The 57,671-nt window shown below is 74.0% G+C and carries 45 protein-coding genes (2 of these 45 only partly in view); 20 read left to right on the plus strand and 25 right to left on the minus strand.

The features are described 5' to 3' along the window. On the minus strand, positions 1-937 hold the 5' portion of the coding sequence (locus tag ACIP84_RS09415) for a VanW family protein (RefSeq protein WP_401796544.1). It extends 854 nt beyond the left edge of the window; the window shows 937 of its 1,791 coding nt (coding positions 1-937); the start codon lies at positions 935-937; its stop codon lies off the left edge, out of view. Between the two features lie 306 nt (positions 938-1,243). Between ACIP84_RS09415 and ACIP84_RS09420 the strand changes: the two genes are divergently transcribed. From ACIP84_RS09420 to ACIP84_RS09440, 5 genes are all read left to right on the plus strand, one after another. Then, entirely contained in the window at positions 1,244-2,005 is a 762-nt protein-coding gene (locus tag ACIP84_RS09420) for an IclR family transcriptional regulator (RefSeq protein ID WP_401796547.1), read from the plus strand. 45 nt (positions 2,006-2,050) lie between these two features. Next, on the plus strand, positions 2,051-2,380 hold the full coding sequence (locus ACIP84_RS09425) for a putative quinol monooxygenase (protein ID WP_055600751.1): 330 nt from the start codon (positions 2,051-2,053) through the stop codon (positions 2,378-2,380). 105 nt (positions 2,381-2,485) lie between these two features. After that, positions 2,486-3,520, plus strand: a complete 1,035-nt coding sequence (locus ACIP84_RS09430) for a LacI family DNA-binding transcriptional regulator (RefSeq protein WP_401796549.1) — start codon at positions 2,486-2,488, stop codon at positions 3,518-3,520. A 229-nt stretch (positions 3,521-3,749) separates the two neighbouring features. Then, entirely contained in the window at positions 3,750-8,381 is a 4,632-nt protein-coding gene (locus ACIP84_RS09435; RefSeq protein WP_401796551.1) for an aminotransferase class I/II-fold pyridoxal phosphate-dependent enzyme, read from the plus strand. Next, positions 8,381-9,175, plus strand: coding sequence for a class I SAM-dependent methyltransferase (locus tag ACIP84_RS09440; protein WP_401797104.1), 795 nt, complete (start codon positions 8,381-8,383; stop codon positions 9,173-9,175). The genes ACIP84_RS09435 and ACIP84_RS09440 overlap by 1 nt, the downstream gene beginning before the upstream one ends. Here ACIP84_RS09440 and ACIP84_RS09445 read toward each other — a convergent pair. The 10 genes from ACIP84_RS09445 to ACIP84_RS09490 all read right to left on the minus strand — a co-directional run bounded on the left by ACIP84_RS09445 (position 9,166) and on the right by ACIP84_RS09490 (position 22,218). Further along, on the minus strand, positions 9,166-10,446 hold the full coding sequence (locus tag ACIP84_RS09445; RefSeq protein ID WP_401796554.1) for a beta-galactosidase: 1,281 nt from the start codon (positions 10,444-10,446) through the stop codon (positions 9,166-9,168). The genes ACIP84_RS09440 and ACIP84_RS09445 overlap by 10 nt on opposite strands. Next, positions 10,443-11,537 carry a glycosyltransferase family 4 protein gene (locus ACIP84_RS09450; protein WP_401796557.1) on the minus strand — a complete coding sequence of 365 codons (1,095 nt, stop codon included), beginning with the start codon at positions 11,535-11,537 and terminating at the stop codon, positions 10,443-10,445. The genes ACIP84_RS09445 and ACIP84_RS09450 overlap by 4 nt, the downstream gene beginning before the upstream one ends. Beyond that, positions 11,524-13,212 carry an ArnT family glycosyltransferase gene (locus tag ACIP84_RS09455; protein WP_401796560.1) on the minus strand — a complete coding sequence of 563 codons (1,689 nt, stop codon included), beginning with the start codon at positions 13,210-13,212 and terminating at the stop codon, positions 11,524-11,526. The genes ACIP84_RS09450 and ACIP84_RS09455 overlap by 14 nt, the downstream gene beginning before the upstream one ends. Beyond that, complete coding sequence (locus ACIP84_RS09460; RefSeq protein ID WP_401796563.1) at positions 13,209-14,093, minus strand: PIG-L deacetylase family protein; 885 nt, start codon at positions 14,091-14,093, stop codon at positions 13,209-13,211. The genes ACIP84_RS09455 and ACIP84_RS09460 overlap by 4 nt, the downstream gene beginning before the upstream one ends. Further along, positions 14,075-15,904, minus strand: a complete 1,830-nt coding sequence (locus tag ACIP84_RS09465) for a glycosyltransferase (RefSeq protein WP_355964467.1) — start codon at positions 15,902-15,904, stop codon at positions 14,075-14,077. Before ACIP84_RS09465 ends, ACIP84_RS09460 begins: the two co-directional genes overlap by 19 nt. Next, complete coding sequence (locus tag ACIP84_RS09470) at positions 15,901-18,501, minus strand: hypothetical protein (RefSeq protein WP_401796566.1); 2,601 nt, start codon at positions 18,499-18,501, stop codon at positions 15,901-15,903. The genes ACIP84_RS09465 and ACIP84_RS09470 overlap by 4 nt, the downstream gene beginning before the upstream one ends. Further along, complete coding sequence (locus tag ACIP84_RS09475) at positions 18,498-19,949, minus strand: glycosyltransferase family 4 protein (RefSeq protein WP_401796569.1); 1,452 nt, start codon at positions 19,947-19,949, stop codon at positions 18,498-18,500. The genes ACIP84_RS09470 and ACIP84_RS09475 overlap by 4 nt, the downstream gene beginning before the upstream one ends. A gap of 5 nt (positions 19,950-19,954) precedes the next feature. Beyond that, positions 19,955-20,704 carry a glycosyltransferase gene (locus ACIP84_RS09480; RefSeq protein ID WP_355964503.1) on the minus strand — a complete coding sequence of 250 codons (750 nt, stop codon included), beginning with the start codon at positions 20,702-20,704 and terminating at the stop codon, positions 19,955-19,957. Between the two features lie 58 nt (positions 20,705-20,762). Further along, a complete protein-coding gene (locus ACIP84_RS09485; protein ID WP_401796572.1) occupies positions 20,763-20,894 on the minus strand; it encodes a hypothetical protein in 132 nt (43 codons plus the stop codon). A 472-nt stretch (positions 20,895-21,366) separates the two neighbouring features. Then, positions 21,367-22,218, minus strand: a complete 852-nt coding sequence (locus ACIP84_RS09490; protein WP_401796575.1) for a glycosyltransferase family 2 protein — start codon at positions 22,216-22,218, stop codon at positions 21,367-21,369. Between the two features lie 84 nt (positions 22,219-22,302). On the opposite strand from ACIP84_RS09490, the gene ACIP84_RS09495 reads away from it, so the two are divergent. The 6 genes from ACIP84_RS09495 (at position 22,303) to ACIP84_RS09520 (ending at position 30,073) form a co-directional block, all read left to right on the plus strand. Beyond that, on the plus strand, positions 22,303-24,144 hold the full coding sequence (locus tag ACIP84_RS09495) for a glycoside hydrolase family 15 protein (protein WP_401796578.1): 1,842 nt from the start codon (positions 22,303-22,305) through the stop codon (positions 24,142-24,144). 45 nt (positions 24,145-24,189) lie between these two features. Beyond that, the gene (locus ACIP84_RS09500) at positions 24,190-24,480 is read left to right on the plus strand and encodes a hypothetical protein (protein WP_355964461.1); all 291 of its coding nucleotides are present in this window, start codon (positions 24,190-24,192) and stop codon (positions 24,478-24,480) included. A gap of 127 nt (positions 24,481-24,607) precedes the next feature. Beyond that, positions 24,608-25,678, plus strand: a complete 1,071-nt coding sequence (locus ACIP84_RS09505) for a phosphatase PAP2 family protein (RefSeq protein ID WP_401796581.1) — start codon at positions 24,608-24,610, stop codon at positions 25,676-25,678. 43 nt (positions 25,679-25,721) lie between these two features. Beyond that, on the plus strand, positions 25,722-27,941 hold the full coding sequence (locus tag ACIP84_RS09510; protein ID WP_401796584.1) for an NADP-dependent isocitrate dehydrogenase: 2,220 nt from the start codon (positions 25,722-25,724) through the stop codon (positions 27,939-27,941). A gap of 130 nt (positions 27,942-28,071) precedes the next feature. Then, on the plus strand, positions 28,072-28,362 hold the full coding sequence (locus ACIP84_RS09515) for a hypothetical protein (protein WP_355964458.1): 291 nt from the start codon (positions 28,072-28,074) through the stop codon (positions 28,360-28,362). 97 nt (positions 28,363-28,459) lie between these two features. Next, positions 28,460-30,073, plus strand: coding sequence for a sigma-70 family RNA polymerase sigma factor (locus tag ACIP84_RS09520; RefSeq protein ID WP_401796587.1), 1,614 nt, complete (start codon positions 28,460-28,462; stop codon positions 30,071-30,073). Positions 30,074-30,090: 17 nt separating this feature from the next. Here the strand turns inward: ACIP84_RS09520 and ACIP84_RS09525 are convergent, their stop codons facing one another. The 4 genes from ACIP84_RS09525 to ACIP84_RS09540 all read right to left on the minus strand — a co-directional run bounded on the left by ACIP84_RS09525 (position 30,091) and on the right by ACIP84_RS09540 (position 34,381). Next, on the minus strand, positions 30,091-31,161 hold the full coding sequence (locus ACIP84_RS09525; RefSeq protein WP_401796590.1) for a CAP domain-containing protein: 1,071 nt from the start codon (positions 31,159-31,161) through the stop codon (positions 30,091-30,093). A gap of 152 nt (positions 31,162-31,313) precedes the next feature. Then, positions 31,314-32,186: a universal stress protein gene (locus ACIP84_RS09530; protein ID WP_401796593.1), complete on the minus strand. Its 873-nt coding sequence runs from the start codon at positions 32,184-32,186 to the stop codon at positions 31,314-31,316. Positions 32,187-32,390: 204 nt separating this feature from the next. Then, on the minus strand, positions 32,391-33,767 hold the full coding sequence (locus tag ACIP84_RS09535; protein ID WP_401796596.1) for an acyl-CoA dehydrogenase: 1,377 nt from the start codon (positions 33,765-33,767) through the stop codon (positions 32,391-32,393). Positions 33,768-33,925: 158 nt separating this feature from the next. After that, complete coding sequence (locus ACIP84_RS09540; protein WP_187624280.1) at positions 33,926-34,381, minus strand: Rrf2 family transcriptional regulator; 456 nt, start codon at positions 34,379-34,381, stop codon at positions 33,926-33,928. Between the two features lie 111 nt (positions 34,382-34,492). Between ACIP84_RS09540 and ACIP84_RS09545 the strand changes: the two genes are divergently transcribed. Continuing rightward, on the plus strand, positions 34,493-34,639 hold the full coding sequence (locus ACIP84_RS09545) for a hypothetical protein (protein ID WP_401796600.1): 147 nt from the start codon (positions 34,493-34,495) through the stop codon (positions 34,637-34,639). A gap of 175 nt (positions 34,640-34,814) precedes the next feature. After that, a complete protein-coding gene (locus tag ACIP84_RS09550) occupies positions 34,815-35,675 on the plus strand; it encodes a glutathione S-transferase C-terminal domain-containing protein (RefSeq protein ID WP_401796603.1) in 861 nt (286 codons plus the stop codon). A 93-nt stretch (positions 35,676-35,768) separates the two neighbouring features. Here ACIP84_RS09550 and ACIP84_RS09555 read toward each other — a convergent pair whose 3' ends face one another. Further along, complete coding sequence (locus tag ACIP84_RS09555) at positions 35,769-36,806, minus strand: NAD-dependent epimerase/dehydratase family protein (RefSeq protein WP_355964452.1); 1,038 nt, start codon at positions 36,804-36,806, stop codon at positions 35,769-35,771. Between the two features lie 141 nt (positions 36,807-36,947). Between ACIP84_RS09555 and ACIP84_RS09560 the strand changes: the two genes are divergently transcribed. Both ACIP84_RS09560 and ACIP84_RS09565 read left to right on the plus strand, forming a co-directional pair. Beyond that, positions 36,948-37,190: a DUF5133 domain-containing protein gene (locus ACIP84_RS09560; protein ID WP_401796606.1), complete on the plus strand. Its 243-nt coding sequence runs from the start codon at positions 36,948-36,950 to the stop codon at positions 37,188-37,190. A gap of 186 nt (positions 37,191-37,376) precedes the next feature. Further along, positions 37,377-39,755: an ATP-binding cassette domain-containing protein gene (locus tag ACIP84_RS09565; protein ID WP_401796609.1), complete on the plus strand. Its 2,379-nt coding sequence runs from the start codon at positions 37,377-37,379 to the stop codon at positions 39,753-39,755. Between the two features lie 144 nt (positions 39,756-39,899). On the opposite strand, the gene ACIP84_RS09570 is transcribed toward ACIP84_RS09565, so the two are convergent. Next, on the minus strand, positions 39,900-40,616 hold the full coding sequence (locus tag ACIP84_RS09570; RefSeq protein ID WP_401796612.1) for a DUF6058 family natural product biosynthesis protein: 717 nt from the start codon (positions 40,614-40,616) through the stop codon (positions 39,900-39,902). A 125-nt stretch (positions 40,617-40,741) separates the two neighbouring features. Further along, on the minus strand, positions 40,742-42,106 hold the full coding sequence (locus ACIP84_RS09575) for a D-alanyl-D-alanine carboxypeptidase family protein (protein ID WP_401796615.1): 1,365 nt from the start codon (positions 42,104-42,106) through the stop codon (positions 40,742-40,744). Positions 42,107-42,463: 357 nt separating this feature from the next. Between ACIP84_RS09575 and ACIP84_RS09580 the strand changes: the two genes are divergently transcribed. Together ACIP84_RS09580 and ACIP84_RS09585 are read left to right on the plus strand one after the other, a co-directional pair. Beyond that, entirely contained in the window at positions 42,464-44,398 is a 1,935-nt protein-coding gene (locus ACIP84_RS09580) for an NAD-binding protein (RefSeq protein ID WP_401797107.1), read from the plus strand. A 184-nt stretch (positions 44,399-44,582) separates the two neighbouring features. Further along, the gene (locus ACIP84_RS09585) at positions 44,583-45,830 is read left to right on the plus strand and encodes a cytochrome P450 (protein WP_401796618.1); all 1,248 of its coding nucleotides are present in this window, start codon (positions 44,583-44,585) and stop codon (positions 45,828-45,830) included. An 82-nt stretch (positions 45,831-45,912) separates the two neighbouring features. Here ACIP84_RS09585 and ACIP84_RS09590 read toward each other — a convergent pair whose 3' ends face one another. The 5 genes from ACIP84_RS09590 to ACIP84_RS09610 all read right to left on the minus strand — a co-directional run bounded on the left by ACIP84_RS09590 (position 45,913) and on the right by ACIP84_RS09610 (position 51,009). Then, the gene (locus ACIP84_RS09590) at positions 45,913-46,164 is read right to left on the minus strand and encodes a hypothetical protein (RefSeq protein WP_231075957.1); all 252 of its coding nucleotides are present in this window, start codon (positions 46,162-46,164) and stop codon (positions 45,913-45,915) included. 62 nt (positions 46,165-46,226) lie between these two features. After that, positions 46,227-46,703 carry an NUDIX domain-containing protein gene (locus ACIP84_RS09595; RefSeq protein WP_401796621.1) on the minus strand — a complete coding sequence of 159 codons (477 nt, stop codon included), beginning with the start codon at positions 46,701-46,703 and terminating at the stop codon, positions 46,227-46,229. A gap of 37 nt (positions 46,704-46,740) precedes the next feature. After that, a complete protein-coding gene (locus ACIP84_RS09600; RefSeq protein ID WP_401796624.1) occupies positions 46,741-47,967 on the minus strand; it encodes an FAD-dependent oxidoreductase in 1,227 nt (408 codons plus the stop codon). 40 nt (positions 47,968-48,007) lie between these two features. Further along, the gene (locus ACIP84_RS09605) at positions 48,008-49,435 is read right to left on the minus strand and encodes an FAD-dependent oxidoreductase (RefSeq protein WP_401796627.1); all 1,428 of its coding nucleotides are present in this window, start codon (positions 49,433-49,435) and stop codon (positions 48,008-48,010) included. Further along, positions 49,432-51,009, minus strand: coding sequence for an FGGY family carbohydrate kinase (locus ACIP84_RS09610; RefSeq protein WP_401796630.1), 1,578 nt, complete (start codon positions 51,007-51,009; stop codon positions 49,432-49,434). Before ACIP84_RS09610 ends, ACIP84_RS09605 begins: the two co-directional genes overlap by 4 nt. Positions 51,010-51,311: 302 nt before the next feature. Here ACIP84_RS09610 and ACIP84_RS09615 point away from each other — a divergent pair, with 302 nt between their 5' ends. Then, positions 51,312-52,286 carry a hypothetical protein gene (locus ACIP84_RS09615; protein WP_355964442.1) on the plus strand — a complete coding sequence of 325 codons (975 nt, stop codon included), beginning with the start codon at positions 51,312-51,314 and terminating at the stop codon, positions 52,284-52,286. A 96-nt stretch (positions 52,287-52,382) separates the two neighbouring features. Further along, complete coding sequence (locus tag ACIP84_RS09620) at positions 52,383-53,918, plus strand: amino acid permease (protein WP_355964441.1); 1,536 nt, start codon at positions 52,383-52,385, stop codon at positions 53,916-53,918. Between the two features lie 59 nt (positions 53,919-53,977). Here ACIP84_RS09620 and ACIP84_RS09625 read toward each other — a convergent pair whose 3' ends face one another. Next, on the minus strand, positions 53,978-54,736 hold the full coding sequence (locus ACIP84_RS09625; protein ID WP_355964440.1) for a GntR family transcriptional regulator: 759 nt from the start codon (positions 54,734-54,736) through the stop codon (positions 53,978-53,980). Positions 54,737-54,920: 184 nt separating this feature from the next. Between ACIP84_RS09625 and ACIP84_RS09630 the strand changes: the two genes are divergently transcribed. After that, positions 54,921-56,261 carry a DUF2252 domain-containing protein gene (locus ACIP84_RS09630; RefSeq protein ID WP_401796635.1) on the plus strand — a complete coding sequence of 447 codons (1,341 nt, stop codon included), beginning with the start codon at positions 54,921-54,923 and terminating at the stop codon, positions 56,259-56,261. Positions 56,262-56,340: 79 nt separating this feature from the next. On the opposite strand, the gene ACIP84_RS09635 is transcribed toward ACIP84_RS09630, so the two are convergent. Then, on the minus strand, positions 56,341-57,671 hold the 3' portion of the coding sequence (locus ACIP84_RS09635; protein ID WP_401796638.1) for an FAD-dependent oxidoreductase. It continues 58 nt past the right edge of the window; only the last 1,331 of its 1,389 coding nucleotides appear in the window; its start codon lies off the right edge, out of view; the stop codon is at positions 56,341-56,343.

The raw sequence follows: 57,671 nt of genomic DNA on the forward strand, positions 1-57,671 counted from the left end.
GCCTGCCCTCCGACTCCACGACGACCTTGCCGTCCCGCACGCCGAGGGCCGCCTCGACGGGCGCCCCGGTCAGGGAGGAGACCGGGTCCGCCACGTCCGGGTCCCGCAGTAGTGCCTCGGCGTCGAGGTCGGCGGTCAGCCGGCCGTTCTCGTTCTTCACGGTGAGGTGGTCGCCGAGCGTCGCGGCGGAGATCCGCAGCCGGTCCGCGCCCGCCGTGAGCGTCACAGGACCCGAGACGGCGGGCTTCGCGTACGTGTCGAGGAAGCGGTTCACCTCGGCCGCGGGCAGCTTCGGCTCGGTCACGGCGACGGGGAGCGTGACGGGCGAGGCGCCGGTGGCGGCGGGGTAGGCGGCGCGCAGGGTCTCGACGGCCTTGCCCGCGTCCAGCCTCTGGCCGGTGACGGGACGGGTCGCGACGGCCTTGCCCTCGCGGAAGGCCACGGCCCCCTCGCGCACCGCGCGGTCGTTCTTCCTGGCCAGCTCTGCCACGGCGGCGTTCGCCTTGCCCGCGTCGTACGCCAGGACCGGCTCGATCTCGCGGTCGCCGGACGAGAAGAGCCGGCCGATGACGGTGAACGGGTCGCGGGAGGGGTCGGCCGCCAGCTCGGCGGTCTTCGCCAGGTCCACGGTGAGTCCGGCGGACGCCGGCGTCACGGTCGAGTCGCTGTCGCCGACCCGCACGGGTATCGGCGCGCTCCACGCGGCCGGTGCCTGGGCCGCCAGCTTCGCCTCGGCGTCGGCGCGGCTCATACCGCCGATGTCGACGCCCCCGACGCGGGTGCCGGCGGATATGTCGTCGCCGGTGGCGACGAGCCCCGCCACGTACAGGCCGCCCGCGGCGACGGCGACCACGCCTGTCGCGATCGCCGCTGTCCTGAGACGCGGACGGCGCCCCTCGCGGGGCGTCGGGGCATGGTGGGTCGTGGAGCGGGGCACGCGCTCTCCCGTGGCGTCGAGGATCAGGGGAACACTCGACGGTACGCCGAAAGAGTGGCTTATGCACATAAGGGGGGTTTGACCTGCGGGGATACGGAGGGGAGCGGAGGGGGCACAGAGGGTTCCCGGCCTCGCTCCGTCGCCCGCCCTGTCGCCTACGGGCTGTCGCCTCCGCCCCTGCCCTGTCGCCCCCGGGCTGCCGGGCTGTCGCCCCCAGGCCGGGGTGGGCGCGACAGGCCGGGGCGGGACCGACAAGCCCGGGCGCCCGGCAGCCGCACTCCCGCCCCGCCCGCCTAAGCTGGACCGATGCCTGTCCCGTCCCCGAGCCCCGGGCCCCAGTCCGTCGACCGGGCCCTCGCCGTCCTCGACGCCGTCGCCGACGCCGACCGGCCCGTCGGGGCGAAGGCGCTGGCCAGGCACCTCGGCTGCGCCCTCTCGACGGTCTACCACCTCACCGGGCCCCTGCTCGCGCGCGGTTACCTCGTCCGCACCGCCGACGGATACGCCCCCGGGCCCCGCGTCCCCGCCCTGCACCGCTCCCACCAGCGGCACCACGGGCTCGGCGCCGGCACCGGCGAGCTCCTCGGCCGGCTGCGGCGGGCCACCGGCGCGGAGGCCTACCACACCGCCTACCGCGACGGCCTGATCACCGTCGTCGACACCACCGCCCCCGTCACCGACGCCGCCCACCCCTTCGCGCCGGGCCCCGAGCAGCGCGCCCACGCGACCGCCCACGGCAAGGCGCTGCTCGCCGCGCTGCCGCGCCCGCTGCGCCGCCGCTATCTCGCGGAGCACGGGATGGCCCGCTTCACCGAGCGGACGATCACCAGCGCCGAGCGCTTCGAGGCCGAGGTCGACCGGGTGCGCGGGCAGGGCGTCGCCGTGTCCGTGGGCGAGGCGGACCCCGCGTACACCTGTCTCGCCGTCGCCCTGCCCGAGCGCGGCGACGGCATCGTGCACGCCCTGTCCGTCTCGCTGCCCACCGCCGACTTCGGCCGGCGGCAGGGCGAGATCCGTGCGGCGCTCACCCGTGCCGTACCCGGGTTTCCGGCTCTGCCGGAATCCTGACCGGACCGACTGGCCGTGCGGGCCCGGGCGCCGCAGGCTGGTCGCATGATCTTCATCGCCGTACGCTTCACCGCCCGCCCCGACCACGCCGACCGCTGGCTCGACCTGGTCGCCGACTTCACCCGCGCCACCCGCGAGGAGCCCGGCAACCTCTTCTTCGACTGGTCCCGCAGTGTCGACGACCCGAACGTCTTCGTCCTCCTGGAGGCCTTCGCGGACGCCGCGGCGGGCGCGGCCCACGTCGCCTCCCCGCACTTCACGGCCGGTCTCGAGGCCATGGCCGGAGCCATCGCCACCACCCCCGAGATCATCAACGTCGAGGTCCCGCAGCAGGGCTGGGGCGCCATGGCCGAGCTCGCCCCGACCGGCGCCTGAGCGTTCCCCGGGCCCTTCCGCCGCGCCCCCGGGACCGCCCCGCCCCGCCTGATAGGTTCGCGTGCACACGCAGGCGGGGCGGCGGCCCGAGGGGAGAAGCGGCACATGGCGGTGAGCGGGCGGCAGACCGGCAGGCCCACCCTTGAGGAGGTCGCGGCCAGGGCCGGAGTCGGCCGCGGCACCGTCTCCCGGGTCATCAACGGCTCCCCCCGGGTGAGCGAACAGGCCAAGGCCGCCGTCGAGCGGGCCGTCGCCGAGCTCGGCTACGTGCCCAACCGGGCCGCCCGCGCCCTGGCGGGCAGCCGGACCGACGCCGTCGCGCTCGTCATCCCCGAGACCGAGGCCCGGCTCTTCGCGGAGCCGTACTTCCTCGACATCATCCGCGGCGTCAGCAGCGAACTCGCCGACGCCGACAAGCAGTTGCTGCTCACCCTGATCCGCAGCGAGCAGGAGCGGCAGCGCTTCGAGCAGTACCTCGCCGCCCAGCGCGTCGACGGCGTCCTCCTCGTCTCCGTGCACGCCTCCGATCCTCTGCCCGACCAGGTCCGCGCCCTCGGCCTGCCCGCCGTCCTCAACGGCCGCCGCACCGAGGACGAGCGCGTCGCCTTCGTCGACTCCGACAACACCGGCGCGGGCCGGACGGCCGTCGCCCATCTCGCCGCACGCGGCCGCCGCGCCGTCGCCACCATCACCGGACCGCTCGACATGTACGTGGCCCGCTGCCGGCTCGACGGCTACCGGGAAGGCCTGGCGGAGGCCGGACTCGCCGCCGACGAATCGCTGGTCGCCACCGGGGACTTCACCGAGGAGGGCGGGCGGCACGCCATGCGCCGACTCCTCGGCCGCAGGCCGGACCTGGATGCCGTCTTCGCCGCGTCCGACGTCATGGCCGCGGGCGCGCGCAGCGTCCTGCGCGAGGCGGGCCGCCGGGTCCCCGAGGACGTGGCGCTCGTCGGTGTCGACGACTCGGCCGTGGCCCGGCACATGGACCCGCCGCTGACCAGCGTCCGCCAGCCCATCGAGGAGATGGGCCGCACCATGGCCCGGCTGCTGCTCCAGGAGATCGCCGAGCCCAGCGAGCCGGACGAGCAGCCCCGCCGGATGCTCCCGACGGAACTCGTGGTCCGCGCCTCCTCCTGACGCGAGTCCCTCCGGCCGTCCGCCTCCTCCTGACGCCGAGTCCCTCCGGCCGTCCGCCTCCTCCTGACGCGGGGCCACCCCGCCCTCGTACGCGCTGAGGTCCCCACGCGACCCGCTCCGAGATGCAGGGGCTCCGGGCGCCCCGGAGAATGGACACCGTACGGGGTCCTATCCGCGAACAGGGCGCTCCCGACGGCGTCCGTCCGACCCGGCAAGGGGGCGGTCGACGATGTCGCTGCGCCAGCCGAACCGGCCGTTCACAGCGACCGGGTCACTGCGCCGCTGGACCCTGGTGTACCTCGTCATCGTGGCCGCGCTGACGGCCGCCTACCTGCAGTTCCCCGAGCGCCACACCGTGCTCTGGGCGCTCATCGGCCTCGGCGGCGTCGCCGCCATCCTTGTCGGCGTCCACCTCCACAAGCCGTCCCGGCGCTGGCCCTGGCTGGTGCTGGCCGCCGCCAACCTCGCCTTCGTGGGCGGCGACACGGCGTACAACGCCCTGGAGGCCTTCTTCGGCCAGACCAGGCCGTTCCCCTCCGTCGCCGACGCCCTGTACCTGGCCACGTACCCGCTGTTCGCCATCGGCCTGTTCGGCTTCATCCGCTACCGGGCCGTCGGCCGCGACCTCGGCGTCGTCCTCGACGCGCTGATCCTCACCTCGGGCCTCGCCCTGCTCTCCTGGGTCAACCTCATCACCCCGCTGGCCAGGAGCGAGGACATGAGCTGGATCGAGAAGGCCATCTCCATCGCCTATCCCCTCGGCGACGTGCTGATGCTCGCGATGCTCGCCCGGCTGCTCGTGCCCGGCGGCCTCAGATCCCGGTCCGTGCAACTCCTCACCCTCGGCACCTGCGGCATCCTCGCCTCCGACGTCATCTACGGCACGCTCCAGCTGCGCGGCACCTGGCAGGTCGGCACCCCCTGGGACCTCGGCTGGGTCGTCTTCTTCACCGCCTGGGGGCTCGCCGCACTCCACCCCTCCATGACCGGACTCACCGAGCGCGCGCCCGAGCCCGCGCCGCACGTGGCCGAGCGACGGCTCGCCCTGCTCGCGGGTGCCTCGCTCGTCGCTCCCGCCCTGTTGCTGTTCCAGTCGCTGCGGCACGACCGGGACCAGGACATCGCCGTCATCGCGATCTTCTCGGCGCTGATGTTCCTGCTGGTCCTCGCCCGGCTCTGGGGCATGATGAACGACCACGGCAAGGCCGAGGCGCGCGAGCGCAGCCTCCGGATCGCCGCCGCCTCCCTCGTCGCCGCCCTGAGCCCCCGCGAGGTCGCCGGAGCCGTGGAGACCGCGTCCGCCACCCTCTTCGGACCCGGCACCGGTCACCAGGTCCTCCTGCTCACCAGGGACCGCCGGGGCGGCCTGAGCGGCGTCGCCACCACCGCCCACCCGTGGAGCTGCCGCACGGACGACCTGACCCGGCCGCCGTCCGCGGCATCCCGGACGTCGCTCGCGCCGACCTCGCCCGCCTCCACCCCGACCGCGAACGCGCCCGGCGGGAACGGGCCTCCCACCGCCTCCGCGTCCGGCAAGGCCCCTGCCCCCTCCGATCCGGTCCGTCCCGCCGGCGACCGGCCCCAGCCCCCGGGGACCGCCTGGCCCGACACCGTCTCCGACGGCACCCGGCTCATCCCCGTGTCCCGGCTCGACCCCGCCGTCGCCGCGGAGCTCGTCCCCGAGGCCTTCGCACTGCTCTGCCCCCTGGAACTCCAGGCCCCGGCGGGCCCCGAACCGCTGCTCGGCGTCCTCCTCATCGCCGGCCCGGAGAAGAAGCTCGCCGAGATCTCCGGCCCGGCCCAGTCCCTCGCCTCCCAGGCGGCCCTCGCCCTCGAACGCTTCGCCCTCAGCGAGGAGGTCAACCGCCGCACCAGCGAGGCCTACTTCCGCACCCTCGTGCACAACACCTCGGACGTCATCCTCATCGTCGACGACGACGACACCGTCCGGTACGCGAGCCCCTCCGCCGAGACCATGTTCGGCCGCTCCCTGCTCCCCGGCACCCCCCTCACCGACCTCGTCGCCCCCGCCGACACGGCCTCCGCCCTGCGCGTCCTGGCCGACGCGCGCACCCGCGCGGCCGTCGACGCCCGGGACGACTGGAAGCTCCTCCACGGCGGCTCGGCCGACCTGGAGGTGGAGGTCCGCTGCAGCAACCTCCGCGACGAACACACCGTGCACGGCCTCGTCCTCACGCTCCGCGACGTGACCGAACAACGGAAACTGGAACGCGAGCTGACGCACCGGGCCTTCCACGACTCCCTCACCGGGCTCCCCAACCGTGTCCTGCTCCTCGAACGCGTCGAGCGGGCCCTGCTCAGGGGACGCCGCGAATCCACCCTGACCTGCATGCTCTTCGTCGACCTCGACGACTTCAAGGTCGTCAACGACACCATGGGGCACTCCGTGGGCGACGAACTCCTGGTCGCCGTCGCCCGCCGCCTCACCTCCGTCCTGCGGCTCACCGACACCGCGGCCCGGCTCGGCGGCGACGAGTTCGCCGTCCTCATCGAGGGCGCGCGCGAACCCCGCGACGCCGAGACCCTCGCGGCGGAGATCGTGCACACCCTGAGCCAGCCCTTCCACCTCACCGACGGAGCCGTCTCGGTGTCGACCAGCGTCGGCATCGCGACCGTCCTCGACAGCGCCCACGCCGAGGAACTCCTCGGCCACGCCGACCTCGCCCTGTACGCGGCCAAGGCGGCCGGCAAGAAGCGCTGGAGGCTCTTCCACCCCGAGTTCCACTCCCGGCTCGTCGCCCGGCACGAACTCCAGGCGGGCATGGACACGGCCATCGCCGACAAGGCGTTCGCCCTGCGCTACCAGCCGATCGTCGAGGTCCGCGACGGTGCGCCGGCCGGCCTCGAAGCGCTCATCCGCTGGCCGCACGCCCGCCGCGGCATGGTCCCGCCGGACCAGTTCATCGCCCTGGCCGAGGAGAGCGGCCACATCATGCCGCTCGGCGCCTGGGTCCTCGAACACGCGGCGCTCGACATCGCCCGCTGGCAGCGCGCCCGCCCCCGCAAGTCCCCGCTGTACGCCAGTGTCAACGTCTCCGCCCGCCAGTTCCGCGACCCGGGGTTCCTCGAAGGAGTACGCCGCACCCTGCACTCCTCCGGGCTCGCGCCCGGCTCCCTCATCCTGGAGCTGACCGAGACCGTCCTGATGCGCAGGGACGCCCAGATCAGGACCACCATGGCGGCCCTGAAGGACCTGGGCGTCTCCATCGCCATCGACGACTTCGGCACCGGGTTCTCCTCGCTGAGCTACCTCCGCGAGTTCCCCATCGACGTCCTGAAGGTCGACAAGTCGTTCATCGACAACATCACGACCGACCCGCAGCAGGTCGCGCTCGTGGAGGGCATCGTGCGCATCGCCGACGTCCTCGGTCTCCAGGTCGTCGCCGAGGGCATCGAGAACGAGGAACAGCGGGCGCTCCTCGCCGACATGGGCTGCCGGTACGGGCAGGGCTACCTCTTCGCCCGCCCCATGACCGCCCACCAGGCCGAGTCCTATCTGCACCGCGCCCCGCCGTCCGGGGAGCGTCCGCCCGCCCGGCCCGCCGTCCGCCCCGCCGCCCGGGCGGGACGCCCCCCGCGCGCGTCCCGCTGGCGCGACCTCGAACACCTCCACCGGACCAGCCGCATGTGCGACGCCGTCATCGACGAGATCGACGGCCGCCGTATCCGGGTCGGCGACGACTGGCTCATCGACTTCGCCTCCTGCAACTACCTGGGTCTCGACCTCGATCCGACGGTCATCGAGGCGATCGAGCCGGAGGTCAGGCGCTGGGGCACCCACCCCAGCTGGTCCCGGCTCATCGGCAGCCCGCGGCTCTACCCCCGGATCGAGGAGCGGCTCACCGAACTCCTCGGCGCCTCCGACACGCTGCTGCTGCCCACCATCACCCTCATCCACCAGTCGGTGATCCCGCTCCTCGCCGGCACCGGACAGGTCTTCGTCGAGGCACAGGCCCACCGCACCGTGTACGACGGGTGCGTCGCCGCCCGCGGCCAGGGTGCCGAGATCCACCGCTTCCACGCCGAACGGCCCGACGAGCTGGAGGCGCTGCTGCGCGGCGCGCCCGCCGACGCCAACCGCCTCATCTGCATGGACGGCGTCAACAGCATGACCGGCAACTTCCCCGACCTCCCCACTCTGGCCCGGGTCTCGCGCGAGAACGGCGCCCTGCTGTACATCGACGACGCCCACGGCTTCGGGGTCATCGGAGAGCGGCTCCCCAGCGAGACCAGCCCCTACGGCTCGCGCGGCAACAGCATCGTCCGCCACCTCGGTGAGACCTACGACGACCTGGTCCTGGTCGGCGGCTTCTCCAAGGCGTTCTCCTCGCTGCTCGCCTTCCTCGCCGTCCCGAAGTGGCTCAAGGACCATCTCAAGGTGGCGGCGGCCCCGTACCTCTACTCGGGCCCCTCGCCGACGGCCTCGCTCGCCACCGCCCTGGCCGGACTCGACGTCAACGACGCGCGCGGGGACGAGATCCGGGCCGGTCTCTACCGCAAGACGGCCCGGGTGCTCGCGCACGTCCGCGCCCTCGGCATCGCCACCCCCAACACCGACGGACTGCCGATCATCGAGATCCCGCTCACCGACGCCGACGACCTCGACCAGGTCGCCGGCTTCCTCTGGGAGCACGGCATCTACGTGACCCTCGCCTCCTACCCGCTCGTCCCGCGCGACCGGGTCGGCTTCCGCGTCCAGATCACCGCCGCCAACACCGACGAGGAGATCGAGGAACTCTGCACGGCGCTCACCCTGCTCGCCGCACGCTTCTCCCTGCAGGCCGCCGGCGCCGCACGCCCCTCCGCCGTCACGGCCGCCCGGGGACCGGAGCCGCCGTGATGGGCCCGACCCGGGTGCGCCGCAACCAGGACGCCGACTGGGACGCCTGGCCCGTCACCGACTACCTCGCCGAGAACTACCGCAGGCTCCACCCGTGCGACATCGGCGTCATCCACCACCACGCCGCCGTCTACCGGCACATCGCCCCCGGCAGCCTGGCCCGCACCCTCGAACTCGGCGCCGGCCCCAACCTCTACCCGCTGATGCTCGCGGGCGCCGCGAGCCGCCGGATCGACGCCCTCGAACCCAGCGCCGCCAACCTCCGCTACCTGCGCCGCCAGCTCGACGGGGGCCCCGACGCCAGCTGGCAGCCCTTCTACTCCCTGTGCCGCTCCCTCGACCCCGCCCTGCCCGAGAGCAGTACGGAGGCGCTGCGCCCGGTGCGGATCGTGCCCGGCGGCATCGACGACCTGGCGCCCGGCACGTACGACCTCGCCTCGATGAACTTCGTCGCCGAGAGCGTCACCGAGGACTCCGCCGAGTTCACCCTGTTCTGCGACGCCTTCGTGCGAGCCGTCCGCCCCGGCGGACGGCTCCTCGCCGCGTTCATGGAACGCATGCCGAGCTACCGCATCGGCGAGGGGCCGGTCTGGCCCGCCTGCCCGGTCGACGAAGCCGCCCTGCGGGCCGTCTTCGCGCCCCGCACCACCGGCCTGCGGATCGCCCGGGTCGCCAAGGACCTCACCCTGCCCGAGTACGGGGACACCGGCATCCTGCTCCTCGCCGCCGAGCGACCGGACGGGCCGCCGACCTGGCCCCGCACCCCCGCCGGCGCCCCCGCGCCTCAGGGATGACGCCGGATCGTCTCCGCGTACTCCCGCAGGGACGAGCCGGGCGTCCCGTCGTACAGATTGCCGTCGAAGGCCCACATGACGCCCTCCAGACCGCAGGACGCCATCTGCTTGTACGCCGTCTCCGTCACCCCGGGCCGGTAAGGGGAGACCTGCGGCCCGGCGCTCTCCCCGGTCAGCCGGTTGAAGCCCGCGCTCCTGGCCACCGCCACCACCCAGCGCGCCGAGGACCAGTCGCGCACCAGCGCGTCGGGCGGGGCGTCGACGTCCGTCCTCGCGTCGGCGGGCTCGCAGCCGTTGTCGTCCGGGTCGCCCGTCCCGTCCACCAGGGCGGTGGTGACGATCCGTACCGTGTCCCGGTGCTCGACCAGCGGGAGCGTCAGGAAGAACCCGGCGCCGCGCGCGACGAGCCGGATCGCCGGGGTGCCGACGAGCCGGGCGTCGACGGCCGCCCGCAGGTCGGAGGGGTAGAAGCCGGCCCCCGGGACGAGGATCTTGAGCGCCCCCTCGTACCCGAGCGAGGTGTACAGGTCCAGCTGCCAGTTCACCGCCCCGGCCAGGGCCCCGGCGTACCAGTCGAACCACCGGGCCACCTGCTCCCGGGTGAACGGCTTCCCGTGGTACGTGGCCTCCCCGGGACGCCACCCCGGGTACGGGCTGCGCGCCTGGGCGTGGCTGTCGTACGCCCAGAACTCGGCGGGACCGTCGCTTTCCGACAGCGGGGTCGGATAGGCGAACTCGCCGCTCTCGTTGACGCCGATCCGGACCGCCCAGAAGTTCTCCAGACCGATCAGCCGGTCCACCGCGCGCGCGTACTCGGTGATGTGCTCCCGGACGGGTTCGCTGAACACGATGTTCGGGACACCGGTGGACCGGTCCCCGAACTGGTTCACGAAGACCGACTCCGGGAAGGCGTCCGGCAGCCACGGCGGCGGATGGTTGAGACCGAGCCCCGCCTCCACCCGCAGCCCCGCGTCCCGGAAGACGGCGAGCTCCTCCCGCACCTCGCGCGCGTACTCCTCGTCGTACACGCCCTGCTCGGGCTCCAGCCTGCTCCAGTCGATCTGGAGATGGGCGACCTGGATGCCGTGCTCGTACTCCGTGACCGCCCGGTCCGGCTCGGTCTGCAGGGTGCCGTACCAGTACGGCTCCGGCTCCGGGTCCGTCGGCTCGCTCCGCAGCACGGCGAACGCCCCCACGAGCAGCACGAGGACCGCGAGGACCGCCAGCGCGACCGACACACCACGGGATCCGGTCCACCACAGCGCCGTCACGACAGCAGCTCCCGGTACAGGGACCCGTACCGGGCCGCGAACCGCTCGGGACCGAAGTGGTCCTCCACGAGCGCCCGGCCCCGGTCGGCCAGCACGTCCCAGGAGCGCGGCTGGTCGAGCAGCCACGCCAGCTGCTGCCCGGTGCGGCGCGCGTCGCCCGCCGGGGCCCGCAGCACCGCGTGACCGAAGTCGGCGAACTGGGGCAGGTCGCTGAGGATCGCCGGCCGCCCCGAGGCGAGCGCCTGCAGGACGGTCAGCGGGATGTCGGCCTTGCCGCCGAGGACGGCCGGCGGGAACAGCAGCACATGCACGCCGGAGAGCAGCGCGTGCATGTCCTCGACGTACCCCCGCACCTCGAAGTCGGTGAGCCCCGCCGCCCCGGCCCGCTCCCGAAGCGCCTCGTCGAGCATCGCGTTGTCCTGCCCCGGACGCCCGCGCATGGCGAGCACGAGGTGGAAGCTCGCCCCCGTCCGTACGGCCTCCGCCGCCGCGTCGATCGCCGTCTCCGCACCGCCGTGCGGATCGTGGTGTCCCGCGAACAGCACCACCGGGAACCCCTTCGGGCGCGGCAGGTAGGGCCACTCGTCCAGGCCGATCATGGGCGGGATCACTCGTACGTCCGCGAAGTCCGCGGCCCGCAGCCGCCGTGCCATGGACTCCGACAGGGCGACCGTCGTCCCCAGCGGCCTGACGTGGTTCAGGAAGCGGGTGTTCATCACCCCGGGCACGGTGTGGACGACCGGTCGCCTCCCGAGCAGCAGCGGGCGCAGCCACGAGAAGGCCGGGAAGGTACGGCCGACGGTGAGGAAGGCGTGCACCAGGTCGACCCGGCGGGACTGGACCGCGCCGAAGAGGGCGGACTGCATCCGCTCGGGAACGTGCGGCACACCGTCGCTTGACAGGATGCGCACCGCCCGGCCGCGCCCCGGCGGGGACTGCCGGCGGCCCGGCCACTGGGAGAACCAGACGAAGTCGACGTCGGGCAGCGCCCCGAGGACGTCGGCGGCGAGCCGCACGTCACACCCTTCCGCCCCGTCCAGCGGGCTGCTGGTCAGCAGGAGGACGCGGGGACGCCGCTCACCGTGGCGCATCGCCCGCTCCCGTCGCGGGAAGGCCGTCGCCGCGCTCCGCCGGAGGGGGTGGCGGGGCGGGCAGCAGAGGGCCCGTCACCGTCGATCCCGGCACCGCGAGCGCGGTCAGGCTCGGTCCGGGCAGCGGCGACGGCAGGCGGTACAGGGCGAGAGTGCCGTATGTGGGGCCGTCGAACGCGAACACCGGCCGCAGCCCCTCCGTGAGCCGCCGCACCTCGGCGAGCGAGTACCGCCCGTATCCCTGCTCGATGACCCGCCACGGCACGATCACGTACGGGGCGTCGTTGACCGCCTGCTCCTCGGGGGCCGCCCAGTGCCCGAGCCGGTAGGTGTCCATCAGGGCCCAGTTGGTGACACCGCGCGTCCGCTGCCCGTCCACGGTGACGATCCCGCTGCCCGCCGGTACATGGGCGAGCAGATGGGCGCGGAGACGTTCGAAGCCGTCGTCGGGGGTCCACCGGTCGCGGGCGTACACCGCGGCGGGGGCGGCGACCACGGCGACCAGGGCGGTCCAGGCAGCCAGGCGCAGTCCGGGCCGGCTCCGGGACGGCATCGGCACGGTGACCGCGAGCGCTACCAGGTTGGGCACGAACAACAGGTACAGGGCCTGCTCCTCCAGGGTGCCCACGCCGAGCGCGTACCCGAGGGTGACGATCGCCGAGGCGTGGAAGAGCGCGAGCAGCCGGTACACCGGCTCCTTGCGGCGCAGCAGCAGGAAGAGCGCGACCGGGGTGAGGGCGAGGAGCAGATACGTGCCCGCGTACCCCGGGAGTTCGGCGAGGAGCCGGCCCGAGAGCGAGGGCGTGCCCTCCGCGTTGAAGCCGGTCTCCTGGACGACTCCGAGGAGGCGGCGGACCCCGGACGTCTTGGCCTCCCAGAACTCGTCGAAGTGCCCGAACCCGGACAGGAACGCCACGTAGACGACGTACGAGAGCACGGTCACCCCGGTGGTGAGGGCGACGAGCCTGCGGGGCGGACCCCAGCCGAGCAGCAGGGCGGCGAGCAGCGGCAGCACGGTGATCAGCACCGCGTGGTCCTTCGACAGGACAGCGAGGCCGAAGAACACCCCGGCGAGCAGCGCCCGGGCCCGCGGCCGGGGTGGCGGCTCGGCGCGGGTGAGACCCACCAGGACCAGATAGCCGGCGAGGATCCACACCATCGTCCCGGTCTCCAGGAGCACCCGGTTGTTCTGCCGGATGCAGAACTGGTCCAGGGCGAAGACCAGACCGGCGACCGCGCCCGCGCCGCGCGACCGCACCCGGGCGACGAGGAAGACGACGAGGGCCGCGGTGACCCCGGCCAGGAGCGCGTTGAGCACCCGCGAGGAGTGCACGCCCGCGATGATGTCGGAGTGCTCCCCGACGAGCTTGGTCCAGCCGGCCTCCACGTAGAAGTAGCCGGGCGGGTGCAGGAAGAACAGGCCCTCGTCGGTGCGGGGGAAGCCGCCCGCCGCGGCGCTCTCCCCGAGCTGCCGGTAGATCGGCTCGTCGATGAACAGGTCGCCCGCCCGGCTGATCTCCACCAGCCGGAGGGTCACGGTGAGGAGCGCCGCGGCGGCCGCGTACACCGCGGTCGGCACCGAGCCGAGCCGGAGGCGCCGACGTGCCGGTGAGGGCGGGGCAGGGGTGGCCGGTTCGGTCCGGGCGGACGAGGGAGCGGTGCGCGGGATCGTCACGACACACCCCTCGGAGTGCGGATCCCGCGGGCTCCGCGCGTCGGTGCCGGGTGCGTCGGCCGGGGGCGGACCGTCGCGTCCGCGCTCTCGGGGAAGAGGTAGACCTCGGGCGCCGTGGGGACGCGGCCCTCGGGGAACATGGCGTCGGCCTGGCTCCCGTAGCCCTGGATCAGCTCGGCCTTCCGGTCGAGTCCGCGCTCCCAGTCGCGGGCGACCAGACCGTGCCGGGCGGTGAACCGGGCGTCGGGATCGGCGTGCTGGTTGTACGGGAAGTCGCTGTAGTACACGACCGGGCGCCCGCACCGCTCCGCCGCGGTGCGGACGAGGACGTGGTCGGCGTGCCCGCCCACGCCCAGCGGGGCGAGGACCAGGCCGCCGTCGGTGCCGGGCAGCAGGGCGTCGATCGTCTCGCCCACGGCGCGGAGCGTCTCCTCGTCGTACGGGGAGACCCGGCCCCGGGACAGGTGCAGCCGGTACGTCGGGTACACATGGGTCAGTTCGGGCAGCAGCCCGGCCAGACGCGCGGTGCCCGGGCGCGGCCGCGGCAGCCGTCGGAACAGCCCGTCGACCAGTCCGACGTGGCACCACCCGACGTCGAGCCGCTCCAGGACCCGCAGGTCCTCGGCGCGGCGCTCGGCGTAGAGTTCCTCGGCGTTCTCGGCGCCGGTCTGCTTCAGGTACTGGCGGGCGGACAGGGTGTGCGGCGGCGGCGCGGCCTCGGTGAAGAGGGAGGCGACGGTCACCGGCGCCCGGCGCCCGGCCCATCCGAGCAGCCCGCCGCAGGACAGGACGGCGTCGTCCAGGTGCGGCGAGAGCACAAGGATCGGGACGTCCGAGCCGACGACGGTCCGGACGAACCCGGTCAGCGGGTCGACTGCCATGACGCACCCCTCTTCCTCCTCGGCCGCCGTGCGGGCGCGGGAGTGTCCAGAAGCCTGTGGGCCAGGGCCAGATAGCGGCCCGTCATCTCGTCCCACGTGTAGTGCTGGGCGGCGATACCGGAGCGCCGCCCCAGCCGGCGGCGCAGCGCCGCGTCGGTGGCCAGCTCGTTCATCCGCCGGCCGAAGGCCGCCACGTCGAACGGCGGCACGGTCACATCGCCGCCGTCGCGCATCCAGCGCAGCGCGGGCAGATCGAAGTGGAGGACGGGCTTGCCGTACGCCATGCCTTCGAGGGCCACGAGACCGAAGGTCTCGTGGCGGGACGGCACCACCAGGAAGGCGCAGTCGCGCAGCAGTTGGCGCTTGCGGTCGCCCTCGGCGTATCCGACCCAGTGGATCCGGGGCTTCGCTCCGCGGGCGTGGGCGGCCACGAGTGCGGCGAGCCGGCGTTCCTCGGCCGGGGTGCCGCTGCCCGCGATCAGCAGCTCCAGGGGCGGCTCGGCGCTCTCGTACGCGTCGAGGAGCAGGTCGAGGCCCTTGACCCAGGTGTCGACGCGTCCCAGGAACAGGATGAACTGCCCGCCGCCCAGCCGGCTCTCGTCGAGGTCCCGGTGTTCGACCCCGTTGGCGATGACCTGGACGTCGGCCCGGGGGCTGTGCCGGCGGATCTCCGATCCGTCGGCCGCGTTCATCACCACGATGTGCCGGTAGCAGCGCAGCCCGAGCCGTTCGACCAGGAAGAAGGGGACGTGGTAGCGCCGCCACAGGGCCTCGGCGCTGCGGCCCTGGTCGATGCCGATGACCGGGGCGGCCGTCGTCAGGGGCAGGAAGCTCGTCGAGAACGGGGGAGTGAAGCTCTCCAGCCACAGGTCGTGGCGGATGCGGCGGGCGACGAACGGGAGCAGCGTCAGGAACAGCAGCTGGCCGGCGCGCGGACCGGCCCGGCAGACCGGCAGCCGGACGTAGCGGATGCCGTTGCGCTCCTCGCTGCCGCTGTCGCGGCCGGCGGTCACGACGGTCACCCGGAAGTCCTCGGCGAGCCGGCGGGCCACCTTGCCGACGACCAGCGCGCCACCGCCCCGGTAGGCGGGGTTCTCCGCGTCGTCGTAGATGGACACCACCACGTGCCGCCGCCGCAGGGTCGTGTGCCGGATCCGCTCCCGGTCCCGGACCGCGTCGAGGATCCGGTCGAGCGCCTCGCCCGCGACCAGCGACTGCGACCGTTCGCCGTCGATCCGCGCAAGCCGCGGCAGCCGCTGGGACCAGCTCCGGTAGCGGGCCCACCAGAGGGCCGGGGGACCGGCGACCTCCTCCCAGCCGCGGTCCCGCAGGGTGTCGGGTCCGGTCTCCACGAGCAGGGTCAGTCCGTAGCGGTCGGCGATCCGGCGGAACACGGACGCCGCCGCCGAGCGGCCCGGCAGGTCGAACTTCACCAGGCCGTCCAGCGGCCCGCGGTCCGTGAGGACCACGGACTCCCCGCCCCGCGCGCGCCTGCGGGCCCGCGCTTCGGCGACCGCGATCCGGGCGGCCAGTTCGGCCGCGTCCAGCAGCGCGTGGGCACGGCGCAGCCGGGATCCCCGGCGCTTGGGATCCGTGGCGCGCCGTGCCCACCCGCCCCCGCCCGGTCCCCTCTCACTCGCCTTGGGGGGGACCGGGAACCCGCGGCACAGGAAGCAGCCGTAGCAGTGCAGGGCGACGACGGTGAGGCCGCTCTCGTCGAGCAGCGCCGCGAGCCGGCAGACCAGCGAGGACTTGCCTGCCCCGTCCGGCCCGGACACGGCGACCAGCAGGGGGCGGTGGGAGCTGGTCATGGCACTCGCCTCCGCAGTTTCTTGGTCACCACGAGCGGCACCCGCAGGGACGCCTCGCGGGTCGCGGCACGCAGCCGGCCCTCGCCGAGGAGGTGGCCCGAGTGTTCGGCCCCCACCCGGAGGGAGGTCGCCACCGGGAGCGGCAGGGGCAGCGGCACGCGTTCGCCCCGGTCGAGCCGTGCCATCGCCTCGACGGCGGTGTCGAGCGCCTCCCGGCCGCCGGCGGACCAGCCCTCGCGGGCGGCCTCGTGACGGGCCTCGGCCACGACGTCGGGGTGGAGGAGCGAGCGCAGGGCGAGGAGTTCGGAGAGGTCCAGGGTCAGGTTCTGGAAGAGGGCGTGCGCCAGCCAGATCCGCAGCCGGTCGGAGGGGCAGGGCGTCAGCCAGGCGTACCCGTCGGTGCCGTCGTCCGCGGTGTCGCCGTCCTCGGCGTCGCGCGGGTGCCCGTCCGGGGAGCCGTTCGCGTGCCCGTCGGTGTGTCCGTCGGTGTGCCCGTCGGTGTGTCCGCTCGCGGGGCCGGGCCGTGGGACGTGCTCGGCGCGGGCGAAGAGCCGGTCGGTCGGCACCACGGGGACGCCGAACCACGAGACCGAGCCGTGCAGATGGGCCGCCGGGCCGTTCGGGGGTTCCAGGAGCACCTTCGTCGAGTGCTCCAGCCAGTACGTCGTGCGGTGCGCGTACCAGCCGTCGAGCGCGGCCTGCGCGGCCCGCAGACGCCCCGGGGGCACCACCAGGTCGAAGTTGCCGTACACGTAGTCCCCCGCCAGATCGGCCTTGATCAGGACGGTCGGGATGCCCGCCGCCCGCAGCCGGTCCGTGGACTCGACGAGGTTCCGCCGGAACAGCCCGGTCGCGCTCTCCACCTCGGTGAGCGTGGCCGCGAGCTGACGGGGGTACGCGCGGGCCAGCCGGCCCTCGACCTGGTTGCGCCGGGCCGCGGCCAGCGCACCGAGGAGCTCCTCGTCCGCGGCGGGCCGGACCCGACCCCGCCACACGGCGTCGACGAGAAGGTTCACGGCGTGCTCGTCGTGGACCGCGGCCCGGGTCCCTGCGGCCTCGGCGGGCGGCGGCTCCCGCCGCCCGGGTGCGGGCTCCGCCTCCGGAGCCGCCCCGGTCCCGCCGTTCGGCGGCGCCTTCCCCGGCCCTGCCACGGGCCCGTCGCCGGGTCCGCCGTCGGGGCCGGTCCCGAGTGCGGGAGTCCGCCGCCGTCCGAAGAACCGCCACAGGGCCACCGTGGTGACCACCAGCGCGGCGGCGAACCACACGTAGGTGAACGGGCGGAGCAGCGCAAGGCCCGCGGCCAGTGCGAGCAGGGGCAGCACCACCCGGCCGAAGGGCCGCTCGGCGACCCCGAACCCGTGCCGGCGGGAGTGCCGCACGGCCAGCAGGACCAGCGCGGCGACCGTTCCGCACAACCCGCCGATCGCCATGCCCAGCACGCCGCCGGTCGCCCAGCCGGTCGCCAGGGCCGTCACGTACAGGCCGAGTCCCACGAGCAGCGTGCGCAGGCACGCGTAGTCGTCGACGGCCTGGGCGAAGGTCACGAGGAGGGCGAGCGCGCCGAGCGCGAGGCCCGCCGTCGCCGTGCAGGCCATCAGCGTGGAGACCATCGAGTAGCCCGAGGGGAAGACCGTGGTGATGAGCGCGTTCGGCACCGTCGCGGCCACCACCGTCAGGGGCAGCGCCACGGTCAGGTACATCCGCAGCGCGCTCGCCGTCAGCGGGTCGCCCGCCCGGCGCCGCGAGAGCGCGGGCAGGAAGGCGATCGAGACGGCCCCGGCCAGGAACAGCGGGACCCGGCCCAGCATGACCGCCGCCTGGTAACTGGCCGCCGCCGCGCGGTCGGTCGGCAGCATCGCGACGAGGACGATGTCCACGGAGGCGAGCAGCGCCACCACCCCCTGGAGCGAGGCGACGCCGGACGCCCGCCGCCACAGGTCCCGGTCGGCGCTCACCGCGCGCCACGGCCGGCGTGGCTCGTTGCGGAACCGGTTCGGCCGGAAGAACACGTACGGCAGTACGGCGACGGCGAAGGCGGCGAGGGCGCCCGTCTCGCCGAGCCCCAGCGCCGTCACGAAGAAGAGTCCCACGCCGAACTTGAGGAGGGCCTCGACGGCGGTGAGGACCGCGAGGGTCCGCAGCCGCTCGGTGCCCTGGAGCCACCCGACGCTGACCCGGGTGACGTAGATGGCCAGGGTCGAACCCGCGATGGCGAGGGTCGTCAGGGTGCCCGCGAACTCCATCGCCACACAGCCCACCGCGACCGCGGCGACGGTTCCGCCCACGACGGCCGTGATCATCGCGAAGCGGACCGCCTCGCCCCGTTCGGCGTCCGAGCCTGCCCGGGCGAGGGCCTGGGCCAGCATCCAGGGCACGGTGACCACGGCGACCGCCGCGGTGCACACGACCAGCCCCTGACCGGCGGCGAAGGTGGCGTACCCGGACACGTCCAGGAGCCGGGTGAGGATCAGGGTGTACGCGTAGTTCACCGCGCCGACCACGACCACCGCGGTCGCGATCCAGCGCGCGCCGTGGACGGCGGTGACCTCGTCCTGGTGGACGGGCGACCGCTCGGCGACGCGCGCGGCGGAGGTCATGACGGCCGCCCGGGGTCCGGACCGCCGACGGACCCTTCACCGGGCTCGGCCGCGCCGAGCAGGACGTCGTGGCCGTTCGCCAGGACGATGTCGGCCTCGGCGACGTCGAGGCGGCGCAGCGCGCTCAACGCCCGCATCTCGTCGCAGCCGTGGAGCAGCAACCGGAAGGCGGCGCCGTTCCGTTGCCAGGCGTCGGTCTGCCGCAGCGCGCGGCGGACCGCACGCTCGGTGGACTCGGGGTCGGGGGACGTGAAGCGCGTGACGACGGACAGGTCGCTGGCCGAGCGGCGCGAGCGCCGGTGCCGGCGGATGCGCTGGAGGTCCTCCACGACGACCTGGGCGAGCCGTTCGGCGCTGGCGTCCCAGGAGAAGGCGGCGGCCCAGGCGCGGCAGCGGGCGGCGGTGCGGGCCCGCGCCTCGGGGGTGGACAGCGCGTCGAGGGCCGAGGCGATACCGGCCGCCAGGTCCGCGTCGGGGGCGAGGAGCCATCCGTTGACGCCCGGGCGGATCGCGTCCCGCAGCCCCGGTACGTCGAAGGCGAGCGCGGGGGTGCCGACGGTGTTCGCCTCGATGACGGCGAGACCCCAGCCCTCGGCGACCGACGGAACGACCGTCAGCCACGCTCGGTGGAACAGCTCCTGCTTGCGCTCGTCGGAGACGTGTCCGTGGAACTCGACGGCGGAGCCGATGCCGAGACCGGCGGCGAGCTTGCGCAGCGACTCGCCCTCGGGGCCGTCCCCGCACAGGTCGACGCGGAGCTCCGGCAGACGGCGCAGCAGCGCCGGCATGGCCCGCAGAATCAGGTCGACCCGCTTCTGCGGTACGAGCCGGCTGACGACGGTGAGGGCCGGGGTCGCCGACCGCTGCCCGGCGGGACCCGTGAGCAGGGGGTGGGGGCGCCCGTTGGGCACGATGTGGATCGGATTGCCGAAGCCGAGTTCCCGCCGGGTGCCCTCGCGGGTGGAGGGCGAGACGACGACCACGGGCCGGCCCCGGTAGACGCGCCGGCTGACCTGCTTCTCCAGGACCCGGCCGACGGTGTTCATCGGCCAACGGAACCGGGTGTCGAACTGGTGCTGGTGGACGTGGTGGATGACGCAGAGGTCCGCGGTCCAGCGGGGTGTGAACAGGGGCGAGAAGAACGGGATCCCGTTCTGGAAGTCGACCACGGCGTCGTACGCGTGACGGTTCCGCAGCAGGTGCGCCGCGGCGGCGGCGTACACGCCGAACGTGCCGCCGCCGCGCACGACGCGGATCCCGTCGCGGTACTCGCGGGCACGCGAGCCGGGGTACCGAGACGAGACGAGGGTGACGTGGGCTCCGGCCGCCGCGAACCGCCGGGCGATCTCCCAGCAGTACGCCTCGGCCCCACCCGCGTCGGGGTGTGTGGGGTCACGCCAGTTGAGGAAGGCGAGGTCGGTACGGGCGAGCCGGTCGAGTGCGGTCATGATCATCACCGGGCCAGCGAGATGCGCAGGAGATCGGCCATCGAGCGCAACCCGTCGCGCCGTGCCGAGAACGTCGAGCCGGGTACGTCGTGCCAGACCACCGGCACCTCCACGACGTCCCGCCCGGCCCGTACGACATGGGCGAGCAGTTCCACGTCGAAGGCGAAGCCGTCGATGTGACAGTCACGCGCGATCGCGCGGGCGAGCGGACCGCAGAAGAACTTGAACCCGCACTGGGTGTCGGTGACCCCGGGCAGCGACAGATGCGCGAGCGAACGGAACAGCCGGCCGCCGCCGCGCCGCAGGGCCGACTGCTCCACGTCGAGCCGGGCGCCCGGTGCGTGGCGCGAGGCGATGACCGCCCCGTGGCCGGCCCGCAGCAGCTCCATCACCCGGTCCAGGGTCTCGACGGGGGTGGCGTTGTCGGCGTCGGCGAAGCCGATGAACCGTGCCGAGGAGGTCTCGATCCCGCGCCGTACCGCCGCGCCCTTGCCCTGGTCGCTGCACCCGATGGCGTGGACCGGGACGGGGGAGTCGGCGAACCGCTCCAGGACGTCGAGGGTGCCGTCGGCGCTGTTGTTGTCGACCACGACGACCGCCGTCGACCAGGGCCGTCCGGCCAGGAAGTCGACGGTGGCGGCCACGGTCGAGGGCAGCCTGCGCTGCTCGTTGTAGGCCGGGATGAGCAGTTCGAGCTCCACCGGCGGGCGGCGGAGCCGATGGGCGAGCGGTGCGTGTGAGCGGGCGGTGGCCATCACGCCACGCCTCCTCGGGGGAAGGCGCGGGGCGCGGGGCGCACCGGCGCGCGGGGGATCAGTGCGGGGGTGGGTCGGTGCGGGCGCGTTGCACCGGGTCGGTGACGACGGGCTTCACCGGGGCGGTGATGAGGGGCTTCACGGGGTCGGTGACGACGGGCTTCACGGGGTCGGTGAGGACGGGCTTCACCGGGTCGGTGATGACGCGCTTCTCCCGGACGGTGCGGTGCGCGAGCGCCGGCCGGTGGGGGTCCGCAGGCCCCCGTCGGCGCTGGTTCGGACGACCCGGCCGGACCGTCGGAGCCGCGGCTTCGCCGCGCGGTGCGCGTGCGCGTACGCGTCGTACGGGCGCGGCGCCGACGTGCCGATCCCCGCGGCCTGCACGCCCGGCTCATCGGGGGAGGGGCGGTGGCGGTGATCCGGTCGGCCGCCCGGCGTGCCGGGTGGGCGGTCGGGCGGTGTGCGGGGCGGCAGAGCGTGCGGCGCCGGGCGTCCACGAGCGGCCAGTCGGTCATCCGCCGCAGAGGATGCGGTGCGGATGCCGCCGGCGATCGGTCGAACTGGCTGGAGGCCACGACGTACCTCTTCCGGCAACCGACCCTGCCGAGGGTCTGTCCTGAAATAGTGCTGTTTCCAGCGGTAGCACCCTTACGGGTGATTCGTCAACCGGAGGAGGTGCGGGCGGCGCGCGGGCGCCGCCGGTGCGCCAGCCGCGACAGGGTGTTGTGCGGTCGCTCGTCGAGAAGCGTGCCGAGGATCCGCGTGCCGTCGCGGATCGTGCGGAGGCGGACCGGCTCGTGGAGACACGGCCGTTCGAGGCTGGGCACCTCGGCGACGCGGAGGCCGTAGTGCAGGGCGTGGGTGACCAGTTCGGCGCCCAGCTCGACCCCGTCCTCGCGCAGGTCGAGGAGATCCACGAAAGAGCGCCGGAACGCGCAGAACCCGTACCAGAGATCGGTCAGGTGCTGGCCGTAGATCCGGCGCGCGACCCGAAGCAGCGCGCGATGTCCGAGCCGGCGCGAGAGCGGATAGTCGGCGAAATCCCCGCCCGCGATGAAGCGTGATCCCTTGACGAAGTCGTAACCGCTTTCCAGGTAATGCAGATAGTGCGGGATCTCGTGCGGCGACATGCTGCCGTCGGCGTTCATCAGCACGACCAGATCACCCGTCGCCGCGAGCAGGCCCGCGTGCGGAACGTCGCCGCGCGAGGAGTCCCAGGACCCGAGCCCCCGCACGGTGAGCCCCTTGCGGATCCGCCGCTCACCGGGCGGGCCGCCGACCAGGACCACGTCCCCCACGCTCGACGGCACTTGATCGAGGAGCAGATCGAGAGTCGGCCGCGGGTCCCCGCCGCCGGGGCGGACCGTGAGGACGAGACTCACCGTGCGCGTTCCGGAATCGGGTGCGCGGTCGGTCGAACGGCGCAGGGGATGCGAATCGCTACTCATTGGTACGGCCTTCCGCGCGGAGAACCCGCGAACTTCAGGATCCTGCGCCGCGGACGATGCCGTCAAGAAAGAAGGAAGAATATGCGCACCGCGACGAAACTATTCCCCGCTCCTTCTGCACGGAGATTCGATCAGACATACAATCCCGTCATGGCAGGGCGAATTGAGGACTACGCCCTCGTCGGCGACCTGGAGACCGCGGCTCTCGTGGGTACCGACGGGTCCGTCGACTGGTGGTGCGCGCCGCGCTTCGACTCGCCCGCCTGCCTGGCGGCCCTGCTCGGCGATCCGGGGCACGGCCGCTGGCTCCTCGCCCCTGTCGGCAGAGCCCGCTGCACGCGCAGGAGTTACCGGGGCGACACCCTCGTCCTCGACACCCTCTGGGAATCCCTCACCGGAACCGTCCGCGTCACCGACTTCATGCCCCCGCGCTACCCGAGCGAGGACGCCCCGCGCATCGTCCGGGTGGTCGAGGGGATCGCCGGACAGGTCGACGTGCGAAGCGAGTTGAGGGTCCGCTTCCACCACGGCAGCATCGTGCCCTGGACCCGCTCGGTGGACCGCCGTACCGTCGCCTGGGTCGCCGGACCCGACGCCGCGTACCTCTCCTGCGAGTCCGGCGTCGAGCCCGTCGTCACCCCGGACCGCGCCACGGTCGACTTCACGGTCACCGCCGGCCGCCGCGTCTCCTTCGTCCTCGGCTGGCGCCCCTCACACGCCCCCGCGCCGCCCGTCACCCCGCCCGCCGACATCGACGCCACCCTCACCCGCACCCTCGCCCTCTGGAACGACTGGGCCGCCGCACTCCGTTACGAGGGGCCGGCGCGCGAGGCGGTCATCCGCTCCCTCCTCACCCTCAAAGCACTCACCTACGCCCCCACCGGGGGCATCGTGGCCGCGGCCACCGCCTCCCTCCCCGAGTCCCTCGGCGGGCAGCGCAACTGGGACTACCGCTTCTGCTGGCTGCGCGACTCCACCTTCACCCTGTCCTGCCTGCTGCGCGGCGGCTATCGCAGAGAGGCGCTCGCCTGGAAGGACTGGCTCGTCCGCGCCGTCGCCGGAGACCCCGTCGACCTCCAGCCGCTGTACGGGGTCGAGGGGCAGCGGGAGTTGCCCGAGACGCACGCGGACTGGCTGCCGGGCTACGAGAACTCACGACCCGTCAGATTCGGCAACGCGGCCGTCGACCAGTTCCAGCTCGACATCTACGGCGAGGTGCTCAACACCGTGTACTCGGCCGTCCGGGCCGGCGTCGCCCTCGACGCCCCGGACTGGGCGCTGGTCGCCTCGCTCCTGGAGTTCCTCGGCAAGCGCTGGCAGGAGCCGGACGAAGGCATCTGGGAAGTCCGGGGCCCACGACGCCACTTCGTCCACTCCAAGGTCATGGCCTGGGTCGGCGCCGACCGCGCCGTCCGCCTCGCCCGGGTCGCCGGGCTCCGCGGCTCGCTCAGGCACTGGCAGGCCCTGCGCAGCGAACTGCGCGCGGAGGTCTGCGCCCTGGGCTGGAGCGACGAACAGCAGTCCTTCACCCAGTACTACGGAAGCCGCCAGGTCGACGCCACCGCCCTGCTGATCCCGCGGCTCGGCTTCCTCCCGGCCGGCGACCCCCGCGTACTCGGCACCGTCCGAGCCATGGCGCGGCTCGACGACCACGGGTTCCTCCGCCGCTACGGCGACGTACGGGACGGCGGGACGCACGAGCTCGACGACCTCGGCGGCACCGAAGGAGCCTTCGTCGCCTGCACGTTCTGGTACGCCGACGCGCTCGCCATGACCGGGCGCCCCGACGAGGCCCGCGAGGTCTTCGAGCGGGTCCTCGACGTCTGCAACGACGTCGGCCTCCTCGCCGAGGAATGGGACCCGGTGAGCGGGCGTCAGCTCGGCAACATGCCGCAGGCGCTCAGTCATGTGGCCCTGGTGAACACGGCGTTCACGCTGTACGGGACCCGGCGGCACGACCGTACGGGTTCCCGTCACCTCGCTGTGGCATGATCGCGACCGCTCCGGGTGTCCACCGGGAGTCGAGGGGGGCGGAACATGTCGTGGTTCCTGGCCGTGCCGAGCGTGCTCGCGGTGCTGCTCGTCGCCGGCGGAGTGGCGGCGATCCGGACCGGCTGGATCCTGCCGTTCCAACGGCGCCGCGTCTACCGGACCCGGCTCTTCGGCTGGGCACAGCTGGTGATGGCGGTGGCCTTCGCCGCCCAGGCGGCCGGGCTGCTCCTCGACGAGGGCGAGGCGGGCCACGTGCTTGGAGTCGTCACCCTGCTCGCCCTGCTGGGCGGGCTCATCCTCGCGATCGTCGCCCAGCGCCCGAGCCCGGACCTCTGAGCAGAGCGGCCCCCGGAGCCGCCCCCCCCACCGCCGTCCGGGGCCGCGCCCGCCGGACCGCGCCCGACGCGCTTCGTTCGGGTGCGCCCAGCGGGCGGGGCCGCCGCGCGTGGGTTCGAATCGGGGCATGGCTTCCTACGACAGGCCCCGCGTCGGCGGCTCCCCGAGGCCGCTGGAGACCGGTGACAGCTGGTGGTACGCCGCTGTGGCAGGCGAGGCCGCCGGATCGTTCAGCACCCGAGCCCGCACCCGGACCCGGCGTGGCTGCCTCGGGGCCGTCCTCCTGCTGACCGTCGTCTACGCGGGCCTCGTGCTCACCGCGACCGGCCGTCGCTGGGGCGACGCGGCCATGACCGGCAGGCGCGCCGACAGCGCCGCCGCAACCGCGCTCCGCGAGCACCCCTCGCTCGCCGGGCTCACCACCCTCTCCCTGGTCCTCGGCTGCGTCCTGCTGCTCGCCGCCGGCCTGATACGCAAGCGGTACGCCCTCACCGGCCTCGCGGCCGGCGCGGTCGTCACCGCCCTCGCCCTCACCGGACTCCTCCAGCGCTACGCACCGCGCCCCCGGCTCGCCGACGCCGGCGGGCTCCTGTCCACCGGCTTCCCCAGCGCCCAGACCACGCTCGCCCTCGGCATCGCCTTCGGTCTGGCCCTCGTCGTCCCCTACCGGCTGCGCAGCGTCGCGGTCGGCGCCGCCACGCTCTGGGCCGTCGGCGTCGGCGCCTACACCATCGCCGCGGGCCAGCACCGGCCCGGCGACGTCATCGCCGCCGCCCTGGTGGTCCTCGCCGTCTTCTGCGGCGCCCTCGCCGTCCTCGCCCGCAAGGGCAAGGTGCGCCCCGGCGCCCGACGGGGGCCCAGCCTCCCCGGCCTCCCGGTGACCGTGCCGCTCGCTCTGATCGCCGTCGGCGGGCTCGGAGTGGGCCTCTGGCTCCTCGGCGACACCCTCGCCCTGCCGAGCGCCGCCCCCTACGACCCGGCCGAGCTCCGCCTCGCCCACCGCTGCGGCCAGGCCCTCGCCGCCGGCGTGGTCGCGGGCGCCGGTCTCGTCCTGCTCGGCCTGCTCCGCCGCGTGGACGTCGAGGGCGCCCCCACCCCGTACCGGCTCGGCGGGCCCTTCGTCGAGGCCGCTGGGGTACCCCGGGACGGCGAGCTCGTGGGGCCCTTTACCGAGGACCTCGATCACGAGATATCTTGATGTCGAGCAATCTCGCATACGCAGACGTGGAGCGGAGCACCCGGTGACTGACTCGACCATCATCTACACCCACACTGACGAGGCGCCTGCCCTGGCGACGTACTCGTTCCTGCCCGTGATCCAGGCGTATGCCTCGCAGGCCGGCGTCACGGTCGAGACGCGGGACATCTCCCTCGCGGGCCGCATCATCGCCGTCTTCCCCGAGTTCCTGGAGGAGGGCCAGCGCATCGCCGACGCCCTCGCCGAGCTCGGCGACCTGGCCAAGACGCCGGGCGCCAACATCATCAAGCTGCCGAACGTGTCGGCGTCCATCCCGCAGCTCAAGGCCGCGATCGCCGAGCTCCAGGCGCAGGGCTACGCCCTCCCGGACTACCCGGACGACCCGCAGACGGACCAGGACAAGGACGTCCGCGCCCGTTACGACAAGATCAAGGGCTCGGCCGTCAACCCGGTCCTGCGCGAGGGCAACTCCGACCGCCGCGCCCCCGGCTCGGTCAAGAACTACGCCAAGAACCACCCGCACCGCATGGGCGCCTGGACCCCCGAGTCCAAGACCAACGTCGCCACCATGAGCGACAACGACTTCGCCTCCACGGAGAAGTCCGTCGTCGTCACCAAGGACGACACCCTCCGCTTCGAGTTCACCGCCGCCGACGGCACCACCAGTGAGCTCCGCGAGCCGCTGAAGGTCATCGCCGGCGAGGTCGTCGACGCCGCCGTCATGCGCGCCGCCGCCCTGCGCAGTTTCCTCGACGAGCAGGTCGCCCGCGCCAAGGCCGAGAACGTGCTCTTCTCCGTGCACCTCAAGGCCACGATGATGAAGGTCTCCGACCCGATCGTCTTCGGCCACGTCGTCCGCGCCTTCTTCCCCGAGACCTTCGCCACGTACGGCGAGGTGCTCGCCGGCGCCGGCCTCTCCCCGAACGACGGCCTCGGCGGCGTCCTGAAGGGCCTGGAGTCCCTCCCGCAGGGAGACGAGATCAAGGCCTCCTTCGAGGCCGAGCTCGCCGCGGGCCCCGCCCTGGCGATGGTCGACTCCGACAAGGGCATCACCAACCTGCACGTGCCGTCCGACGTCATCGTCGACGCCTCGATGCCGGCCATGATCCGCACCTCCGGCCACATGTGGGGCCCGGACGGCCAGGAGGCCGACACCCTCGCGGTCCTCCCGGACCACAGCTACTCCGGCGTGTACCAGGCCGTCATCGAGGACTGCCGCGCCAACGGCGCCTTCGACCCGTCGACCATGGGCTCCGTACCGAACGTCGGCCTCATGGCGCAGAAGGCCGAGGAGTACGGCTCCCACGACAAGACCTTCGAGATCGCCCAGGCCGGCACCGTCCGCCTGGTCGACGCCGAGGGCAACGTCGTCCTGGAGCAGGAGGTCGCCGAGGGCGACATCTTCCGCGCCTGCCAGACCAAGGACCTGCCCATCCAGGACTGGGTCAAGCTCGCCGTCACCCGCGCCCGCGCCACCGGCGCCCCGGCCGTCTTCTGGCTGGACGAGAACCGCGCGCACGACGCCCAGCTGATCGCCAAGGTCAAGCAGTACCTGCCGGAGCACGACACCGAGGGCCTGGACATCAAGATCCTGTCCCCGGTCGAGGCGACGGCGTTCTCCTTGGAGCGCATCCGCCGCGGCGAGGACACCATCTCCGTCACCGGCAACGTCCTCCGTGACTACCTGACCGACCTCTTCCCCATCCTGGAGCTGGGCACCAGCGCCAAGATGCTGTCGGTCGTCCCGCTGATGGCGGGCGGCGGCCTCTTCGAGACCGGCGCCGGCGGCTCCGCCCCGAAGCACGTCCAGCAGCTCGTCAAGGAGAACTACCTCCGCTGGGACAGCCTCGGCGAGTTCTTCGCCCTGGCCGCCAGCTTCGAGCACCTCGCGACCTCCACGGGCAACTCCCGCGCCCAGGTCCTCGCCGACACCCTCGACCGCGCCACCGGCACCTTCCTCAACGAGGACAAGTCGCCGACCCGTCGCCTCGGTGGTATCGACAACCGCGGCAGCCACTTCTACCTGGCCCTGTACTGGGCCCAGGAGCTGGCCGCCCAGACCGAGGACGCGGAGCTGGCCAAGGCCTTCGCGCCGCTGGCCGAGACCCTCTCCGCCAACGAGCAGAAGATCGTCGACGAGCTCATCGCCGTCCAGGGCTCCCCGGCCGAGATCGGTGGCTACTACCAGCCCGACCCGGCCAAGGCCGCGGCCGTGATGCGCCCGTCCGCCACCTTCAACGAGGCCGTCGCCTCCCTCGCCTGACGCGGCACGGGGGGCCCACCGCCTCCCACGCCCCGCCGAGCACACGCGTGGCGCCGCCCCGGACGGAACTCCTCCGACCGGGGCGGTCCCGTCGGTGGCGCATCCGCCGTCCGGGTGTGAACCTGGATGGATGAGCTGGGCATCTTGGACGACCGCCGGTGTCTACACCGGGCGAGGTGGGGTGCTGACCGTCGAGGCCGGATGCGTCACGGGCGATCTGACCGTGCACACGACCTGGGCCGACAGCGAGGCACGCGTGGCCGTGCAGTACAGCGGCGCGTCCGACTGGTTCACCATGTCGGGCAGTCCCGTTCCGTGCGCGTCGGAGGAGGAGAGCCGCGATCTGCACGACGCCGTCGTGGCAGCCGTCCGGGAGGGGCACGGGGCCACGGTCCCGACTCTGCCCGTACCACCGCTGTGATGGACGTCGGCGCCGATCACCGATAAGTGTTATCCCTCCCTCGCCCACGGGTCTCCGAACCACGGGGGACTCGCACCAGGGATGAGGGAGCAGATCCATGCACAGCGACGAGCGCCGCACCACCGCGCTGGTGGAGGCCGCCAGGGCCGGTGACGCGCACGCCAGGGACGCGCTGGTCCGCGCCTACCTGCCCCTCGTCCACAACATCGTCGGCCGGGCCCTCGACGGCCATGCGGACACGGACGACATCGTCCAGGAGACGATGGTGCGCGCCCTCGACGGCCTGACGGGCCTCCGCGACCCGGCCCGGTTCCGGTCCTGGCTCGTCGCCATCGCCATGAACGGGATCCGCCGCCGCTGGCGCGAACGCCAGCAGGCACCCGTGCCCGGACTCGACCGGGCCACCGACCTCGCCGACCCGGCCGCCGGCGACTTCACCGAGGTCACCATCCTCCGGCTCGGCCTGTCGGGCCAGCGCCGCGACGTGGCCCGTGCCACCCGCTGGCTCGACGAGGACGACCGCGAACTGCTCGCCCTGTGGTGGCTGGAGGCCGCGGGCGAGCTGACCCGCGCCGAGCTCGCCGAGGGCCTCGGCGGGATATCCCCGCAGCACGCCGCGGTCCGCGTCCAGCGGATGAAGGAGCGCCTGGAGACCGGCCGCGCCGTCGTCCGCGCCCTCGACGCCGTGCCGATCTGCCCCGACCTGGCGGAGACCGTCACGGCCTGGGACGGCCGCCCCTCCCCGCTCTGGCGCAAACGCGTCGCCCGCCACGTACGGACCTGCGCCGCCTGTACGGCGAGGGTCACCGGCCGCAGCGGCCTCGCCCCCGTCGAAGGGCTGCTCGTCGGCCTCGGCCTCGTACCGCCGCTGGTGATCGGGCTGACGGACGGCCCCACCGCCGCACCCGTCGCCTTCGACACCGTGGCGTCCGACACCGCCGTTGCGGACGCGCACCTCCCGGGCACCGGCGTCCCGGGCACGGCCGTCCCCGACCCGGCCGCCCCCGACACCTCCGTGGCGCACACGCCGGGGACCGGCGGGACCGCACCTGACCCGGTCGTCTCCGACGGCGTCACCCGCTGGACGCCCCTGCGCCGGGCCGGAGTCGCCGGAGCCGCGGCCGTCGCCGTCCTCGGTGCGGTCGCCCTCCTCGTACCCCAGGAGCCGCACACGCGTATGGCGCCGGGCAGCCCGGTCGCCGCACCCCCGGCGACCCCCGCCCCGACGACGCCCCCGGCGACGCCGACCCCCACCCGCACCGCCACACCCCCGCCGACGACCACGCCCCCGACCCCGCGCCGCACCCCGCGCCCCACACCGGCGCCCACGGGCGAGGAGCGGGTGACCGGACTCGTCAACCGGCTGCGGGCGGAGGCGGGTTGCGCCCCGCTTCGCATCGACCCCCGGCTCACCGAAGCGGCCCGCGGCTACGCCCGTGACATGGCCGCGCGCGGCTACTTCGGACACGCCAGCCCCGAGGGCGAGTTCGCGGACACCCGGATCACCGCCGCCGGTTACGCGTGGAGCGCCTGGGCCGAGAACCTGGACCAGGGCACGGCCGACCCGGCGTCCGTCGTCGACGACTGGACGGACGGGTCGATGCACGAGGAGAACATGCTCGACTGCCGGTACCGGGACACCGGAGTGGCGTCGGCGCCCGGTCCCGGCGGCACGATCTGGGTGCAGAAGCTCGCCGCTCCCGCCTCCTGACGGCCGGGTCGGGCGGTTCAGCGCCTGGCGCCGAAGTTCTGCACCCACCAAGGGCCGTTGGCCGTCAGCGTCACCCCGACGCCGATGTCCTTGAACGAGCAGTTGAGGATGTTCGCCCGGTGGCCCGGGCTGTCCATCCAGTCCTCCATCGCCCTGGCCGGGGTCTTCGGACCGCGGTGGATGTTCTCCCCCCAGGTCGACCAGGCGTACCCTGCGCCGGTCATCCGGTCGCCGGCGTCGCGGCCCTCCGGGTTGTCGTGCTCGTAGTAGCCGCGGGCGGACATGTCGTCGGCGTGGCCCTGGGCGGCGGTCCGGAGATGGCTCTCGGAGTGCAGCGGGCTGCAACCGGCCTTCTCCCGCTCGGCGTTGGCGAGCGCGATGACGTCCTGGACGAACCGCGCGGCCCTGCCCGCCGGTGCCTCCGCCCCGGGCGCCGCACCCTGCTCCTGCTGCCGCCCCTGGGGCTGTGCCGGCCGCGGCTGTTCCGGGGCCTGTGCGGGCGGCGGCTCCGGCTGCCGTTCCGATTCCGCCTTGGGAGGTGTCTCGGGCCCGGGCGCCGCCGGTGCGGAGCCGACCGGTGCCGTGCCCGCCGCACGGGGGGAGGGCGTGGCGGCGGTCGACGGCGCCGACGGCGGCGAGGGAGTCGTCCTGATCACCCGTACGGCCTCCGCCGTCCGCGCGCCGCCCGCCGCCCGTACGGTCTCCGGCGTGGCATCCGCACCCCCGCCGGCAGAGGGGGGACGCAGCGACACGACCGGCTCGGCGGCCGCGGGGGCGGCGGTCGTGCCACCGGCCCCGAGGGAGGCGACGTACATCCCGGTGGCCACCGTCAGGACGGCGGCCGCGGAACCGGCGACGGTGACGGCGGTCCGGAAGGACGGCCGGCGCGCGGCCCGCCGTCTCGCTCCGCCGCCCTTGCGGTGCCGGCCGCCCCCGCGCGCCGCGGGCAGGTCCGCCGCCGTCCGAGCGTCCGCCGTCGCGGGACCGTGCGCCGCGGAGGGGTCCGCGGCGAAGTCCCGTACGGCATCGTTCGGGTGCGGGATGTCTTCGGGGGTGCCGTCGTGACCGGGACGGTCGTGGTGCCGCATGGAGCTCCGCTCTCTCGCCGTGGTCGCCGAACGGTCCGGCGCTGGGGAGAGCCACCGGGGCGACGGCGGTAACACTGTCCGGCCCCGGCCACCCCGACACTCCTCGTCAACGTGACGCGTCAACCCCGCGCGTCAACCTGTATCGCACCCTTTCAGTCCTGCGGGACGACCGCCACCGGACAGGGCGCGAGGTGCAGGGCCGCGTGGGCCACGGACCCGATGCGTGGCCCGACGGCGCCCCGCTTGGCCCGCCGTCCGACCACGAGGAGCTGGGCGGCCCCCGAGGCGGAGAGCAGCACCTGGCCGGCGCTGCCCAGCTCGACGTGCTCGGTGACCGACACGTCCGGGTAGCGCTCGCGCCAGGGCGCGAGCGCCTCGCGCAGGGCCTTCTCCTCGTACGGGACCAGTCCGCCGGCCTCGTCGGCGAGCCGCATCGAGGCCGGGCTGTACGCGTAGAGCGCCGGCAGGCTCCACGCGCGCACGGCCCGCACGGCCGCACCGCGCGCGGCGGCGGTCGCGAAGGCGAAGCCCAGGGCGGCGGCGCTGTCCTCCGGGCTGCCGAGCTGCCCGACGAGCACGTGCCCGGTGGGCGGTTCGGCCGGATCGCCGTCGCGGGAGCGGACGGCCACCACCGGGCGGGAGGCGTCGGCGATGATCCGCTGGCCGTAGGAGCCGAGCAGGAACCCGGTGACGGCCCCGTGCCCGCGCGAGCCGATGACGAGCATCTCGGCCCGGTCCTCGGTGCCGAGCAGCGCGGCGACCGGCGTGTCGGTCAGCACCTCGGCGGTGAGGGTGAGCTTCGGATAGCGCTGTCCGATCGTGGCCTCCGCCTCGCGCAGGACCGCGTCAGCGACGCGCTCCTGGCCCGCGCGGTCCTGGACCAGCGGGAGGTCGACCGGTTCCCAGCGCCACGCGTGCGCGAGCCGTAGCGGGAGGTCCCGGTGGAGCGCCTCGCGGGCGGCCCAGTCCGCCGCGGCGAGGCTCTCCGGGGATCCGTCCACCCCTGCGACGATCTCACGACTCATCAGGCTGCCTCCGTGGGTTGCCGTGTCGGGCCCCGCCGGACGGCCGGACCGCGTACCACCCAGCTTGGGCCCTTCGGCCGCCCGGCGTGAGGGCCGGACGTCCCGACATGCGGGTCCGTCCGTCCCTTCGCCCCCTGCGGGTGTCGTTCGATCCGTCCCCTGGGGGTCGTCGTATCGATCCGGGGAGGGGCCGCGCCCCCGCAGTCAGGCCAGCAGGGTCAGCCGCGCGTGGGTTCCGTTGAGGTAGTGGTCGCCGATGTCGCGGAGCCGGTGGGCCGCCTGGGTGGGGGCGGTCAGCGCGCGGGCGTTGCGCCAGAAGCGGTCGAAGCCTGGACCCCCGGCGCGGGCGTCCGCGCCCGCCGTTCCGTCGACGAGTTCGAGGATGCGGGTGGTGATGTGGACGGCCGCCCGGCCGGTGACGGTCTCGGCGGCCGCCACCAGGACGGCGATGTCGGCGCGTTCCTCCACGCCGAGCGACCAGGCGGCGAGCAGGCCGTGGGTCATCGCGTCCGTCGCCCGCTCCACCACGGCGGCGGCGGCGTGCGCGGCCGTCGCCAGCTCCCCGTACGCGAGCAGGAGGTACGGGTCGTCCCCGGCGCCGGCCGGTACGGAGCCGTCGGAGGCGCCGCCGGAACGATCCGCCGGTGCCGGTCCGGCGTGACCGGCGCGGCTGATGTCCCTGGCCTCGGCGAGCGCCCCCTCGGCGATGCCGAGCCCGACGTGGACCAGGAGTAGTCGCAGGACGAGCGGGGCGAGGGTGGAGAACGGGGCGACGGCGTGCTCGTCGTGGGGGAGCGTGCCGAGGACGTCCTCGGGTGCCACGGGGACCCGGTCGAAGGTGACGGTGCCCGCGCCGGCGAGCCGCTGGCCGACCCGTTCCGTCCCGGCGTCGGTGAACACCCCGGGTTCGGCCGGGTCCACCAGGACCACGAAGAGGTCGCCGCTGCCGCCGGGGCGGGCCCCGACGACGAGCCGGTCGGCGACCGTCACGGCGGACGCGAAGGTACGGGTCCCGTCGAGGATCCAGCCGCCGCCGGAGCCGGCGGGGGTCAGCGTGAGGCCGGCGCCGGTCTCCGGGCGCGCTGCCTCGACACCCCCGGCCAGCAGCCAGCGTCCCTCGGTGGTGCGTACGTCGAGGGGGTGGTCGTTCGCGAGGGGGGCGCCGGGCTCCCGCGCGGGGCCGCCGAAGAAGCGGCTGCTCCAGGACAGGGCGTAGTGGTGGGCGAGCAGTTCGCCCACGGAGCTGTCGGCGGCGGAGATCTCGCGTACGACCGCACACGCCGCCTGCCATTCGGCGCCCCGCCGGTTCGGGCCCGGGGCCGTCAGAAGGGCGGGAAGCCCGGCTTCCTGGAGGCGGGCGACCTCGTCGAACGGCTCCTTGCCCGCCCGGTCCCTCGCGAGGGCGTCCACGGCGAGGTCGTCGGCGAGCTCGCGGGTGACGCGGGGCCAGATCGCGTCGTCGGCGGGCCGGTCGACCGGGCTCTCGCCGGGCCGTTCGGCGAGGCGTGCGACGGGTCCTGCGGCCGGTGCGGAGGTGGTGCGTATCGCTGGTCTCTTCGGCGATCTCCTCGGCGTACTCACGTCACCTCACATGGTTCGTCGTATCCCCACTGGAATAGTAGGGATAGTGGCAGAGGGGAGGCCGCCGCCCCAAGGGGCGTCCGTAAGCTGGACAAGGCCGTCTCGGCAGGTGAGAAGGAGTCACCTCTGCGCAGGTCGCGAGGGGTTGGCACGAGGGCTCAGGGGTTGGTCCAGGCCTCCGGGTCGTCCGCGAGCGCGACGATCGTGTCGGGCAGCTGGGCCGCAGCGACCTCCGCCAGCGACACCCCGAGCACCTCGCGGACACCCGCCCGGAGCGCGATCCAGAGGGTGAGCAGCGACTCGGCCGGACCGGTGTACGACAGGTCCGGCGGCCGCTCCCCGCGGACCGAGACCAAGGGGCCCTCCACACAGCGGATGACCTCGGCGACCGAGATCGACTCCGCGGGCCTGGCCAGCCAGTAACCGCCGTTGCCGCCGCGCTGGCTCTGGACGAGACCGCCCTTGCGCATGTCCCCGAGGATGCCTTCGAGGAACTTGTGCGAGATGCCCTGACCCTCGGCGATGGCCTCGGCCTTCAGCGGACCCGCGTCCTGGGCGGCGGCGAGCTGGAGGGCGGCACGCACCGCGTAGTCGGCCCTGGCTGAAATGCGCATGCGCGCATTATTCCGCACGCTTGCCCCAGGTGGCCCGTACCGCACCCTTGACGTCGTCCTGGGCCGGTCGGACACTCAGGACGGGGAAACCGAGCGAACAGGTAGGGAACCATGGGACGCAGCGGTCGACGCGACACGCCACTCGCCGCACCCCTCCCGCGCTCCCTGCCCCTCACCTCCCGCCGCCACATCGACCTGCTGCGGGTCTGCAGCGCGGCGAGTCGCGGGCACCGCCGGGTGGTCCACACCACCCGCTGAGGGTCTGTTCGCCGAGGGGGCGTCGCCCCCGCGGGCGCAGTGCCGCGCCCCTCTCCTCTTCCCGTACCTCTGCTGCCTCCGGGTCCCGTGGGCCGGTGCCGTGGTCGCGCTGCCGCGACCGGCGCCGCGCCGCGCGCCGCCCGGACCCAGCACCGAGCACCCTCAAGGGAGAAGCATGTCCGTCGTACCCTCCTCGCTGCTGCCCGCCTCCGCCGTGCCCGCCTTCCGGGGCCGGATCGGCCGCGACGTGCACAGCGGCCACTACGCCGTACCGCACCGCTACCGCCTCCACGTCGCCCCGTACGACCCCGGCTGTCTGAGCATCGCCCTGACCCACAGCCTGCTCGGACTCGACGACACGCTCCCGCTCTCCGTACTGCCCGAGAGTCCCGACACGCCCGACGGCGGGTACGCCGCCCTCCGCCCGCTGTACGAGGCGAGCGCGCACCTCTACGACGGGCCGGCCGCGGCGCCCGTCCTCAGCGACGGGTGGACCGGACGGATCGTCAGCACCCACGTCCCCGACATCCTGCGGGACCTCGCCCTCCGCTTCCGCGGCGACGGCCCCGAGCTGCTGCCGGAGGAGCACCGCGGTGAGATAGAGGCGATCGCCGACCTCTGCGAGCGGAGCATCAACCGGGCCGCCCAGCGCGCCGGTGAGCTCGGACTCGACGGCGAGGCCGCCCACCACGACCCCCTCACCGTCCTCTTCGCGGCCCTCGGCTCCCTGGAGCGCCGCCTCGCCCGCCACCCGTACGTGCTCGGCGACGCGCCGACCGCGGCCGACGTGGAGGTCTGGGTCACCCTGGTCCAGCTCGACACCGTCCACCGCTGGCACCTGGACGCCGCCGCGATGGACCGCGTCGCCGGCTACCCCGCCCTCTGGTCCTACGCCCGACGCCTCGCCGCGCGCCCCGAGTTCGCCCACCGCCTCGACATCGACGGCATCCTGCGCCGCCACCGCTCCCACTGCCGGGGCCGCGAGGCCGCGGGCGCGGGCATCCGCCTCGTCGACTGGTCCGGCCCGACCGACTGACAGAGGGCCCCGGCCGGCCGGCACACCGCGCGGACGGAGCACCATCGGACGAAGGACGGGGCGGTCGGGGAGCAGGGCTCCCGGCCACCCCGGTCAGCCGACGCGGTGGCCCGCCAGCGGACCCGTGTCGTCGCCCGCACCCGTGCGCACGCCGCGCAGAAACGCCTCAAGGGCCTCCAGGGAGCTCCTCGACGGTTCCCAGCCCAGGTCCTTCCGGGCCCGCTCCGTCGCGAGCAGCGGCATGTGCCGCATCGCGTCGAAGAGGCCGGGGGACGCGGGAACGAGTCTCAGGTGCCAGGCAGCCGACAGCGCGCCCCGCACCGCGCCCGCCGGCACCCGCACGGGCCTGGCGTCGAGGAGTTCGCCCAGGACCGCGCCGTCGATCACCGGCTCCGCCGCCAGGTTGAACGCGCCGCGGACGTCCCGCAGCAGCGCCCGCCCGTAGGCGTCCGCCGCGTCCTCGGTGTGCAGGACCTGGAAGCGGAGCCCGTCGAACTCCGGGAGCAGCGGCAGCAGATCGGGCCGCACCAGCTGCCCGGGGAGGAAACGCCCCGCGAAGATCCTTCGCTGCCCGCTCGCCGACTCCTCCTTGAAGAGGAACGCCGGCCGCATCCGCACCACCCGGATCAGCGGATGGTCCCGCTCGAAGGTGTCCAGGACCCGCTCCAGATAGGCCTTCTCCCGTGTGTACGCCGCACCCGGCCAGCCGTGCGTCGGCCACGCCTCGGGCACCGGGGCACCACCGGCCGGGCCCGGCGAGTACGCCCCCACCGAGGAAGCGTGCACCAGGACCGGCACCCGCGCCGCCGCGACCGCCTCGAAGACGCGCACCGAGCCCAGGACGTTGGTCCGCCAGGTCTCCACCGGATCGTGGGTCGGCCCGAACCGCCAGGCCAGGTGCACCACCGCGTCCGCGTCGGCGACGTGCCGCGCGAGCAGCGGCTCGTCGCCCTCCCGGGACAGGTCGACCTCGGCCCACTCCACCCCGGGCAGTTCGAGTCCCGGCCGGCGCCGGGCGAGACCCAACACCGAGCCGACGCGCGGCTCGCGCGCCAGGAGCCGTACCAGACTGGTGCCCACGTTGCCGGTGGCGCCGGTGACGACCACCCGCGAAATCTCGCTCGGGTTCATGACTCCGACCCTCCGCCATCGGCGTCGGAACCGCACTCCGGGGGCGTCCCGGACACCCGTCCGTCACACAGCGTGTCCGTGTCGGTCGCGAGTGTGGCCGACGACCGGGAGTATGGAGCGACTCAGGAGAAGGAGGACGCGATGCTGCTGCCCGACAGGAACACGGTCGAACGGCTGCTCCGGCACTACCGCGACCAGGAGCGGACCGTGCTGGCGAGACCGTGCGACCTGTCGGCGCGCCGGCGCTTCGAGGACACGGCGTACACGCTGTGCGTGCTGATGGGGGAGCGGACCGCCCGCGAGGCCGTCCAGGCGGCCGAGCACTACGTGGCCGGAACGCGCCCGACGTCGCGGCCGACGCTGGAGGGCCTCCCGGGAGCCTGAAGGGGACGCCTCGGTCAGGGCCTGTCGGTCAGGCCTCTCGGTCAGGATCATCCGATCAGGATGTGAGAAGCGTCCGCATCCGGCCGCCGCTAGCGTGGCTGTCATGGACCTCGCGATACGGCCGCCGTCGCCCACGACGCACCGCGCCGGTCCGTTTTTCGGCCCCGCGCGACAGCTGGAGAGACGATGAGCAAGGCCCCCAGGGCGGACAAGCAGCCGCACCCGGCCGACCGGCACGATCTGATCCGTGTGCACGGCGCGCGGGAGAACAACCTCAAGGACGTCAGCATCGAGATCCCGAAGCGCCGGCTCACGGTGTTCACGGGCGTCTCCGGATCGGGCAAGAGCTCACTCGTCTTCGACACGATCGCCGCCGAGTCCCAGCGGCTGATCAACGAGACGTACAGCTCCTTCGTCCAGGGCTTCATGCCCACGCTGGCGCGGCCCGAGGTCGACGTGCTCGACGGCCTCACGACCGCGATCATCGTCGACCAGCAGCGCATGGGTGCCGACCCGCGCTCCACCGTCGGCACCGCCACCGACGCCAACGCGATGCTCCGCATCCTCTTCAGCCGGCTCGGCAAGCCGCACATCGGCCCGCCCAGCGCGTACGCCTTCAACGTCCCCTCGGTCACGGCGCGCGGCGCCATCACGGTCGAGCGCGGCGACAAGAAGACGGTCAAGGCGACCTTCAACCGCACCGGCGGCATGTGCCCCCGCTGCGAGGGCCGGGGCACGGTCTCCGACATCGACCTCACCCAGCTCTACGACGACTCCAAGTCGCTCGACGAGGGCGCGCTCACCATCCCCGGCTACACGCCGGGCGGCTGGAACTACCGCCTCTACAGCGAATCCGGCCTCGTCGATCCGGCCAAGCCGATCCGCAGGTACACGAAGAAGGAACTCCAGGCCTTCCTCCACCACGAGCCCACCCGCATGAAGATCGCGGGCATCAACATGACGTACGAGGGACTCGTCCCCCGGATCCAGAAGTCCTTCCTGGCCAAGGACAAGGAGGGCATGCAGCCCCACATCCGGGCCTTCGTGGACCGGGCCGTCACCTTCACCACCTGCCCGGAGTGCGACGGCACCCGACTCGCCGAGGGCGCCAGGTCGTCCAAGATCAAGCGGATCAGCATCGCCGACGCCTGCGCCATGCAGATCAGCGACCTCGCCGCGTGGGTCCGCGGCCTGAAGGAGCCCTCGGTCGCGCCCCTGCTCACCGCGCTCCAGCTGACCCTGGACTCCTTCGTGGAGATCGGTCTCGGCTATCTCTCCCTCGACCGGCCCGCCGGCACGCTGTCCGGCGGCGAGGCGCAGCGCGTCAAGATGATCCGCCACCTCGGCTCCTCGCTCACCGACGTCACGTACGTCTTCGACGAGCCCACCGTCGGCCTGCACCCGCACGACATCCAGCGGATGAACGAACTGCTCCTGCAGCTGCGGGACAAGGGCAACACCGTGCTCGTCGTGGAGCACAAGCCGGAGACCATCGCGATCGCCGACCACGTCGTCGACCTCGGCCCCGGCGCCGGTACGGAGGGCGGCACCGTCTGCTTCGAGGGCACCGTGGACGGGCTGCGGACCGGCGGCACCGTCACCGGGCGGCACTTCGACGACCGGGCCTCCGTCAAGGACACCGTGCGGGAGCCCACCGGCAGCCTGGAGATCCGCGGTGCGGCGACCCACAACCTGCGCGACGTCGACGTCGACATCCCGCTCGGGGTCCTGGCCGTCGTCACCGGCGTCGCCGGCTCCGGCAAGAGCTCGCTCGTGCACGGCTCGATCCCCGCGAGCGACGACATCGTGTCCGTCGACCAGAGCCCCATCCGGGGCTCGCGCCGCAGCAACCCGGCGACGTACACCGGGCTGCTCGACCCGATCCGCAAGGCCTTCGCCAAGGCCAACGGGGTGAAGCCCGCGCTGTTCAGCGCCAACTCCGAGGGCGCCTGCCCCACCTGCAACGGCGCGGGTGTCATCTACACCGACCTCGGCATCATGGCCGGCGTCACCTCGACCTGCGAGGACTGCGAAGGCAAGCGGTTCCAGGCCTCCGTGCTCGAATACCACCTCGGCGGCCGTGACATCAGCCAGGTGCTCGCGATGTCCGTGACCGAGGCCGTGGAGTTCTTCGGCGCGGGCGAGGCGAGCACCCCGGCCGCCCAGCGCATCCTCGCGCGTCTCGCCGACGTCGGCCTCGGCTACCTCAGCCTCGGCCAGCCGCTCACCACGCTGTCCGGCGGCGAACGCCAGCGGCTCAAGCTGGCCACGAACATGGGCGAGAAGGGTGGCGTCTACATCCTCGACGAGCCGACCACCGGTCTGCACCTCGCCGATGTCGAGCAGCTGCTCGGCCTGCTCGACCGGCTCGTGGACTCCGGCAAGTCGGTCATCGTCGTCGAGCACCACCAGGCGGTCATGGCCCACGCCGACTGGATCATCGACCTCGGCCCGGGCGCCGGTCACGACGGCGGCAAGATCGTCTTCGAGGGCACCCCCGCCGACCTGGTGGCGGCGCGGTCCACGCTCACGGGCGAGCACCTCGCCGCGTACGTGGGGGCCTGACGGCGTACGTGCGGGGCCTGAGGGCGAGGTCCGACGTCCGAGGCCCGAGGCCCGAGGCCCGAGGCCCGAGGCCCGAGGTTCGACGTCCGATGCCCGAGGCCCGAGGTCCGACGTCGGCCCGGCCGCCCCCGGCGGCCCGTGCTCTCAGGCTGCCGGGCCGACGCGCGGAACAAGAGCGCGCGGCGCGTCCACGCAGACGTCCCGGGAGGTGGGGCCGCCGAAACGCAGCCGGTCGTACGCCGTGAACGCCGGCTCCAGCGCGTCGAGCTCGTCCACGCGCGCGTGGAGCGCGGCCCGCCACTCGGGGGAGGGCCCGGGCCCGTCCGCCGATCCGGCCGGGGTCCGGTCCGCGGTTCCCACCGTCGTCGCGGCCGCGGTTCCGTCCGTGGCCGCGGCCGGGACCCCGTCCGTCGTTCCGGCCCTCGCCGCGGCCAGCGCCCCGGTGATCTCCGCCGTCAGTTCGTCCTTGCGCCGTATGTGCGCCGGCGTCACCGAGTGCAGACAGACGTACCGGCCGCTCAGATACGCCTCCCATTCCGCCTCCCCCCGCTCCCCGTCCTCCCAGTGCGCCGTGAACCAGGCGCGCAGCCGCTCTGATCCGCCCGCCGCATCGGTGAGGCGGAACAGATCGCGCGGCACCATCTCGGCGCCGTCGGAGCGCAGATAGCCCGGCAGCGGAAGCAGCCGACCCAGCATCAGCCGCCTGGCCGCGTCGGAGTCCCGCCCGAGCGAGGCACAGAGGGCCTCCAGCGGGACGAACTGCGCGGTGACGTACGCGTCGTCGGCCGCTGTCATCGGATGGTCGCCGTTCACCTCGCGGAACCGCTCGGCGATCCGCCGTGCGAGCGTCCGGTCCGCCATCACATCACTCCCTCGGGAAGGCCGTCCGAGCGTGCCCCGGACGGCGTCTCGGCAGGTTAGAAGAGGGATGGTGCGGCACCGGCCGAACCGTCGTCGACGAGGGGGCCCGGTCCGGCCCCCTCCCGTCAGCCCGCCCGGTGGGCGGTCCTGCGCCGTCGGCCCCACAGCGCGAGCGCCGCTGCGCAGGCCGAGCCGACCAGGGCCAGCGGAAGGCCGGCCGACGCGCCCGAGGGCTCCTCCCCGCGCGCGGGGTCCTCGGCCGGCGCGGCCGCGGCCTCCGCTCCGGCCCGGGGCGCCCGACTGTCCGCCTTCGCCTCGCGGCTCTCCCGGGCCACCGCCACCGCGCGGTTGCCCGAACCGGCCGCCGCCTTCGCCGGTTCTGTGGGTACGGGGAGCAGGGAGCCGACCGGCTGGACCCGGTCCACCGCCTCGAAGCCCCAGTCCAGGAGTTCGCGCGCCTCCTCGTACACGGCGAGTCCACCGCCGCTCTGCGGGTTCATCACCGTGACGACCAGCGTCCGGTCGCCGCGCCGCGCCGCCGAGATCAACGTGTTGCCCGCGTTGCTCGTGTAGCCGTTCTTGATCCCGATGAGCCCCGGGTAGCGGTCCACTCCGTCCGCCCCGGTCAGGAGCCGGTTGGTGTTGGCGATGCCGTACGACCAGGAGCCCGCCGGGAAGTCGGCGTACCGGGTCGAGCAGTACCGGACGAACGCGGGGTCCTGCAGCCCGGCCCTGCCGAACACCGCCAGGTCGTACGCGGAGGACACCTGGCCCGGGGCGTCGTACCCGTCGGGGGACACCACCCGGGTGTCCAGGGCGCCCAGGGACCTGGCCTTCTCCTGCATCTGCCGGGACATCGACTCCCAGCCGCCGTTCATCGAGGCCAGGACGTGCACCGCGTCGTTCCCGGAACTGAGGAACACGCCGTTCCACAGGTCGGAGACCTTGTACGTGTACCCCTCCTTCACCCCGACCAGGCTGCTGCCGTCCCCGATCCCGGTCAGCTCGGAATCGGCCACGGTGTGCTGCTCGGAGGGTTCGTGGTGGGGGAGCGCCGTGAGGGCGAACAACGCCTTGAGGGTGCTGGCCGGCGGCAGCTTCCGGTGGGCGTTGCGCGCGGCGAGCACCTCGCCCGAGGACGCGTCCGCGATCACCCATGACAGCGCGGAGATCGAGGGCACGTCGGGCGCGCCCGGCAGGGGCTGCACCTGCGTGCCCTTGAGGTCGAGCCGGGCCCGGTCGACGTGCCGGCGCGCGGGCGGCGTGGGCTCATGGAGGGAAGTCCGCAGGGCCCCGGGAGAAGCGGTGACGGTCGCGGTCGAAGGGACTGCCGCGGTCGAAGCGGCGCTCGCGGTAGCAGTGACGCTCGCGGTCGAGGAGACAGTCGCGGTCGAGATGACGGGAGATGCCGTGGCCGACGGAACGGGCAGCACGAGCAGCACCGCCGCGGTACCGGCGGCAGCATGACGGACAGCTGACGTGACGATCATTCAGTAACCGTAGGAAGGAGGTGCGGAACGCGCAGATCGGAGTGCGCCGACCGGCGTAGCGGGTGTGGCGTACGGCGGCGAGTCGTGATCCCGCCCGGGTGGTGGCGCCCTCCACGGCCCGCTGTCGGTGGCGCAGGGCATCCTTGTGACGTGCCCTCACACCCGTACCAGAGCAACGGCGTTCCGGCCGAGAGCGTCGGAGCGCCTCCCGCCGAACCGGCCTCCCGGTCCGTTCCGGGCCCCGCCAGGTCCTCGGGGGCCTCCGGCGGGGGTCCCTTCGGGGCGCCAGGCGGGGGTCCCTTCGGGGCGACCGCCTTCCGCGCCGAGCGGCAGCCGCGCCAGACCGCCGCCGGGCACATGATCGTCTGCGGGGACGACGCCCTCGCCCACCGTCTCGCGGGTGAACTGCACGAGGTGTACGGGGAGCAGGTCACCCTCCTCGTGCCGGTACGGCCCGACGCGCCGCGCACGCCCACCGCCCGCACCGGCCGGGCACTGGCCCTCTTCGGACGCGTCACGGCCGCCGTCATCCGGACCACGGGCGCCCCCGCTCCCGCGGGCGCTCCCAGCACCTCCGTCCCGGCCGCCCCGACGGCGTCCGGCGCGGACGGCGGTGAACCCGCAGGCACCCTGCACGTCGTCGAGTCCGCCGAGGCCGACGACCGGGCCCTCACGGACGCCGGCGTGGAGCGGGCCGCCGCGCTCGCCCTCGTCCACGAGGACGACGAGACCAACATCCGGGCCGCGCTCACCGCCCGCCGCCTCAACCCCCGGCTGCGCCTCGTCATCCGGCTCTACAACCGCAAGCTCGGCCAGCACCTGGAGACCCTCCTCGACCAGGCCGCCGCCGTCGCCGAACCGGGCCTCGACCCCGACAAGCCGGCCGCCGCCACCACCGTCCTCTCGGACGTCGACACAGCCGCCCCCGGCCTCGCCGCGGCCGCCGTCGCCGGCACCAGCAAGGTGGTCCAGGCAGGCGGACTGCTCCTGCACGCCGTGGAGCGGCTGCCCGCCGCCGGAGAGGCCCCCGACCCGGGGCTGTGCACACTGGCCCTGCTCTCGGCCACGGCCGGCGACCCGGCGGGCTGCGAGGGCTCCGAGCGGAGTGGCGACGCGGGCCCCCGACTGCTGCCGGACGACCGCACGGTGGCCGCCGCCACCGGCCGGGCCGCCGTCACCCTCGAAGCGGTCACCGCGGCGGGCCCCGCCCTGGCATCCGCCCGGCTCGCCGCCTCCGCGCTGCCGGTCGCCTCGCTCTTCTCGCGCCGACTGCGCTGGTCCCTGGCCGGGGCGGCCGCCGCGGTCCTCGCGCTCGCCCTGGCCTCCACCTTCACCACCGGCGACCACCCGCTGCACGCCGCCTATCTGACGCTGCTCGACATCTTCGCCATCGGCGACCCTGCCGTCGGGGAGTCCACCAGCCGCCAGGTCCTGCAGATCCTCGCCGGGTTCGTCGGACTGCTCCTGCTGCCGGTCATCGTCGCCGCCCTCATCGAGGGCCTCGGCACCTTCCGTACGGCGACCACCCTGCGCCGGCCGCCGCGCGGACTCTCCGGACACGTCGTCCTCCTCGGCCTCGGCAAGGTCGGCACCCGCGTCCTCGCCCGACTCCGCCGGCTGAACATCCCCGTGGTCTGCGTCGAGTCCGATCCGGAGGCCCGCGGCATCGCCGTCGCCAGACGGCTGCGTGTCCCCACCGTCATCGGCGACGTCACGGAGGAGGGCGTCCTGGAGGCCGCCCGCATCGACCGCGCCCACGCCCTGCTCGCCCTGACCAGCATCGACATCACCAACCTGGAGGCGGCGCTCTCCGCCCGCGCCGTCAGCCCCGACCTGCGGGTCGTCCTGCGCCTGTACGACGACGACTTCGCCACGGCCGTCTTCCGCACGCTCCGTACGGCCCACCCGGCGGCCCTCACCCGTAGCCGCAGCGTCTCCCACCTGGCCGCACCCGCCTTCGCGGGCGCGATGCTGGGCCGTCAGGTGCTCGGCGCCGTACCGGTCGAGCGCCGGGTCCTCCTCTTCGCCGCGGTGGACGTCGAGGCCCACCCCCTCCTGGACGGCCTGACCGTGGCCGAGGCCTTCCACCCGGGCAAGTGGCGCGTCATCGCCATGGACGGCGGCGGCACGAAGCCCGGGACGGGCCAGGCCTGGCGTCTGGACCCCGGCCGCGTCCTGAAACCGGACGACCGGGTCGTCGTGGCGGCAACCCGCCGAGGCCTGGCCGAACTCCTGGGCCGAGGCGCCCCCGCTCCGCACAACTCCCCACGAGCGGAACAGAATCGACCGTAGGCTCGACCCGCACACGCACGTCCCCGACCTCGCCCCACCCACCCCGAGGGGGCCACCGGTCCCCCGGACTTCGTCCGGGGGACCCCGGGACGGGACCGGACGGCGCCCTCGCACGCGCCTATGCCCCCAGGCCCCACACCGCTCTGGTTCCGCCCCCGAAGGCCCGCAGACAGGAGCTGCCGAAGTGAACGCACTGCCCGCGCCCACCCCCCGCCCACCCCACCGCCCCGACCCCACCGGCGGCTGCCCCCACGCTTACAACGCCCGTCTCCTCGCCGAAGGCGCCGTCACCCCGGTGGTGCTCCCCGGTGAGATCGACGGCATGGCGGTCCTCGGCCACGACGCCCTGCGGGACTTCCTCTCCCACCCGGACGTCGCCAAGGGCCCCCAGCACTTCACCGCGCTCGCGGAGGGCCGCATACCCGACGGCTGGCCCCTGCGGACCTTCGCCACCGTGCCCGGCATGATCACCGCGGACGGCGACGACCACCGCCGTCTCCGCACCCTGGTGAGCAGCGCCTTCACCACCCGCCGGGTGGCGGAACTCCGCCCGCGCGTCGAGGCGGTCACCGCCGGGCTCCTCGACGGGCTCGCCGAGGCGGCCGTGACCGGTGACGGCGTCGCCGACCTGCGCCGTCACTACGCGCTCCCGCTGCCGCTCGGCGTCATCTGCGAACTGCTCGGCGTCGACGCGGCCCACCAGGACCGACTGCACCATCTCTCCAGCCTCGTCGTCGCGACCGACACCACGCCCGAGCAGGCCGTCGCGGCCAACCGCGAACTCGTCGAACTCCTCGCCTCCATCGCCGCCGCCAAGGCCGCCGCCCCCGGCGACGACCTCACGAGCGCGCTCATCGCGGCCCGCGACGAGGACGGCGACCGGCTCGACCAGGCCGAGTTGATCGGCACCCTGCTCCTGCTGATCGTCGCGGGCCACGAGACCACCCTGAACCTGCTCACCAACGCCGTCCGGGCGCTCTGCGCCCACCGCGACCAGCTCGCCCTGGTCGTCGAGGGCCGCGCGACCTGGGCGGACGTGGTGGAGGAGACGCTCCGCTGGGACAGCCCGGTCAGCTACTTCCCGTTCCGCTATCCGACCCGAGACCTGACGGTCGACGGCACCCTGATCCCCCGGGGCACGCCGGTGCTGGCGGGGTACTCGGCGGCGGGCCGGGACACCAAGGCCCACGGCCCGGACGCCGACCGCTTCGACGTGACCCGTACGGCGACGGTGAAGCACCTGTCGCTCGGCCACGGCCCCCATTACTGCCTGGGCGCCCCGCTCGCCCGGATGGAGGCCACCATCGCCCTGGAAGCGCTCTTCACCCGCTTTCCCGAGCTGGACCTGGCCGTCCCGGAGTCGGAGCTGCCCCGCCACGCCGGCTTCGTCGGCAACAGCGTCAGGACGCTCCCGGTCCGGCCGGGCGGCTGACGGCCACCGAGGCGTGCGGGGGAAGGGGCGGCCCGCCCCCGCCCCCGGCTCCCTCCGGACCTGGAGACCCCTCCTCAGTTCCTCAACCGGTGCGCCCCCAGGCGGTCGCGGGGGAGGTGCGCAGGGACGAGACGAGCCGCAGGAGCCGGGCCTCGTTCCCCACGAGGCCGGCCGCGCGGAGCGCCTCGTCGGCCTCGGCCATCGGATGGGTGAGCATCACCCCCGCGTACGGGGCGAGCTGCGGATCGGTCAGCACGGCCTGGGTGGATTCGAGCAACCGCAGGTACGCCTGGGCGGCCGCGCGCTCGCTGGCGGTGATCGTGGTCGTGGTCATGTCGGGCTCCCTCTCGACAGTTCGGCGCTCACCACCCTCTCGTACGGGTCTGACAATCGCCCTCAGCCCCGCCCGTCGAGCCGCTCCACCAGCCGCTCCAGGAAGACCCGCTGACCCTCCACGAGCAGCGGGGCGGCCGCCTCGGGGCCGAACCAGCCCACCCGGTCGATCTCCGGGAACTCCCCCTGGACGCCGGAGCGCGGCGGCCATTCCATGGTGAAGGTGCCCGGCACGATCGCGGCCGGGTCGAGGGTTCCTTCGACGGCCCAGACGGTGACGAGCTTCCCGTTCCGCTGCCGGTTCTCGCCGAGGTCGAGCCACGCGCCCTCGGGCGCCGGAAGTCCCAGCTCCTCCAGGAACTCGCGGCTCGCCGCCGCCTCCGGGGACTCGTCCGGCTCGTACTCCCCCTTGGGGATGGACCAGGCCGACTGCTCCCGCGACGCCCAGAAGGGCCCGCCCATATGACCGATGAGTACCTCGACGCCACCGTCCTCGGTACGGCGGAAGACGAGCAGACCCGCACTGCGTTTGTCAGACATGCGGGCAAGTCTGGCCGAAGGACCCCCGCGGCACACGTCACTCCTCGGCGCTGACCACCACCGGACCGCCCCCGAGGTCGACCCCGTCCGCCCACCGCGCCGCCGGCAACCGCACCGAACGCCACGGGACGAGCGAGCCCCTCAGCCGCATCCGCCGCAGCGGGACGCCGTCCTGGGTGACGGTCAGGACCGGGCGTTCGAGCCGGTGCTTCGGCCTGACGAGCAGAGGCGTGGCCGTCGGGCCGAGCAGACCGGGCGTCACCCACCGCAGCGGTCCCGTCGATCCGCTCGGCACTCCCACCGGCACCCCGGCCTCCGGCCAGGCGCCTCCTTCGAGCAGGTCGACCACGGCCGCCGCCACCGCGCGCCCCTCCGCTGCCGCCACCACCGCGGGCTCCACGCCGCGCAGGACGTTGCCGACCGCGAAGACCCCGGGGGAGGCGGTGCGGAAGGCGCCGTCCGTCGCGGGGCCCCGCGTGCCGGGCGCGAGCGGCAGCCCGCAGGCGCGGGCGAGTTCGTGGTCCGGGATCCAGTCCCCGGTGAACACCACGGTGTCGCACCGGAGCGTGTGCCGCGCCGCACCGTCGGCCCCGCCCCGGACCGAGACCCCGGTGAGCCGCCCGCGGCCGTGGAGTTCCGACACGACCGCGCCGCCGAGCACCGGAACCGCCCCGAACGCCGCCTTTCTCGCCGGGCGTTCGCAGACGACGGCCACCACCTCGACCCCGGCGGCGCGCAGCGTCCGCACGGCGTCGCGGGCCACGGGATCGCCACCGACGACCACCGCCCGCCGCCCGATGTGCTCCGGCCGCGCCCCGAACCGGAGGACGATCCGCTGGAGCTCGCCGGTGGTCAGGACTCCGGCGGGCCGCGACCCCGGGACGAGCCGTGCGCTGCGGGGGCGTTCGCGGGCCCCGGTGGCGAGGACGACCGCGCGGGCCCGGATGCGTTCGAGCCCGGTCGGCGCGGTGACGTCGAGTGTGAGCGGCCCCGCCCAGCCGGTGGCGGACACGCCCGTACGGACCGTGGCCCCGGCGCGCAGGGCCGCGCGCAGCGAGCGGCGCGCGTAGCCCGGACCGTCCAGGGGGCGGCCCCGGGTGTCCGCGCCGAATCCCGGACGGGCACAGTGCCGGGGGACGCCACCGGCGGCCCGATCCCGCTCCAGGACCTCGACGCTGCCCGCACCCGCCGCGGCGAGGCGGGCGGCCGCGGCAAGACCGGCGGGCCCGGCGCCGACCACCAGCACGTCGACCGTACGGTTCACCGGGCCCCTCCTCGTCCGCGTACGACCGCGTCCGTACGGTTCACCGGGTCCCCTCCCGGTGCTCCGCGTGCTCCTCGAACAACGCCCGTACCTCTGCGCCGCAGTGGTTCCCCTGGCAGCGGCCGCCACGCGCGCGCGTGCGGCGGCGCAGTCCGTCCAGGCCGCCCGGCGGGATCGTCGAGGTGAGCGCGGCCCGGATCTCGCCCCGGGTGACCCGCTCGCAGTGGCAGACGATCGCACCGAAGTCGGAGTCCCGGGCGATGAGACGGGCGTCCCGGTACGGGCGGGGGAAGGCCTCGCCGAGGTTCGGCATCCGCAGCCGGGCGAGCGGCCGCTCGGGCCCGAGGTCGAGACCGCAGTCGGCGAGCAGCCCGCGGACGTGCTCGGCGATGGCCAGGGAGGCGGTGAGCCCGGTGGACCGGATCCCGCCCACCGTCACGTACCGGAGAGCCGGATGCGCGGCGATCCGGTAGTCCTCCTGCCCGGTGGCGGCCCGCAGCCCCGCGTAGACGGCGGTGACCTCCTCGTCGAACAGCGCCGGGAGGATCCGGCCGCCCTGCTCGCGGAGTCCGGCGAGTCCCTCGGCCGTCGTGCCGGTGGCGGTCTTGTCGTCCAGGTCCTCGGCGGTGGGCCCGAGCATGACGTTCCCGTACACCGTCGGCGCGATCAGCACGCCTTTGCCGAGCGGGCCCGGCACGGGGAGCAGGATGTGCCGCACCAGGTCGCGTGCGAACTTGTCGAAGACGAGCAGCTGTCCCCGGCGGGGAGTGACGGTGAAGTCCTCGCGTCCGACCAGCGCGTCGAACGCGTCGGCGTGGAGGCCGCAGGCGTTGACGAGGTGCCGGGTCCGCAGCACCCCGCGCCGGGTGACGAGCCGGTGGTACGGATCGCCCGGACGGACCTTCTCCACCCGGCAGTCGAGGTGCAGGTCGACGCCCGAGCGGACGGCCTGGGTGGCGTACGCGAGGGTGGTCGTCCACGGGCAGATCACCGACTCGCCCGGCACTTCGAGCGCGGCGAGCGCCCCGTGTCCCAAGTGCGGTTCACATGCCAGGAGTTCGGGAGCGGTGAGCAGTCGTGTCGTGTGGTGTCCGTTGCGCCCGGCCTTCTCCGCGAGGCGGGGGAGGACGGCCCGTTGCTGCTCGTCCCAGGCGACGAGCAGGGCGCCGACCGGCTCCACGGGGATGCCGGTCTCCTGGGCGTACGAGGAGAGGAGGCGGTGTCCCTCGCGGACGAGCGTGGCCTCCAGGGTGCCCGGCAGAGCGTCGAAACCGGTGTGGAGGATGGCGGTGTTGGCCTTCGACGTGCCGTCGCCGACGTCGTTCGCGGCCTCCACGAGGGCGACCCGCAGGGGGTGGCGGGCCAGCGTCCGGGCGATCGCGGAACCGACGACCCCCGCGCCGACGACCACGACGTCGTAGGTCGCGTCGGAGCCCGCGGGGAGGGGGCCTGTACGGGTGACACTCATGAGGAGCCGGAGCCCTCGTGTGTCGGCGCACCCGATGCCGATCCCGATCCCGAGCCTGACCCGGAGCCCGATCCCGAGCCTGACCCGGAGCCGGCACCCGAGCCGGAGCCCTCGCCTGTCGCCGCCCCGGAGCCCGGCCCCGCCCGCTCGACCAGCGCCGCCACCTCCGCCCGGAACCGCGCGAGGCGCTCGCCCGCCTCGTCGCCCGAGATCCGGGGTTCGTACACGGCCGAGGGCTTCCATTCCGGTACGGCCTCGCGGAGCGTGAGCCCCGGATCGTGGCCGAGCCGCGCCACCGCGCCCACGCCGAGCGCCGTCGCGTCGGGCAAGGACGCTACCTCGACCGGGAGTTGAAGGAGGTCCGCCTGGGTCTGCATGAGGAGCGCGGACCGGGTGAGGCCGCCGTCGGCGCGCAGCGAGGTCAGCGGCGCGCCCCGGTCGGAGGCGACGGCCGAGGCGAGTTCCACGACCTGCGCGGCGATGCCCTCGCACAGGGCGCGGACCAGGTGGCCGGGTGCGGTGTCCAGGCCGAGCCCGGTGAGCGAGCCGCGCACGTCGCCCCGCCACCAGGGCGCGGCGAGCCCGGCGAGCGCGGGCACGAAGGTGACGCCGCCGGTGTCCGGGACCCCTCCGCCGACCGGGTCGATCTCGGCCGCCCCGCCGATCACGCCGAGGTCGGTGAGCCAGCGCACGGCGGAGGCGACGGTGTACACCTGGCCGTCCAGGCAGTGGGCGACCTGTCCGCCCAGCCGCCAGGCGACACAGCTGACCAGGCCCGAGGACGCGCGCCGGGGTACGGGGCCGGTCTGCGCGAGGAGGAACGCGCCGGTCCCGTACGTGCACTTGGCGGCGGCGGGGTCGTCGGCGCTCTGGGTGAGCAGCGCCGCCTGCTGGTCGACCAGCAGGCCGGTGAGCGGCAGCGCCGGGCCGAAGGCGGTGGTGGTGCCGACGGGCGCGTCGCAGTCCACGACCCGGGGGAGGCGCTCGCCGCCCAGGCCGTACAGGTCGAGGGCGGTCTCCGACCAGGCGACGGTGTCGAGGTCGAGGAGTCCGGTCCGTCCGGCGGTCGCCGCGTCGGTGACGAAGGCACCGGTCAGCCGGTGGACGAGCCAGGCGTCGCTGGTGGTGACGACGCCGGCGCCGGTGGCGTGGCGGCGGATCCAGGCCATCTTGGGGGCGGCGAAGTAGGGGTCGAGGGGGAGGCCGGTCAGGTGCCTCAACTCCTCTGCGTACACGTCGAGTTCGGTGCACACGGAGGCCGCTCGGCGGTCCTGCCAGACCAGGGCGTCGGTGAGCGGCGCGCCGGTGGCGGGGTCCCAGGCGAGGACCGTCTCGCCCTGATTGGCGAGGCCCACGGCGACGACCGGCGTGCCGGCCTCGGCGAGCGCCGCGCGGCCCGCGGTGACCACGGAGTCGTACAGCTCACGGGGGTCGACCTCGACCAGACCGCCCGGCAGGTACCGGGGCCGTACGGGAGCCGTACCGCTGCCGACGACTCCGCGCTCGGGGCAGAGGACGAGGGCCTTGGTGCCCGAGGTGCCCTGGTCGACGGCGAGTACCGGGCCGCCCGTCATCGTGCTGCTCCTGCCCCTGGACGTTCGGTGATCGTCCGATCACCGAAAAGGGTCAGGGTGCCGTCGTGGAGGCCCTCCGTCAAGCGCCGGCGGGTGATCCCGTCAGGTCCGCGACCGAACCTGACAGTAAGTCAAATTCAGTCGTTGGCTTGATAATTACGGTCAGGAAGGAAAGTGGACCGGTCGGATCCAGAGCCCTCTATAGTGATCGCCGATCAACGGCCGGGACGCCCGCCGGGGGACTGACCACCCCCTCCCATCCACCGAGGACCCATGTCATCCACACCACGCACCACCCCCTGATGGCCGGACACGGCTTCAGACCCGTCTACCACCCCGCGGGCCACGACCACGCCCTGCGCAACGCCGTCCAGGACTTACGCACCGGACGCTGGGTGGCGATGGCGCGGCTCCTCGACGAGACGACGGGCTGGGACGGCTGGACCCGGCGCACCCAGGTCCTCGCCGCCGTCGCCGCCGGCACCGACGTCGTCCACATGTGGCGGACCGAACAGCCCGGTAGCCTCGCCGCCACCGTGATGCACAGCCGCGTGACCGTCGAGCGGGCCGTCCGCGCGCACCGCGCCGGCCACGCCCGCACCCGGGAGCTGTGGCAGGAGGCCTGGACCGCGTGCCGGGAGGCCGCCGACCTGGCCCCCGACGACCCGGTGCCCTGGGTCGGCCTGATCGCCCTCGCCGCCCTCGACGGCCGCCAGCGCATGGAGGAGCACCGGCTGTCCCCGCCGGCCCCCATGCTGCCGCCCGGCCCCTGGGGCCTGCTCGCGGAGGCGGAGAAGCGCGACCCGCACAACCGCGAGGCGCACCACCGCATGCTCCAGTTCGTGTACGCCCGACGCCCCGGACCCCTCTCCGAGGCCGTCAACTACGCGCACTGGGCAGCCTCCTCGGCGCCCGTCGGCTCCGCCCTGCACGTCCTCCCGCTGTACGTCCGGGTCGAACGCTACCGGCGCGAGCGCGGCCACGAACGCGCCCTCGACCTGCACTGGGTCGCCGAGGACGCCGTGCGCGAAGCCCAGCGGGCCCTCGACACCTGGTTCCTCTTCTGCGCCACCGACGAGGCCTCCCTGCTCGACGTCAACCACCTGGCGCACGCCCTCTTCGGAGCCCTCCGCTTCACCGACGCGGCCCGGGTCTTCGAATCGCTCGGCCCGTACTACACGACCCTGCCGTGGGCGTACCGGACTCCTCATCCGGACGACCGCGTACTCGCCGAAGAGGTCTTCCTGCGGGCGCGCGCCCGCTGTCTCGGCGACTGAGGTCCGTTCCCACGTCCCGTTCCCCCCCCGCACACACCGCCACACACCTCGCCCCCACCTCCCCCCCCGCTCACCCCCCCGTCCCCGGAGGAACGCATGTCCCGCACCGCCCCCGACCCCACCGACGCGCTGCGCAAGCCACCCCCGGCGCAGGACGAGGAGGCGCGGCTGAGAGAACTCGGCTACCAGCCCGTCCTCGCCCGCCGCATGGGCGGCTTCGGCAACTTCGCGATCAGCTTCTCGGTCATCTCCGTCCTCTCCGGGTGCATGACCCTGTACGGCTTCGGCATGGGCACCGGCGGCCCCGCCGTCATGCTCTGGGGCTGGGTCGGTGTCGGTCTCTTCGTGCTGTGCGTGGGCCTCGCCCTGGCCGAGGTCACCAGCGCCTACCCGACCTCCGGCGCCCTCTACTACATGGCCGACCGGCTCGGCGGACGCCGGTGGGGCTGGTACACCGGCTGGCTGAACCTGCTCGGTCTCCTCGGCGCCATCGCGGGCATCGACTACGGCGCCGCTCTCTTCACCGGCGCCTTCCTCAACCTCCAGTTCGGCTTCGAACCCACCGCGGGCTCCACCTTCCTGATCTTCCTCGCGATCCTGCTGCTCCACGCCGTCCTGAACCTCTTCGGCGTCCGCCTGGTCAGCGTGCTCAACTCGATCAGCGTCTGGTGGCACCTCGCGGGCGTGGCGATCATCGTCGGCGCCCTCGCGTTCATCCCCGACCGGCACCAGTCCGTCGACTTCGTCTTCACCGAGTTCGTCAACGACACCGGATGGGCCAACCCGTTCTACGTCGCCGCGATAGGCCTCCTCCTCGCCCAGTACACGTTCTCCGGCTACGACGCCTCGGCCCACCTCTCCGAGGAGACCTCCAACGCCTCCGTCGCCGCCTCCAGGGGCATCGTGCGGGCCATCTGGGTCTCCTGGCTCGCCGGATTCGCCCTGCTCGCCGGGCTCAGCTTCGCCATCCAGGACTACACCGCCACGCAGAACAGCGCCACGGGCGTCCCGCCCGCCCAGATCTTCCTGGACGCGCTCGGCACCGGCGGCGCCACCGCCCTGCTCCTCGTCGTCATCGTCGCCCAGCTCTTCTGCGGCAACGCCGAGGTGGCCGCCGCCAGCCGCATGGTCTTCGCCTTCAGCCGTGACAACGCCCTGCCCGGCTCGGCGATCTGGCGCAAGGTCAGCGGCCGCACCCAGACCCCGGTGCCGGCCGTCTGGCTCGCCGTGGCCGTGGCCGCGGTGCTCGCCCTCCCCTCGCTGTACTCCGCCACCGCCTACGGTGCCGTCACCGCGATCAACGTCATCGGCATCACGCCCGCCTACGCGATCCCGATCTATCTGCGCCTGCGCGCCGGGAAGCGGTTCACACCCGGCCCGTGGAGCCTGGGTCGCTGGAGCAGGCCGATCGGCTGGACGGCCGTCGTCTGGGTGGCGTTCGTGACCGTGCTGTTCTGCCTGCCGCAGAAGTCCCCGGTGACGGTCGACACCATGAACTACGCCGTGATCGCGCTGGCCGTCGTGCTCGTGCTGGCCAGCGTCTGGTGGTACGTCGCCCGGCGCTCGTACGGCACGCCGACGGCGTACGGCAACGCCCGCGAGGAGGCGGAGATCTCGGAAGGGATCATCTGACGGAGAGGCCGGACAGAGCCGGTTCCTGTCCCTGTGACCGGACAGGAACCGGCCCGCCCTCAGGCGCTGAACTCGTACGTCCAGGCCGCCGACTGGGCCGAGAAGTCGATGTCCGTGATCTCCAGCGCGTGCCCGTGCTGGTCGCTCACCACCCGGTGGACGATCAGCCGGGCCGCGCCGCCGGCCGTCGTCGTGGCCGGGCCGGGCACACCGACCGACTCCCGGTGGGTGACCCGCAGTCCCGCCTGGTGCATCCAGTGGTAGAGCAGCCGCAGATCGGGCTGTTGGCGCCAGTCCCGGCCCCGCCGGTAGCGCGCGAGCTGCGGGATCTCGGTGAGCGCGGGCCGCGAGAACCACGACACCGCCCGCTGGAGAGCCGTTCCCTGCGGCCCGAGCACCACGTGCCGGTGGACGAGCGTCGGCTCGCCCGGGGTGAGCAGGAGGCGCGCCGTCAGCGGCGTGGGCGGGGGCTCCCAGGTGAGCGAGGCCCGTACCAGTGCCTCGGCCGCCCGAGGGCCGCCCGGGAAGGACGGCCGGCGGGCCGTCAGGGCCGTGGCGACGGGCTCGCTCCCGGCCTCGGCTCCGGAGGCGGCGAAGGTGCCGCGCCGGTCGGTCACCACGAGCCGTTCGTCCCGGAGGAGTTGGAGCGCACTGCGTACCGTCTGACGGTTGACGTGGTAGCGCTGGGACAGGGATCGTTCCGAAGGGAGCCTGCTGCCGGGGGAGATGCGGCGGTGGACGAGGTCCTCGCGCAGCGCGGCGGCGACCCGGAGATAGAGCGGCGCGTCTGCCGCCGCCTCGGATTCGGGCTCGGCCATGATCAAACCCTCTCTTCGCTCAGCGTGACCGCATGGGTCGTGCGGGTCACCAATTCCTATCATTGGTCTAAACCATTTTGCCAGGGCTGCCTTCCAGAGTGGCCGAAACGAGCGAGTCATCTTGTAATGAGGTAGCAGGTGACGGGGACGAGACCGTGACCGCGGACGAGGCGGGTGAGGCCGGATGACGACACCGTCAGAGCGTGCCGAGCAGGGCCGGGCGGCCCGCAAGCGCGTCCCCCGCTCCTCCCACGGCCGCTGGATACCCAGCTCCCAGCGCCCCGACCCCATCGGCGTGCTCGAACGCCAGGCCCAGGACCGGCTGCCCGACCTCGTGCCCCTCCGGTACGGCCGGATGGCGGCCTCCCCCTTCGCCTTCCTCCGCGGCGCCGCCGCCGTCATGGCCGCCGATCTCGCCGCCCAGCGCCACACCGGACTCACCGTGCAGCTCTGCGGCGACGCCCACCTCCTCAACTTCGGGGTGTACGCCTCACCCGAACGGACGCTCCTCTTCGACGTGAACGACTTCGACGAGACGCTCCCAGGACCCTTCGAATGGGACGTGAAGAGGCTCGCCGCCAGCATCACCGTCGCCGCCCTCCAGAACGGCAGCAGCAGGGCCAAGGCCCGCCGCGCTGCCCTCGTCGCCGTGGAGTCGTACCGGACCACCATGCGACGGCTCGCCGACCTCGGGGAACTCACCGTCTGGTACGAGCGGATCGCCGCCGACGACCTCGTCCCCCTGGTGCGCCGCGACGAACGAGCCCGATTCGAGAACCGGCTCGCCCGCGCCCGCCGGCGCACCAGCCTCCACGCGCTCGCCAAGCTCACCGAGACCGACGCGACCGGGAAGCGGCACTTCGTCGACGACCCGCCGCTCCTCGAACGGACCACGGACATCGACCGGGTCACCCTCGGCAAGATCTACCACGACTACCGCAGCTCGCTCTCCGAGGAGCGACGAGTGCTCCTCGACCGCTACCGCTTCCTCGAAGCCGCCCGCAAGGTCGTCGGGGTCGGCAGCGTCGGCACCCGCTGCTTCGTCCTCCTCCTCGAAGGCCGGGACGACGGCGACCCGCTCATCCTCCAGATCAAGGAGGCCGTCAGCTCGGTCCTCGAGCCGTACCTGGAGCCGAGCGCGTACCCACACCAGGGGCGCCGCGTCGTCTACGGACAGCGCCTCACCCAGGCCGCCAGCGACATCTTCCTCGGCTGGATGACCGGACCCGAGAAGCGCCACTTCTACTGGCGCCAGCTGCGCGACATGAAGGGCTCCGCCGAGGTGGAGACCATGTCCGCGACCATGCTGCGGGACTACGCGAGGCTCTGCGGCCGCGCCCTGGCCCGCGCCCACGCCCGCTCCGGCGACCGCATCGCGATCGCGGCGTACCTGGGCGGCTCGGACATCTTCGACCGCGCCGTCGCCGACTTCGCCCACGCCTACGCGGGCCAGAACGCCGACGACTACGCGGCACTCGGCGGCGCCATCGCCGCCGGGGTGGTGGTGGCGGCGCCCGGGGCCTGAGGAGGGCGTGCCGAAGCGACCCCGCCACCCGGTGGCCGGGCCGGGCGCACGGCCGCGGCCCGGCCCCGGGAGCCGCTCCCTACGCGTCGCGGCGCAGCGGCGGTCCCGACGGCGTCTCGCCGACCGGTCCGAAGAGCACCGCCCGCGCCACCGAGGGAGCGAACAGGCTCGTCAGCGGGGCGGTGAGGGTGATCGTCGCACGGAACGACGCGCCCACGGCCGGATCGCCCGCGGCCCGCTCCACCACCCGGCCCAGATACCAGCCGACGACCCGGTCCAGCGGGCCCGGCCGGGCCGCGTCACCGGTCGCACCCGGCATCTTCTTGTCGGCGCCCGCCGAGATGTCCCAGGCCTGCCGGGAGGCGTCGAGCAGCGCGCGCTGCACGGCACCCGTGGTCGGAGTGCGCTTCGTGTCGGCCAGGGCCTGGCGCAGCGCGACCGCGCTGAGCGCGGCGACGGCCATGCCCTGCCCGTAGATGGGATTGAACGCGCAGAGCGCGTCGCCGATCGCGAGGAAACCGGCCGGGCGCCGGCCCGGACGGTCGTACCGGCGCCGGATGTTGGCGGTCTTCCGGAAGCCGTACACCGGAGAGACCGGTTCGGCCCGCGCCAGCCAGTCGCTGATCACCGGATGCGGAAGCCGCTTCGCGTACTCCTCGAACGAGCCCTCCTCGGTGGGCGGTTCGTCGCCGCGCAACCCCGAGAGGGTCACCAGGTGGTGCCCGTCGCCCAGGGGCAGCACCACGCCTCCGTACACCTGGGCGGGGTTGGGCACGATGTAGTAGCCCGTCGCGTCGGTGTCGTCATCGGCCGGGGCCCGGTACACCCGGGTGCCGTACGCGAGACCCGTGTCCAGGGTCTCCTCGTGCGGGGCCTCCGCGCCGATCCCCGCCAGCCAGTCGGCGGCCTTCGTGGAGCGCCCGGAGGCGTCCACGACCAGATCGGCGGCCAGGGTGCGCGTCTCCTTGTCGGCCCCGGCTCCCCGCTCACGCAGCCGTACGCCCCTGACCCGCGAGGAGTCGCCCGTCAGGCCCACGGTCTCGGTTCCCTCGACGAGCTCGATGCGCGGATCGGCGAGCACCCGCTGCCGCACCAGCCACTCCAGCTGGGGGCGCGGCCCCGTGAAGTGGCGGGTGGTGGCGGGGGTGCGGCGGAACCAGTTGCCGTTCTGCCACTGGACCATGTCCGCGGGAGCGCCCACCGTGGGGGCCCCGAGCGCGGTCAACTCGTCCGTGAAGCCCGGGAGCAGTTCGTCGAGCGCCCGCTGCCCGCCCTCGATCAGCACATGCAGGTGCCTGCCCTGCGGGACGCCCGCCCGCGCCTCCGGGCCCTCGGGCAGACGGTCGCGCTCGACGATCGTCACCCGCTCCGCGTGCTCGGCCAGCACCCGGGCGGCCAGCAGCCCGGCGA

Origin of the sequence: Streptomyces sp. NPDC088707 (assembly GCF_044752725.1) — a bacterium.
In the GTDB taxonomy this organism is placed as follows: domain Bacteria; phylum Actinomycetota; class Actinomycetes; order Streptomycetales; family Streptomycetaceae; genus Streptomyces.

Excerpts from the sequence above, each read along its gene's own strand:
- ACIP84_RS09590 (WP_231075957.1), bottom strand. The coding sequence starts at position 46,164 with ATGACCACGACCACGATCACCGCCAGCGAGCGCGCGGCCGCCCAGGCG.
- ACIP84_RS09555 (WP_355964452.1), bottom strand. The coding sequence starts at position 36,806 with ATGAACCCGAGCGAGATTTCGCGGGTGGTCGTCACCGGCGCCACCGGC.
- ACIP84_RS09430 (WP_401796549.1), top strand. The coding sequence starts at position 2,486 with ATGGCGGTGAGCGGGCGGCAGACCGGCAGGCCCACCCTTGAGGAGGTC.
- ACIP84_RS09435 (WP_401796551.1), top strand. The coding sequence starts at position 3,750 with ATGTCGCTGCGCCAGCCGAACCGGCCGTTCACAGCGACCGGGTCACTG.
- ACIP84_RS09525 (WP_401796590.1), bottom strand. The coding sequence starts at position 31,161 with ATGCGGCACCACGACCGTCCCGGTCACGACGGCACCCCCGAAGACATC.
- ACIP84_RS09480 (WP_355964503.1), bottom strand. The coding sequence starts at position 20,704 with ATGGCCACCGCCCGCTCACACGCACCGCTCGCCCATCGGCTCCGCCGC.
- ACIP84_RS09560 (WP_401796606.1), top strand. The coding sequence starts at position 36,948 with ATGCTGCTGCCCGACAGGAACACGGTCGAACGGCTGCTCCGGCACTAC.
- ACIP84_RS09545 (WP_401796600.1), top strand. The coding sequence starts at position 34,493 with ATGGGACGCAGCGGTCGACGCGACACGCCACTCGCCGCACCCCTCCCG.
- ACIP84_RS09465 (WP_355964467.1), bottom strand. The coding sequence starts at position 15,904 with ATGACCAGCTCCCACCGCCCCCTGCTGGTCGCCGTGTCCGGGCCGGAC.
- ACIP84_RS09615 (WP_355964442.1), top strand. The coding sequence starts at position 51,312 with ATGGCCGGACACGGCTTCAGACCCGTCTACCACCCCGCGGGCCACGAC.
- ACIP84_RS09610 (WP_401796630.1), bottom strand. The coding sequence starts at position 51,009 with ATGACGGGCGGCCCGGTACTCGCCGTCGACCAGGGCACCTCGGGCACC.
- ACIP84_RS09625 (WP_355964440.1), bottom strand. The coding sequence starts at position 54,736 with ATGGCCGAGCCCGAATCCGAGGCGGCGGCAGACGCGCCGCTCTATCTC.
- ACIP84_RS09515 (WP_355964458.1), top strand. The coding sequence starts at position 28,072 with ATGAGCTGGGCATCTTGGACGACCGCCGGTGTCTACACCGGGCGAGGT.
- ACIP84_RS09595 (WP_401796621.1), bottom strand. The coding sequence starts at position 46,703 with ATGTCTGACAAACGCAGTGCGGGTCTGCTCGTCTTCCGCCGTACCGAG.
- ACIP84_RS09530 (WP_401796593.1), bottom strand. The coding sequence starts at position 32,186 with ATGAGTCGTGAGATCGTCGCAGGGGTGGACGGATCCCCGGAGAGCCTC.
- ACIP84_RS09505 (WP_401796581.1), top strand. The coding sequence starts at position 24,608 with ATGGCTTCCTACGACAGGCCCCGCGTCGGCGGCTCCCCGAGGCCGCTG.
- ACIP84_RS09520 (WP_401796587.1), top strand. The coding sequence starts at position 28,460 with ATGCACAGCGACGAGCGCCGCACCACCGCGCTGGTGGAGGCCGCCAGG.
- ACIP84_RS09460 (WP_401796563.1), bottom strand. The coding sequence starts at position 14,093 with ATGGCAGTCGACCCGCTGACCGGGTTCGTCCGGACCGTCGTCGGCTCG.
- ACIP84_RS09550 (WP_401796603.1), top strand. The coding sequence starts at position 34,815 with ATGTCCGTCGTACCCTCCTCGCTGCTGCCCGCCTCCGCCGTGCCCGCC.
- ACIP84_RS09450 (WP_401796557.1), bottom strand. The coding sequence starts at position 11,537 with ATGCGCCACGGTGAGCGGCGTCCCCGCGTCCTCCTGCTGACCAGCAGC.
- ACIP84_RS09470 (WP_401796566.1), bottom strand. The coding sequence starts at position 18,501 with ATGACCTCCGCCGCGCGCGTCGCCGAGCGGTCGCCCGTCCACCAGGAC.
- ACIP84_RS09565 (WP_401796609.1), top strand. The coding sequence starts at position 37,377 with ATGAGCAAGGCCCCCAGGGCGGACAAGCAGCCGCACCCGGCCGACCGG.
- ACIP84_RS09620 (WP_355964441.1), top strand. The coding sequence starts at position 52,383 with ATGTCCCGCACCGCCCCCGACCCCACCGACGCGCTGCGCAAGCCACCC.
- ACIP84_RS09440 (WP_401797104.1), top strand. The coding sequence starts at position 8,381 with ATGGGCCCGACCCGGGTGCGCCGCAACCAGGACGCCGACTGGGACGCC.
- ACIP84_RS09425 (WP_055600751.1), top strand. The coding sequence starts at position 2,051 with ATGATCTTCATCGCCGTACGCTTCACCGCCCGCCCCGACCACGCCGAC.
- ACIP84_RS09420 (WP_401796547.1), top strand. The coding sequence starts at position 1,244 with ATGCCTGTCCCGTCCCCGAGCCCCGGGCCCCAGTCCGTCGACCGGGCC.
- ACIP84_RS09475 (WP_401796569.1), bottom strand. The coding sequence starts at position 19,949 with ATGACCGCACTCGACCGGCTCGCCCGTACCGACCTCGCCTTCCTCAAC.
- ACIP84_RS09570 (WP_401796612.1), bottom strand. The coding sequence starts at position 40,616 with ATGGCGGACCGGACGCTCGCACGGCGGATCGCCGAGCGGTTCCGCGAG.
- ACIP84_RS09500 (WP_355964461.1), top strand. The coding sequence starts at position 24,190 with ATGTCGTGGTTCCTGGCCGTGCCGAGCGTGCTCGCGGTGCTGCTCGTC.
- ACIP84_RS09580 (WP_401797107.1), top strand. The coding sequence starts at position 42,464 with ATGATCGTCTGCGGGGACGACGCCCTCGCCCACCGTCTCGCGGGTGAA.
- ACIP84_RS09495 (WP_401796578.1), top strand. The coding sequence starts at position 22,303 with ATGGCAGGGCGAATTGAGGACTACGCCCTCGTCGGCGACCTGGAGACC.
- ACIP84_RS09540 (WP_187624280.1), bottom strand. The coding sequence starts at position 34,381 with ATGCGCATTTCAGCCAGGGCCGACTACGCGGTGCGTGCCGCCCTCCAG.
- ACIP84_RS09575 (WP_401796615.1), bottom strand. The coding sequence starts at position 42,106 with ATGATCGTCACGTCAGCTGTCCGTCATGCTGCCGCCGGTACCGCGGCG.
- ACIP84_RS09605 (WP_401796627.1), bottom strand. The coding sequence starts at position 49,435 with ATGAGTGTCACCCGTACAGGCCCCCTCCCCGCGGGCTCCGACGCGACC.
- ACIP84_RS09630 (WP_401796635.1), top strand. The coding sequence starts at position 54,921 with ATGACGACACCGTCAGAGCGTGCCGAGCAGGGCCGGGCGGCCCGCAAG.